At 67.2% G+C, this 55909-nt stretch carries 53 protein-coding genes, 3 pseudogenes and 1 riboswitch; of the genes and pseudogenes, 34 read left to right on the plus strand and 22 right to left on the minus strand.

Annotated features, from left to right (window positions below):
* Positions 1 to 105 (plus strand): annotated as a pseudogene (locus FFS49_RS34720) (putrescine ABC transporter permease PotI); the annotation flags it as partial.
* 172 nt (positions 106 to 277) lie between these two features.
* On the plus strand, positions 278 to 712 hold the full coding sequence (locus FFS49_RS34725) for a GNAT family N-acetyltransferase (protein ID WP_105817400.1): 435 nt from the start codon (positions 278 to 280) through the stop codon (positions 710 to 712).
* Between the two features lie 147 nt (positions 713 to 859).
* Here the strand turns inward: FFS49_RS34725 and FFS49_RS34730 are convergent, their stop codons facing one another.
* Together FFS49_RS34730 and FFS49_RS34735 are read right to left on the minus strand one after the other, a co-directional pair.
* The gene (locus FFS49_RS34730) at positions 860 to 2143 is read right to left on the minus strand and encodes a cystathionine gamma-synthase family protein (RefSeq protein ID WP_039369893.1); all 1284 of its coding nucleotides are present in this window, start codon (positions 2141 to 2143) and stop codon (positions 860 to 862) included.
* A gap of 146 nt (positions 2144 to 2289) precedes the next feature.
* Positions 2290 to 3180, minus strand: coding sequence for a LysR family transcriptional regulator (locus tag FFS49_RS34735; RefSeq protein WP_105817399.1), 891 nt, complete (start codon positions 3178 to 3180; stop codon positions 2290 to 2292).
* A 134-nt stretch (positions 3181 to 3314) separates the two neighbouring features.
* On the opposite strand from FFS49_RS34735, the gene tam reads away from it, so the two are divergent.
* Positions 3315 to 4100: a trans-aconitate 2-methyltransferase gene (gene tam / locus FFS49_RS34740; protein WP_105817398.1), complete on the plus strand. Its 786-nt coding sequence runs from the start codon at positions 3315 to 3317 to the stop codon at positions 4098 to 4100.
* Positions 4101 to 4151: 51 nt separating this feature from the next.
* On the opposite strand, the gene FFS49_RS34745 is transcribed toward tam, so the two are convergent.
* Complete coding sequence (locus FFS49_RS34745; RefSeq protein WP_105817397.1) at positions 4152 to 4742, minus strand: GNAT family N-acetyltransferase; 591 nt, start codon at positions 4740 to 4742, stop codon at positions 4152 to 4154.
* 288 nt (positions 4743 to 5030) lie between these two features.
* On the opposite strand from FFS49_RS34745, the pseudogene FFS49_RS42765 reads away from it, so the two are divergent.
* Positions 5031 to 5225, plus strand: a pseudogene (locus FFS49_RS42765) (porin); the annotation flags it as partial.
* 80 nt (positions 5226 to 5305) lie between these two features.
* Here the strand turns inward: FFS49_RS42765 and FFS49_RS34755 are convergent.
* From FFS49_RS34755 to FFS49_RS34770, 4 genes are all read right to left on the minus strand, one after another.
* Positions 5306 to 7756 carry a phosphocholine-specific phospholipase C gene (locus FFS49_RS34755; protein ID WP_105817396.1) on the minus strand — a complete coding sequence of 817 codons (2451 nt, stop codon included), beginning with the start codon at positions 7754 to 7756 and terminating at the stop codon, positions 5306 to 5308.
* 44 nt (positions 7757 to 7800) lie between these two features.
* Positions 7801 to 7938, minus strand: coding sequence for a hypothetical protein (locus FFS49_RS42770; protein WP_223274263.1), 138 nt, complete (start codon positions 7936 to 7938; stop codon positions 7801 to 7803).
* Positions 7939 to 8107: 169 nt separating this feature from the next.
* Complete coding sequence (locus FFS49_RS34765) at positions 8108 to 8788, minus strand: HAD family hydrolase (RefSeq protein ID WP_105817395.1); 681 nt, start codon at positions 8786 to 8788, stop codon at positions 8108 to 8110.
* Between the two features lie 23 nt (positions 8789 to 8811).
* Entirely contained in the window at positions 8812 to 9753 is a 942-nt protein-coding gene (locus FFS49_RS34770) for a choline ABC transporter substrate-binding protein (RefSeq protein WP_224755724.1), read from the minus strand.
* 271 nt (positions 9754 to 10024) lie between these two features.
* Here FFS49_RS34770 and FFS49_RS34775 point away from each other — a divergent pair, with 271 nt between their 5' ends.
* The gene (locus tag FFS49_RS34775; protein ID WP_105817393.1) at positions 10025 to 10705 is read left to right on the plus strand and encodes an MgtC/SapB family protein; all 681 of its coding nucleotides are present in this window, start codon (positions 10025 to 10027) and stop codon (positions 10703 to 10705) included.
* A 43-nt stretch (positions 10706 to 10748) separates the two neighbouring features.
* Entirely contained in the window at positions 10749 to 11543 is a 795-nt protein-coding gene (locus tag FFS49_RS34780; protein ID WP_105817392.1) for a DeoR/GlpR family DNA-binding transcription regulator, read from the plus strand.
* Here the strand turns inward: FFS49_RS34780 and FFS49_RS34785 are convergent.
* Positions 11526 to 12500, minus strand: a complete 975-nt coding sequence (locus tag FFS49_RS34785) for an SDR family NAD(P)-dependent oxidoreductase (protein WP_105817391.1) — start codon at positions 12498 to 12500, stop codon at positions 11526 to 11528. The two genes, FFS49_RS34780 and FFS49_RS34785, sit on opposite strands and share 18 nt — an antisense overlap.
* 124 nt (positions 12501 to 12624) lie before the next feature.
* On the opposite strand from FFS49_RS34785, the gene FFS49_RS34790 reads away from it, so the two are divergent.
* A complete protein-coding gene (locus tag FFS49_RS34790) occupies positions 12625 to 13239 on the plus strand; it encodes a TetR/AcrR family transcriptional regulator (protein ID WP_105817390.1) in 615 nt (204 codons plus the stop codon).
* A gap of 238 nt (positions 13240 to 13477) precedes the next feature.
* The gene (locus FFS49_RS34795; protein WP_034188511.1) at positions 13478 to 13801 is read left to right on the plus strand and encodes a LysR family transcriptional regulator; all 324 of its coding nucleotides are present in this window, start codon (positions 13478 to 13480) and stop codon (positions 13799 to 13801) included.
* A gap of 109 nt (positions 13802 to 13910) precedes the next feature.
* Here the strand turns inward: FFS49_RS34795 and FFS49_RS34800 are convergent.
* From FFS49_RS34800 to motA, 3 genes and pseudogenes are all read right to left on the minus strand, one after another.
* Positions 13911 to 15255: pseudogene (locus tag FFS49_RS34800) on the minus strand (DUF2325 domain-containing protein).
* Between the two features lie 349 nt (positions 15256 to 15604).
* Positions 15605 to 16552: a flagellar motor protein MotB gene (motB, locus tag FFS49_RS34805; RefSeq protein WP_071333279.1), complete on the minus strand. Its 948-nt coding sequence runs from the start codon at positions 16550 to 16552 to the stop codon at positions 15605 to 15607.
* A gap of 10 nt (positions 16553 to 16562) precedes the next feature.
* On the minus strand, positions 16563 to 17432 hold the full coding sequence (gene motA, locus FFS49_RS34810; RefSeq protein ID WP_039353960.1) for a flagellar motor stator protein MotA: 870 nt from the start codon (positions 17430 to 17432) through the stop codon (positions 16563 to 16565).
* 444 nt (positions 17433 to 17876) lie between these two features.
* Between motA and FFS49_RS34815 the strand changes: the two genes are divergently transcribed.
* On the plus strand, positions 17877 to 18803 hold the full coding sequence (locus tag FFS49_RS34815) for a patatin-like phospholipase family protein (RefSeq protein ID WP_105817389.1): 927 nt from the start codon (positions 17877 to 17879) through the stop codon (positions 18801 to 18803).
* Positions 18804 to 18953: 150 nt separating this feature from the next.
* Here FFS49_RS34815 and FFS49_RS34820 read toward each other — a convergent pair whose 3' ends face one another.
* From FFS49_RS34820 to FFS49_RS34830, 3 genes are all read right to left on the minus strand, one after another.
* Positions 18954 to 20435 (minus strand): aldehyde dehydrogenase family protein, encoded by a 1482-nt coding sequence (locus FFS49_RS34820; protein WP_105817388.1) that lies wholly within the window; start codon positions 20433 to 20435, stop codon positions 18954 to 18956.
* A gap of 22 nt (positions 20436 to 20457) precedes the next feature.
* A complete protein-coding gene (gene speB, locus FFS49_RS34825; RefSeq protein ID WP_039353965.1) occupies positions 20458 to 21408 on the minus strand; it encodes an agmatinase in 951 nt (316 codons plus the stop codon).
* Positions 21409 to 21574: 166 nt separating this feature from the next.
* Positions 21575 to 22459, minus strand: a complete 885-nt coding sequence (locus FFS49_RS34830; protein WP_105817387.1) for a helix-turn-helix transcriptional regulator — start codon at positions 22457 to 22459, stop codon at positions 21575 to 21577.
* A gap of 198 nt (positions 22460 to 22657) precedes the next feature.
* On the opposite strand from FFS49_RS34830, the gene FFS49_RS34835 reads away from it, so the two are divergent.
* From FFS49_RS34835 to FFS49_RS34850, 4 genes are all read left to right on the plus strand, one after another.
* The gene (locus FFS49_RS34835; RefSeq protein WP_105817386.1) at positions 22658 to 23002 is read left to right on the plus strand and encodes a cupin domain-containing protein; all 345 of its coding nucleotides are present in this window, start codon (positions 22658 to 22660) and stop codon (positions 23000 to 23002) included.
* 83 nt (positions 23003 to 23085) lie between these two features.
* The gene (locus tag FFS49_RS34840) at positions 23086 to 24543 is read left to right on the plus strand and encodes an FAD-dependent oxidoreductase (RefSeq protein ID WP_105817385.1); all 1458 of its coding nucleotides are present in this window, start codon (positions 23086 to 23088) and stop codon (positions 24541 to 24543) included.
* Positions 24544 to 24649: 106 nt separating this feature from the next.
* Complete coding sequence (locus FFS49_RS34845) at positions 24650 to 25840, plus strand: MFS transporter (protein ID WP_039353973.1); 1191 nt, start codon at positions 24650 to 24652, stop codon at positions 25838 to 25840.
* A gap of 133 nt (positions 25841 to 25973) precedes the next feature.
* Positions 25974 to 26894 (plus strand): LysR family transcriptional regulator, encoded by a 921-nt coding sequence (locus FFS49_RS34850; RefSeq protein WP_039353976.1) that lies wholly within the window; start codon positions 25974 to 25976, stop codon positions 26892 to 26894.
* 33 nt (positions 26895 to 26927) lie between these two features.
* On the opposite strand, the gene FFS49_RS34855 is transcribed toward FFS49_RS34850, so the two are convergent.
* The gene (locus FFS49_RS34855) at positions 26928 to 27758 is read right to left on the minus strand and encodes a helix-turn-helix transcriptional regulator (RefSeq protein ID WP_105817384.1); all 831 of its coding nucleotides are present in this window, start codon (positions 27756 to 27758) and stop codon (positions 26928 to 26930) included.
* Positions 27759 to 27996: 238 nt separating this feature from the next.
* On the opposite strand from FFS49_RS34855, the gene FFS49_RS34860 reads away from it, so the two are divergent.
* The 4 genes from FFS49_RS34860 (at position 27997) to FFS49_RS34875 (ending at position 33880) form a co-directional block, all read left to right on the plus strand.
* A complete protein-coding gene (locus tag FFS49_RS34860) occupies positions 27997 to 29727 on the plus strand; it encodes an amidohydrolase (protein ID WP_105817383.1) in 1731 nt (576 codons plus the stop codon).
* 215 nt (positions 29728 to 29942) lie between these two features.
* The gene (locus FFS49_RS34865; RefSeq protein ID WP_105817382.1) at positions 29943 to 31058 is read left to right on the plus strand and encodes a polyamine ABC transporter substrate-binding protein; all 1116 of its coding nucleotides are present in this window, start codon (positions 29943 to 29945) and stop codon (positions 31056 to 31058) included.
* A gap of 97 nt (positions 31059 to 31155) precedes the next feature.
* The gene (locus FFS49_RS34870) at positions 31156 to 32736 is read left to right on the plus strand and encodes a DUF3138 family protein (RefSeq protein WP_105817381.1); all 1581 of its coding nucleotides are present in this window, start codon (positions 31156 to 31158) and stop codon (positions 32734 to 32736) included.
* Between the two features lie 67 nt (positions 32737 to 32803).
* Complete coding sequence (locus FFS49_RS34875; protein ID WP_105817380.1) at positions 32804 to 33880, plus strand: C45 family peptidase; 1077 nt, start codon at positions 32804 to 32806, stop codon at positions 33878 to 33880.
* A gap of 57 nt (positions 33881 to 33937) precedes the next feature.
* Here FFS49_RS34875 and FFS49_RS34880 read toward each other — a convergent pair whose 3' ends face one another.
* The 4 genes from FFS49_RS34880 to FFS49_RS34895 form a co-directional block, all read right to left on the minus strand.
* A complete protein-coding gene (locus FFS49_RS34880) occupies positions 33938 to 35323 on the minus strand; it encodes an MFS transporter (RefSeq protein ID WP_105817379.1) in 1386 nt (461 codons plus the stop codon).
* 182 nt (positions 35324 to 35505) lie between these two features.
* Positions 35506 to 36375, minus strand: coding sequence for a hypothetical protein (locus FFS49_RS34885; protein WP_105817378.1), 870 nt, complete (start codon positions 36373 to 36375; stop codon positions 35506 to 35508).
* Positions 36376 to 36422: 47 nt separating this feature from the next.
* Entirely contained in the window at positions 36423 to 36791 is a 369-nt protein-coding gene (locus FFS49_RS34890) for a hypothetical protein (RefSeq protein WP_039353986.1), read from the minus strand.
* Positions 36792 to 36822: 31 nt separating this feature from the next.
* Positions 36823 to 37215 (minus strand): helix-turn-helix domain-containing protein, encoded by a 393-nt coding sequence (locus FFS49_RS34895; protein WP_039353988.1) that lies wholly within the window; start codon positions 37213 to 37215, stop codon positions 36823 to 36825.
* A 136-nt stretch (positions 37216 to 37351) separates the two neighbouring features.
* On the opposite strand from FFS49_RS34895, the gene gstA reads away from it, so the two are divergent.
* The 10 genes from gstA to arsH all read left to right on the plus strand — a co-directional run bounded on the left by gstA (position 37352) and on the right by arsH (position 47650).
* Complete coding sequence (gstA, locus tag FFS49_RS34900) at positions 37352 to 37984, plus strand: glutathione transferase GstA (protein WP_105817377.1); 633 nt, start codon at positions 37352 to 37354, stop codon at positions 37982 to 37984.
* A gap of 87 nt (positions 37985 to 38071) precedes the next feature.
* The gene (locus FFS49_RS34905) at positions 38072 to 38455 is read left to right on the plus strand and encodes a hypothetical protein (protein WP_071333268.1); all 384 of its coding nucleotides are present in this window, start codon (positions 38072 to 38074) and stop codon (positions 38453 to 38455) included.
* Positions 38456 to 38547: 92 nt separating this feature from the next.
* Entirely contained in the window at positions 38548 to 39840 is a 1293-nt protein-coding gene (locus FFS49_RS34910; protein ID WP_105817376.1) for a TolC family protein, read from the plus strand.
* A gap of 11 nt (positions 39841 to 39851) precedes the next feature.
* Entirely contained in the window at positions 39852 to 41393 is a 1542-nt protein-coding gene (locus FFS49_RS34915) for an efflux RND transporter periplasmic adaptor subunit (RefSeq protein WP_105817375.1), read from the plus strand.
* On the plus strand, positions 41390 to 44596 hold the full coding sequence (locus FFS49_RS34920) for an efflux RND transporter permease subunit (protein ID WP_105817374.1): 3207 nt from the start codon (positions 41390 to 41392) through the stop codon (positions 44594 to 44596). Before FFS49_RS34915 ends, FFS49_RS34920 begins: the two co-directional genes overlap by 4 nt.
* On the plus strand, positions 44593 to 44961 hold the full coding sequence (locus FFS49_RS34925; protein WP_105817373.1) for a copper-binding protein: 369 nt from the start codon (positions 44593 to 44595) through the stop codon (positions 44959 to 44961). The genes FFS49_RS34920 and FFS49_RS34925 overlap by 4 nt, the downstream gene beginning before the upstream one ends.
* A 131-nt stretch (positions 44962 to 45092) precedes the next feature.
* Complete coding sequence (locus tag FFS49_RS34930) at positions 45093 to 45425, plus strand: metalloregulator ArsR/SmtB family transcription factor (protein WP_105817372.1); 333 nt, start codon at positions 45093 to 45095, stop codon at positions 45423 to 45425.
* A complete protein-coding gene (gene arsB, locus FFS49_RS34935; RefSeq protein WP_105817371.1) occupies positions 45422 to 46492 on the plus strand; it encodes an ACR3 family arsenite efflux transporter in 1071 nt (356 codons plus the stop codon). Before FFS49_RS34930 ends, arsB begins: the two co-directional genes overlap by 4 nt.
* A gap of 20 nt (positions 46493 to 46512) precedes the next feature.
* Complete coding sequence (arsC, locus tag FFS49_RS34940) at positions 46513 to 46935, plus strand: arsenate reductase (glutaredoxin) (protein ID WP_046549132.1); 423 nt, start codon at positions 46513 to 46515, stop codon at positions 46933 to 46935.
* The gene (gene arsH, locus FFS49_RS34945; RefSeq protein WP_105817432.1) at positions 46928 to 47650 is read left to right on the plus strand and encodes an arsenical resistance protein ArsH; all 723 of its coding nucleotides are present in this window, start codon (positions 46928 to 46930) and stop codon (positions 47648 to 47650) included. The genes arsC and arsH overlap by 8 nt, the downstream gene beginning before the upstream one ends.
* 81 nt (positions 47651 to 47731) lie before the next feature.
* Here arsH and FFS49_RS34950 read toward each other — a convergent pair whose 3' ends face one another.
* On the minus strand, positions 47732 to 48742 hold the full coding sequence (locus FFS49_RS34950; protein WP_105817370.1) for a sodium:calcium antiporter: 1011 nt from the start codon (positions 48740 to 48742) through the stop codon (positions 47732 to 47734).
* Between the two features lie 74 nt (positions 48743 to 48816).
* Positions 48817 to 48991: riboswitch (yybP-ykoY riboswitch) on the minus strand.
* A 120-nt stretch (positions 48992 to 49111) separates the two neighbouring features.
* Here FFS49_RS34950 and FFS49_RS34955 point away from each other — a divergent pair.
* From FFS49_RS34955 to FFS49_RS34970, 4 genes are all read left to right on the plus strand, one after another.
* Entirely contained in the window at positions 49112 to 49387 is a 276-nt protein-coding gene (locus tag FFS49_RS34955) for a metal/formaldehyde-sensitive transcriptional repressor (protein WP_039354022.1), read from the plus strand.
* 12 nt (positions 49388 to 49399) lie between these two features.
* Positions 49400 to 50677, plus strand: a complete 1278-nt coding sequence (gene dmeF, locus FFS49_RS34960; protein ID WP_105817369.1) for a CDF family Co(II)/Ni(II) efflux transporter DmeF — start codon at positions 49400 to 49402, stop codon at positions 50675 to 50677.
* A gap of 2 nt (positions 50678 to 50679) precedes the next feature.
* A complete protein-coding gene (locus tag FFS49_RS34965; RefSeq protein WP_083417650.1) occupies positions 50680 to 50865 on the plus strand; it encodes a DUF1289 domain-containing protein in 186 nt (61 codons plus the stop codon).
* 131 nt (positions 50866 to 50996) lie between these two features.
* On the plus strand, positions 50997 to 52205 hold the full coding sequence (locus tag FFS49_RS34970) for an MFS transporter (RefSeq protein WP_105817368.1): 1209 nt from the start codon (positions 50997 to 50999) through the stop codon (positions 52203 to 52205).
* Here the strand turns inward: FFS49_RS34970 and FFS49_RS34975 are convergent.
* Both FFS49_RS34975 and FFS49_RS34980 read right to left on the minus strand, forming a co-directional pair.
* Entirely contained in the window at positions 52202 to 53623 is a 1422-nt protein-coding gene (locus tag FFS49_RS34975; protein WP_105817367.1) for a heavy metal sensor histidine kinase, read from the minus strand. The genes FFS49_RS34970 and FFS49_RS34975 overlap by 4 nt on opposite strands.
* Positions 53620 to 54291, minus strand: coding sequence for a heavy metal response regulator transcription factor (locus tag FFS49_RS34980; protein ID WP_105817366.1), 672 nt, complete (start codon positions 54289 to 54291; stop codon positions 53620 to 53622). The genes FFS49_RS34975 and FFS49_RS34980 overlap by 4 nt, the downstream gene beginning before the upstream one ends.
* A gap of 244 nt (positions 54292 to 54535) precedes the next feature.
* Here FFS49_RS34980 and FFS49_RS34985 point away from each other — a divergent pair, with 244 nt between their 5' ends.
* The 3 genes from FFS49_RS34985 to FFS49_RS34995 form a co-directional block, all read left to right on the plus strand.
* A complete protein-coding gene (locus FFS49_RS34985; RefSeq protein WP_105817365.1) occupies positions 54536 to 54940 on the plus strand; it encodes a DUF2946 family protein in 405 nt (134 codons plus the stop codon).
* Between the two features lie 90 nt (positions 54941 to 55030).
* Positions 55031 to 55312: a hypothetical protein gene (locus FFS49_RS34990; RefSeq protein WP_046549141.1), complete on the plus strand. Its 282-nt coding sequence runs from the start codon at positions 55031 to 55033 to the stop codon at positions 55310 to 55312.
* Positions 55309 to 55909: TolC family protein (locus FFS49_RS34995; protein WP_171026884.1), on the plus strand; the 601-nt coding region annotated here is incomplete at its 3' end. The genes FFS49_RS34990 and FFS49_RS34995, both read left to right, overlap by 4 nt.

The following is a 55909-nucleotide window of genomic DNA, read 5'->3' on the forward strand; positions in this document are numbered from 1 at the left end:
TTCATCACGGCGGTGACGATCGGCGTGATCGTCGTGAACCGGATGATGATCGCGCGCGAACGGCGCCGCATCGCCGACATGAAGGCGGCGTTCGCGGTGGCGTGACGGCAGGCGTGGGGTACCGGCATGAACGCGGCCGGCCACGTGATGCGTGACGACGAGTGAAAAAGGCGGCGGGCGCGCCAGCACGTCATGCCCGCCGGCGCGCTATAGTCGTACGATTCCCGCCCGGGGTGCTGCATGCTCGGCGGTGTCCCTCTTCGACCGAACGCGCCCCATGACAACGCAACCTGACGTTTCCATCCGGCTCACCGACACCGAGCAGCCGGCCGCACACGACTTCATCAGCCGCAAGCTCGGCGAATTCAATCATGCAATGACGGGGCGCGCCGACGCGGCCACGCTCGACGTGTACGTGACCGATCCTGCGACCGGCGAGATCCTGGGCGGCCTCACGGGGCGCACGTCGCTCGGCCTCTTCTTCATCGATCTGTTCTACCTGCCTGAATCGCTGCGCGGCGGCGGCTTCGGCAGTCGGCTGCTGCGCGAGGCCGAAGCCGAAGCGAAACGACGCGGCTGCGCGCGTGCGGTGCTCTACACGATCTCGTTCCAGGCGCCGGATTTCTACCGGAAGCAGGGCTACGAAGCGTTCGGCGAAGTGCCGTGCGAGCCGGAAGGCGCGTCGCGCGTGTTCATGGTGAAGGTGCTTTGAACCGGTTCAGGCGGCTCGCGTCGCGCGGCAAACAAGCTGGCGTAGCGCGAATGCCTGCAGCCGGGCGCGGGCGGCGCCGCTGAGTCCCTGCACCGCGCCCGCCGGCTTCACCCCGTGCGAACCGCCACGGGGCGCATGCCGCCCGCGTCAGCAATGCTCCAGCGCGTACGACAGGTCGGCGATCAGGTCGTCTGGATGTTCGAGCCCGACCGACACGCGAATCAACCCTTCCGATACCCCCGCCGCCGCACGCGCATCGGCCGGCACGCCCGAATGCGTGGTCGACGCCGGATGGCAGATCAGCGACTCCGTGCCGCCTAGACTGACCGCCGACTTGAAGAGCGTCAGGTGGTTGATGAACCTGAACGCCTGCTCGCGGCCGCCGTCGAGAATGAACGCGAACGTCGAGCCGGGCCCGGTGCATTGGCGCTGATAGACGGCCTGGTAGGCCGGATCGTCGATGAGCTCGGGATGCAGCACGCGCACCGGCCGATGCGGATTGTCGGCGAGCCAGCGAGCGACGGCGCTGCCGCTGCGCGCGGCCTGCTGCATGCGCAGCACGAGCGTTTCCATCGAGCGCGTAATCATCCACGACGAATGCGGGTCGAGCTGCGAGCCGAGCGTGCTGCGGACCGAGCGGATCTTCGTGATCAGCGCGCGATCGCCGGTGACGCCGCCGGCGACGAGGTCGCTATGCCCGCCGATGTATTTCGTCAGCGAGTACACGCTCAGGTCGATGCCCTGCCGCGACGGCTTCTGGTACAGCGGCCCGAGCAGCGTGTTGTCGCAGACCGACAGCGGGCGATAGCCATGGCGTGCCTCGAACGCGTCGATCTCGCTGCGCAGCCCTTCGAGGTCGAACAGCGCGTTGGTCGGGTTGGCCGGCGTCTCGATGTAGCACATCCGCACGTTGCCCTTTTGCGCGGCCGCTTCGAGCGCGGCGCGGATCGCATGGGTGGACAGCCCGTCGGCGATCACTTCGGAGCGAATGCCCCACTCGGGCAGGAACTTCGAGATCAGCGTTTCGGTGCCACCGTAAAGCGGCACCGACTGGACGACGCAGTCGCCCGGCCGCAGGAAGGTCAGCAGGATCGCGGCGATGGCCGACATGCCGCTCGACGTCACGACGGCCGCTTCGGAATCGTCGAGCAGCGCGAGGCGATCCTCGACGATCTCCAGGTTCGGGTGATTGAACCGGCTGTAGACGAGGCCCGCGCCTTCGCCTTCGGGTGAAGGCTTGCGTCCGGCCACGACGTCGAAGAATTCGGCGCCGTCCTCGGCCGTGCGGAACGCGAACGTCGATGTGAGGAACACGGGCGGCTTCACCGATCCTTCCGACAGGAACGGATCGTAGCCGTACGACATCATCTGGGTTTCGGGATGGAGTTCCCGGTCTGCAATCTTGCGCTTGTGGTAGTTGCGATAGGCCATGCGGTGCTCCGTGCAGGGGTGGTGAGGAACGGCCGTTGCAGTGGTGGCATGACGCGCGCGGTGCCGGGTAGGCACCGGCCGTCGCGACCGCGTGTGGCGATACTACCGCGAAGGCGCTGCTTCGTGACGCACCCCTGACACTATCGTCAGGGTGTCGCCTGTTCGACGATCATGTCGTACAACGCACGGGCGGCCGGCGACAATTGCGCGCTCCTGCGCGTGACGAGCACGAGCGTGCGCGACACCGCCGGCTCGACGAGCTCGATCGTGCGGATCATCGGGTACGCGTTTTTCTGGATCGCGAGCTTCGGCACCACGGCCGCGCCGAGCCCTTCCGCGACGAGCCCGAGCGCCGTCGAGCTGCGCTGGACCTCGTAGAACGAATGCAGCGACACGCCGCTCGTCTTCAGCGCGCCGTCGAGCAGCCCGCGATTGCCGCTCACTTCGCCGGCGAAGATCAGCGGGTGCGGCTGCAGTGCGGCCCAGCGAATGCGCCGCCGCTTCGCGAGCGGATGATCGTCGCGGCACACCAGCACGTACGGATCGCTCGTCAGCGGCACGTTGACCAGTTCGGGATGCTGATCGCCGGCGATGCCGATGCCGAACTCGGCTTCGCGATGCAGCACGGCCTGCAGGACGGACGCCGACGCATGATCGAGGATCTTCACGCGATCGTGCGGCCGGTGCGCGGAGAACGCGCGCAGGATGCGGGGCAGGTATTGCACGCCGACCGTCGGCACGCACGCAATCGTGACGTCGCCACGCTGGCTCAGGCCGGTTTCGCGAATTTCGGTGAGCGCATCGGACAGCTCGTTCAGCAGCCGGCGCGCTTGCGGCAGGAAACGCCGGCCGATTTCGGTGAGTGTGGTGCGGCGCGTGGTGCGCTCGACGAGCGCGACGCCGAGGAAGGTTTCGAGCTTGCGCAGCCGCTGCGTGATGGCCGTCTGCGTGACGTGCAGCGTGTCGGCTGCCTGCCGGAAGCTGCCGCCGTCGGCGATTGCGACGAAGGCCTGGACACCGAGCGTATCGATTTTCATTAGATATATGAATCAATCACGATATTAAATTCATTTTACTGAACTCCGTGACGATCGCAGAATGCGTTGGATCGACGGCCCCGGCATCCCGTCCGCGAAGAAGAGGGCCGTCCACGCCGACCAGGAGAAACGACATGACGACCCCACTCGATCGATACGCTGCGCAGTATGTGCAATTCGAGGACGAACGCACGCGGCCGATCCGCGACCTGCTGGCCGCCGTGCCGGACACGCCGATCCGTACCGCGATCGACATCGGCTGCGGGCCCGGCAATTCGACCGAGGCGCTGATCGCACGTGCGCCGCACGCAACGGTCCACGGGATCGATGCGTCGGCGGACATGATCGACGCCGCACGCAAGCGCCTGCCGGACGTGCGATTCGATGTCGTCGATATTTCGACATGGGACGATCCGGGCGGCTACGACCTGATTCTCGCGAATGCGGTGCTGCAATGGGTGCCCGCGCACGACGCGCTGTTTCCGGCACTTGTCGGCCGGCTCGCGCCGGGCGGCCATCTTGCGGTGCAGATGCCCGACAACCTCGACGAACCCGCGCACCGGCTGATGCGCGAAGTCGCCGCGGCCGGGCCGTGGGCGGACAAGCTGAAGGGCGCTGCGCGTACCGAGCGGTTCGATGCGCGCTACTACCACGCGCTGCTGTCGCCGTTGTGCTCGCGGGTGGACGTGTGGCGCACGACCTACTACCACCCGCTGCGCGGCGGTGCCGGCGCGGTCGTGGAGTGGTTCAAAGGCAGCGCGCTGCGACCGTTCCTCGCGGCGCTCGACGATGGCGAGCGCGCGGCGTTTCTCGCGCAGTATCGCGATGCGGTCGCCGGCCCGGGCGGCTATCCGGCGCTCGCTGACGGCACCGTGCTGCTGCCGTTCCCGCGCCTGTTCATCGTCGCGACGCGGGCGTAAAGCGGCAATGATTCGGCCATGATTCGGCCATGACGCGCGGGCGGCCGCACGTCAGCGTGCCGGCCGCACCGACTCCGGGTCGACCGTACGGATGCGTGCGGTCTGCCCGTCACGCAGGTCCTTGTACCAGAACAGCGCCACTTCGCCGTCGTTCTCGTCGTCCGCGTACAGCAGGCGATCGTGTCCGCCCAGCACGAAGCCCGCGCGGGCATACGTGCTGCACGCGGCGATGTTGTTCGACTGCGTTTCCAGCCGCATGAAGCCGAACCCGTGGCTGCGCGCCCACGATTCGGCGGTCGCCAGCAGCAACTGCCCGATCCCTTGCCGCCGATATTGGCGGTCGACGGCCAGCTCCGCGATCTCCGCCATCCCGTTCCAGCTCTGGCCGATGGCCACGAACCCGGCGAGCCGGTCGCCGGCCGTCGCATGAAAGAGCGCCGTCTTGCCGGTCGCCTCGTCCGCCCAGCCGGCCGGATCGAAGCCGTAGTTCTTGCGGCGTGCAGGCAGCGCGCGCAGATCGAGCAAGTCCTGATACGGCGCGTTCAATTCCCAGGCGATGTCGAACGAGAAGTCGCATCGGTCCAGTTCGTCGGCGGGCAGCCCGCTCGTCTGTTCGATGCTGATGTGCTCGGCTCGGTCCATGTGTCGGTGTCCTGTCTTCTGCGGGATGCGTGGTGGTGTCCGTGATGCGATCGCCGGCGCTATGATATGCGCCGCATCGAGTGTGTTCCTGCTTCGATTTTTTGCACCTGCACAATTCGCCGCGCGCGAGACAGGCACAGACAGGTTGCGTCCGTGGCGGTGGAGCGCGCTCAGGCGATGAACCGGACAGTCGCGCAAACGTGTGCGGAGTCCAGGCGCCGGCTGAGGCGCTCGTTCGATCGACTGATTATGCTGGATTTCGGCGTTGGCCTGGTGAGCGCATCGAGTGCCGCATACACGAACATGCGGTTCCCGAACGGTGGGCCGCCCGCATTCGGCGTGAGTATCGCGAACATCGGCAGGCAAGGGGTGCGCGACCTCGAGAGGGTCGGCGTTGGCGCGCGCGATGCGATCGCGGCGGCTCTCGTGTGGGCGAACTGGACGCGCACGAAGTTCGTGCCACTGTCGAGCGAAACATCGAAAGCATTCGGGCGCAACGGGGGACGTCGCGCCCGAGTGCGCGTCGGCCCCGTGCGGGCGGCCGACGCGGTCCGGCCACGCCGTCAGATCGTGATCGTGACGGGGCCCGCGAGCGGCGTGTAGCCGTCGTCGAACAGGTACCACGCATCGTACTGCCCCGACGCCAGCGTGCTGTTGGCCGTGGACGAGAACAGCAACGAACCCGTGCTCTTCGGCAGGTACGCCCACGACTTGTAGCTGCCCTTGGTCGGCTGCGCACCACGCGCAAAGATACCCACCCAGTTCTTCGGGCTGTGGCTCCACGGCGGCGCGACGTAGTCGAACCGCAACGTGCCGAACGTCGAGCCCTGCGACGCGAGCGACGCGACGAACTTCTTGCTGGTATTGCCGATCGCCGAATCCGTGAGCAGCGTGCCGGATTGCGTCTGCACGCAACCGGCCACCCGACGCAGGAAGTTCGGATCGTTCGCGTCGCGGATGCTGGCGTCATACCAGCCGCCGTCGCCGTACCACGTGACCGCTTGCGTCGCGCCGGCGGCGACGGTGAACGACTGCCTCGTGTTCATCCCGTAGGCGTTGTCGGTGAGCTGGAACGTGGTCGCGCTGGCGCCCGCCGAGTTGTCGAGCGTGATCTGCACGTTGCCGTTCGCGACGTCGTAGCACAGGCTGATTTCGGCGGTCGAACCCGTGTTGCCCGACGAACCGATGCTGCCGCGGAACGTCTGCAGGAAACCATTCGGTCCGTAGATCGAATAGTCGTAGCCGCCGCCGCTCGTTAGCGCGAGCGAGTCCGACAGGTTCGCGCACTGGTTCGTGCCGGCCGCGATCGTGTAGTGCCGGGGGATCGTGCTCGTGCCGTCGACCCAGGCCTGCAGGTGCACGCCCGCGGTGCCGGTATTGGTCATCGTCAGCGCGAGCGCGCGGCCGGCGCGGTTGACCTTGCCTTGCACGAAGAACTCGTAGGGCAGGCGGCACGCGGTGCTGCGGCCGGCCGCCTGTGCCGGCACCGCGGTGGTGGTCGGGTAGGGGATCAGGACGGCCGGGCCGTTCGGGTTCATGTTGCTCGCGGGCGGCTGGATCGCGGGAACCGCCTGGTCGGCGTTCGAGAAATCGAAGGCCGACGTCAGGTCGCCGCACACCGTGCGCCGCCACGGCGTGATGTTGGTTTCCTGCAGCCCGAAGCGCGCCTCCAGAAAGCGGATCACCGAGGTGTGATCGAACACCTGCGAGTTGACCTTGCCGCCCTTCGACCACGGCGAGATCACGAACATCGGCACGCGCGGGCCGAGCCCGATCGGCACGTCGCCACTGGCCGAGCCGTCCGATGCGGCGCCGCTGCCGGAGACGAATTCGGCGGCCGTCGAGACCGTCGACTGCCCGGTGCCGGCAGCGGAGCTGGCCGGGACGGCCGGCGGCACGTGATCGAACAGCCCGTCGTTCTCGTCGTACATGACGAGCAGCACCGTGCTGGCCCATACCGCCGGATTCGACGTCAGCGCATTGAGGACGTTGCTCACGTACCATTCGCCGCCGCTCGCGGCCCACGACGGATGCTCGCTGTACGCGTAGGGTGCGGCGATCCACGATACCTGCGGCAGCGTGCCGTTGGCGACGTCGGCCCGCAGCTGGCTGAAGAGGTTCGTGTCGTATTCCTTGCCGCCGCCTGACGGGTCGATCTGCGTGCCGTTGAGCGCCGGCGCGAGCGGATCGCTGGCGCCGAGGTTCTGGTACTGCCTGAAGTTCAGGATGACGTTGTCGCCGTAATTGCCGTTCCACCAGAGATCGCTTTTGGAGCCGTTGTATTCGCCGTAGCCATGGCCGGCATCGAGGCCGTTGCCCTTGTCCTGGTAGAACTTCCACGTGACGCCGGCCGTGTTCAGGCGCTCCGGCATCGTGGTCCAGCCGGTGCCCGTCATCGTGTTGGTGGTGTACGGCGAATAGCCGGTGACGTTGCCGCAGCACCCGGTCCACAGATACAGGCGGTTCGGGTCCGTCGGGCCGAGCATCGAGCAGTGGTACGCGTCGCACACCGTGAACGCGCTCGCCAGCGCGTAGTAGAACGGAATGTCGTTCTGCGTGAAGTAGTACATCGTGCCGCTGGTCTTCGCGGCGGTCCAGTTGTCATAGCGGCCGTTGTTCCAGGCGCTGTGCGTGGTGCCCCAGTCGTGAGGGAGGTCGCCGTAGTAGGTGTCGCCGTTCGCCGTGCCGAAAGGCGGGGACGGGTTGAACGGGAACACGTAGGACAGCATCCAGGGCTGCCGCCACACCGGATACCCGCTCGAAATCACGGCCGGCCGCGGATCGCCGAAGCCGCGCGCACCGCCCAGCATGCCGAGGTAGTGGTCGAACGAGCGGTTTTCCTGCATCAGGATCACGACGTGCTTCACGTCCTGGATCGTGCCGGTCACGGTGGCTGCCGGAATGGCCTGCGCACGCGCGATGCTGTCGGGCAGCATGCCCGTGATCGCGGTGGCGCCGGCGAGCTTCAGCGCGTCGGCGATGAATTGACGTCGTGTCGTGGGTTTGTTTTGCATGATCGCTCTCTGTCGTGGATGGCTGGCCCGGGGGCCGGCGTCGGTCAGTGGCACGCGCTCGCGCAGTGCAGGACGGGTGTGGACGCCGAGCCTGGTGCGGCCGCGCGCGCGGCCGCCATGCTGGCCGCGGTGCCGGAGTCACCGTCGCCGCAAGCGGCCAGCGTGCACAGGAGTGCGATCATGAAAACGCCGCGCCAGTGCGGGAAGCGGCTTTCCGACCGATACGAGTTGACGATATGCTTTCGATCCGATTCGAGTCGGATTCCTGAATGATCGAGACTGTTGCTGCGTGCTCCGTATTTCATTACCCCTCCAGACATGAAAAATGGACAGCAGAGAATATCGCCCGAATCAGAACAACTTCATGACAGGCCAGCCGCGCGTGCCTGCCACGTGCAACAGCTTCGCGTCGGGATTGGTGGCGACCGGATGCGTGACGTAGTCCAGCAGCGGCACGTCGTTGATCGAATCGCTGTAGAAGTAGGTGCGCTCGAAATCGGACGGCGCGTAGCCGAGTGATGCCAGCCACTCGGTGGTGCGCACGATCTTTCCTTCGCGGAAGCTCGGCACGCCCGTGCTGCGCCCGGTGAACGCGCCGCCGGGCGTACCGTCGTCGGTATCGAGCTCGATGCCGAGCAGGTGCTCTATACCGAATTCCGCCGCGATCGGCCGCGTAACGAAGACGTTGGTCGCCGTCACGATGCAGCAGAGATCGCCGTTCTCGCGATGGCGGTCGACCAGCGCGCGCGCCTGCGGCGTGATCGCCGGGCGGATCACTTCGTCCATGAACCGCGCGTGCCAGCGTTCGAGCACCTTGCGCGGATAGCGGGTGAGCGGTGCGAGCGTCACGGCGAGATACGCGTCCATGTCGAGCGTGCCGGCCGCATAGTGACCGTAGTGCTCGTCGATCAGCGCCACGTGCGCGTCGTCTTCCCGCCAGCCGACCCGCGTGATGAAGCGGCTCCAGGCCTGGTCGCTGTCGAGCGGCAGCAGCGTGTGGTCGAGGTCGAACAGCGCGAGATTCCTGTGCATGGGTGGTGCCTTGTGTCGCGTGTTCATGCGCCGATGAGCTTGTCGATCGCATCCTTCGCGTTCTTGCCGTCGATGGTGGTGACGCCGTCGAGCCACTTCGACAGCACGCCGGGGTTCTTCTTCGCCCATTCCTTCGCCACCGCGACCGGATCCGCGTGATTCATGATCGGCACCATCAGCTGGTTCTCCTCGTCGGTCGTGAACTTCAGGTTGGTCAGCAGTCGGCCGACGTTCGGGCAGCGTTCGAGATAGCCGGGCGTGACGAGCGTATAGACCTTCGCCGAGCCGTAGTTCGGGCCGAATACGCTGTCGCCGCCGTCGAGATAGGCAATCTTGAAGTTGATGTTCATCGGATGCGGCTCCCATGCGAGGAAGACGATCATCCGGTGCTCCTGCACCGCGCGCGTCACTTGCACGAGCATCCCGGCCTCGCTCGATTCGACCAGCTTGAAGCCGCCGAGCCCGAACTCGTTCTTGTCGATCATCCGCTGGACCAGCGCGTTGCCGTTGTTGCCGGCGCCGATCCCGTAGATCCTGCCGTCGAGCTGGTCGCGGAACTTCGCGATGTCCGCAAAACTCTTGAGGCCCTTGTCCGACGCATATTGCGGCACGGCCAGCGTGTAGCGCGCGCCGACCAGGTTGGGTTGCGGCAGCTGGTGGACGGCGCCGGCATCGACGAACGGCTTCACCGTGGGCGTCATGCTCGGATCCCAGTAGCCGAGGAACGCGTCGATCTGCGCCTTCTTCACGCCGGCCAGCACGATCGGTGGCGACGCGATCGTCTTGGTCGCCTCGTAGCCGAGCCCGTCGAGCAGCATCATCGCGACACCGGTGGTGGCCGCGATGTCGCTCCAGCCGACATCGCCGAGCGTCACCTTCTTGCAGACGTCGCCTTCCGACGCGTGAGCGGGGGCCGTGGCCAGCACGGCCAGCAGCGTGGCTGCCAGCCTCCATGCGTTCTTCATCATGTTGGTCTCCTAAGCAAATGTTCCGGATCGTGCTGCCTGAATGGTATGACGATTGGTCGTGCTGATCGGATGAAACAAATGAACCTGGGTCTGGCTTTGTAGTTTTGCGTACCGTATATTAGAAAGCACAAAATCGCAAGATCGCACAAAAATACAACTTGCCGGTTGCCGGGTCGGGTGACGGGCAGGCGGGGGCAGGAAGAATTCGGCGACGGCCCAGGCGGGCCGTGCTTCATCGGGTGAACAAGGCAAAGCAAGGAGACCTCGCATGATCAGTCAGCTGGAAATCGTGTCCCGCCTGTTGCTGGCGGCATTGCTCGGCAGCATCGTCGGCATCGAGCGCGAGCGCCTGTCGTGGGCGGCCGGATTGCGCACGCACATGCTGGTGGCGGTAGGCGCCGCGCTCGTGATGGTCGTGTCGGCGTTTGGTTTCGCGGATATCCAGGACGCGAAGAACGTGTCGCTGGACCCGTCGCGCGTCGCCGCGCAGGTGGTGTCGGGCATCGGCTTCCTCGGCGCCGGGTCGATCATGCTGCGCGGCGAGATCATCCGCGGCCTGACGACCGCGGCGAGCCTGTGGGTCGTGGCGGCGGTCGGGCTCGCCGTGGGCGGCGGCGTGTACGTGGCCGCGATCGCCGCGACGGCGATCGTGCTCGCGATCCTGGCCGGCCTGAAGCCGATCGAGAAACGCTTCTTCGCTGCGCGGCAGCGCTGGGGCGTGCGCATCCTCGCGCGCCGAGGCACCGTGAAACTGACGTCGTTGCAGGCGATGCCCGGCATCGACCAGGCGCGTATCGTCCAGTTCATCATCGAACAGGACGACACCGCGCCGGACGACGACCACATCCACGTGGTGTTTTCGAAGATGACGAGCCGCGAATTCCAGGCGGTCCGTCAGTCCCTGCAGACCCTCGTCGGCATCAAAAAGATGGAGGAAAGCGCAGCATAGTCCGCCGTTCGAATAACATTGGCGTTCATTCCAAGGACATTCCATGTGGCAAGAAGAGCGATACCAGAGGATCCGGCTTCTGTTATCGAAGATGCAGCGCGTTTCGACCGACCGGATCATGGCCGACCTGAACGTGTCGCGGGAAACCGTGCGGCGCGATCTCGTCGATCTCGAGGCGCTCGGTGAATTGAAGCGCGTACACGGCGGTGCGGTGCAGGTGGGCGACGAAGCGCCGATCGCCGAGCGCGCGCAGACGCACGTAAAGGCGAAGCAGGCGATTGCCCGCGCAGCGGCCAGGCTGGTCACGGGCTCGCAGACGCTGTTCATCGACGCGGGCACGACCACGACGCTGCTGGCCGAGGAACTGGCGAAGCTGTCGGGCCTCACGATCGTCACGAACTCGATCGACGTCGCGCTGAAGATGCGGTCGAGCGACCCGGCGCAGGCGAGGAACGAAACGATCCTGCTCGGCGGGATGATCGGCAGCCGCGCGGCCGCGACCGTCGGTGACGGCACGGTTGCCGAGATCTTCCGCTATCGCGCCGATCTCGCGCTGCTGTCGCCGGTGGGCGTCGATGCCGTTCGTGGCGCGACCAACTACGACCGGATGGAAACCGAAGTGGCGCGCGCGATGGTCAGCAACGCGGCGGACGTCGCGATCCTGGCCGATTTCAGCAAGCTCGGCACGAACAGCCGGATCGGCTTCTGCGAGCCGGCGCGGATCGGCACACTGGTGACCGATGCGAAGGCGGAGTCGGTCGACAGCTACAAGAGCCTCAAGAAAGTCATCAAGCGCATCGTGCTGGCGACCGGCGCGCCTTCAGGACAGCGCGCGTAAGGATTCCGCGTACGGCCATTCGACGCCAGAGACGTTGACGACGGCCTGCCACGCGGCTTCTTGATTCGCGCCATCGAGGAGGTGTGGGTGTCGCTGCGCCTCAATTGGGCCTGAGAACTTCCCTTGTGCGGAGGCGAAGAACTGCCCCGAGACCTCGGTCCCGAACTTCGAGGCCTGGATATAGCGGCCCGCTGCCGTTTCCGGCGTCTGATTCATGCCGGGAATGAGGTTCGCGATCGGGATAAACAGATACTTCACGGCCAGGCTGGCTTGTCGCGAAACGTTGGTCGCAGTCGCCGCACCGGGGGAGACAGCGTACACGGCCATGCCGGAGGGCAGCCGCCGCGCCAGCGCTGCGGCCCACCAGGCGACGAAGAGCTTCGCGTCGGCATACGCATTGTTGGGCACGTACTTCACGTTCGGCCCGTTGCGAATCAGGGCTTCCATGGCAGCGGTCAGGTCACCCTGATGGTGTTTGGCAGCGAATGCGTCTACGTCGGTGTATTTGAACATGGGTACGCCCCCTCGGGCAGGCTCCGCGCTGCTGATGACAATCCGCGCGTTGGGGCTCAGCAGGTTGGCGCGGAGCAACCCGACAGTCAATTGATGATGACCGATGAGCGGGGCCTGAGAAGCCTCGACGCCCTCCGCAGTGATCACGCGCGCCTTGCCGGGAACCATCCCTGCGTTGAGCAGCAGGAAATCGATCCGCCGACCTCGCTTGACGAGTTCGGCGAGCGCGGCCTGGACGCTGGCCGGCGTGTCCAACTCCAGTTCCAGCGGCGTGAAGACCTGTCTTCTGGTTTCCGTTGCGAGTTGAGCGGCCGTTTCCTGGGCGCGAGCCAGGCTGCGGCCAGTGACGATGATCTCACGCCAGCCCTCTCCGGCAAGTGTGCGGGCAGCCGCATAACCGAGCCCGGAGGTGGCACCGGTGACGAGCACGATCGAATGTTCCATGGGCGTCTCAGTGTTGAAGGGGAAAGGGGGAAGGGCGAGTCGTGAGGCCACGGACGACTTGCCAATTTAGAACTATTCAGTTATATATTTGCGCGATGACGAGTGTCAAGGAGTTTTGAACTAAATGATTCAAAATGCTGCCAGGCCGAGGGGCCGACCGCGCAGCTTCGACGAGACAGGGGCGCTGGAAAAGGCAACTCAGGTGTTCTGGTCGAAAGGCTACGACGGAGTGACGATTGACGATCTCGTCGCCGGGATGGGTGTAGGACGGCCCAGCCTGTATGCCGTTTTTGGGGACAAGCGGGCGATATTCTTGCGGGTCCTCAAGGCGTACGCGGAACGGAAAGGCGCATCAGCCGCGAAGACACTCCTCTCACCACTGAGTCTTCGCGACTCGATCACGGGCTTTCTGAGGTACGCCGTCGAAAGTGCGACCGAGAAAGGGTCCGCCCGTGGCTGCCTTCTGATTTGCGTCGCGCCGCTCGTGGACGACCCCGAGGTCCGGCAGTTCCTGCAAAACGCGGCCGCTGGCGGCGCCGCGCTGGTGGAAGGTCGTTTCCGGGACGCAATCATCGCGGGAGAAATCCCGTCCGACTTTCCCGTCGCCGCGCGCGCAACCCAAGTCACGGATTTAGCGCGTGGGCTAACCATGCGTGCGCAGCTAGGCGTGCCGCGCAAGATGCTCCTCAAAGATGCCGAGGAAGCGGCCGACCTGGTGCTCCCGCCGCGACGCGCCTGACGGGTTATTGGACAAGAATTCATTGAGAAATGACCACGACAACTGACATGAGCGGCGGATCCGGGCGTTTCGTCGTCTGATGAACAAAGTGGCGACGGGGTCAATCGACGCCAGGCACCACGTGAAGCGGCCGGCCGTCGCGCGCCGCACCGGCCGTCGTGTATGCTTGCCCGCATCGTTCAAAGGGCGGGACAACATGAAGAAACCGGCACACCCCAAGCCTGAGGTGCGGTTCAGGATGCGTATCCAGCAAGCCGACACGATCGCGCTCGGGCCGGGCAAGGTCGCGCTGCTCGAAGCCGTGCGCGAGCACGGTTCGATTTCGGCGGCGGCGCGCAGCCTGAAGATGTCGTACCGGCGTGCGTGGTTGCTGATGGACGAACTGAACCGCTCGCTGAAATCGCCGGCGACGGTGTCCGAACATGGCGGGCAGAGCGGCGGCGGCAGCGTGCTCACGCCGGTCGGCGAGGAGATCATCCGGCTTTATCGCGGGATCGAGGCGCGTGCTTACGCGGCCTGCGCCGACGACATCGCCGCGCTCACGAAAATGGTGCGGCGTTAAGGGCGCGCTGAACGCGTGTGCGCCCGCCGAGCCTCTTCAGGCTGACGATGGGCCTTCACTGACTCGCTGAAGGGCAGCGCGCAAAATCTGCCGCGAAACGAACCCGGCCTCAACCGTGCCGCAGGCAAAAGCGCGACGCGTCGCCCGTGGCGGCATCCGGCGCCGTCACATCGCGCGCCTGCGCATCGAGCCGCCCGATCAGTTCGACGAAACTCGCGACGCTCGCCGTCCGCAGCGGGTAGTACGCGATGTGGTGGCGTTCGCAGATGCGCTTGAGCAGGTTCATCGAATCGTGGTCGATACAGTCGACCGGGAACACGACCATCCGCGCGCCCGGTAGCGCAGCGGCCAGCAGGCCCTTGCGATCCTCGATGCCGCCGTCGTGCAGCGTCACCTCGCCGCCCGCCGTTTCGACGATCCGCTTGATCGCGCGATTGGAGCCCGGGCGCCCGCCGACATACACCAGACGCGTACCGTGAAGGAGCGACGGCGGATCGGCCGCGCGTTCGGCCGGATCGTCCGCCGACGCCTGCACCGCCAGTTCGATCGCGCTCGCTTCGGCGCGCAGCGTCTTGACCGTCGCCGTCAGTTCGTCGAGCCGCGCGCGCATCGCGCGGGCGCTCGCCTGTTCCGCGGCGATCCGCTGCTCGGCCGCCTCGCGGCGGCTCGTGTGCAGCGCGAGCCGTTCGTCGCGCGGCCAGTGCTTCGCGCAGTTCGTGCACTTCGTCACGCAAGGCGCTGTCCGCCGCCACCGGCTGCGCGTTCCGGCGCGCGGCGAGGGCATCGAGTTCCTGGCGCGCCGCGTCGCGCTGCGCGCTCAGTTCGTGCAGGCGCACCTGCTGCCGTTCGATCGTCGCGTGCAGCGCCGCATTCTCTTCCTCCAGCGCGACCAGCCGCCGGATATCGGCGCGATTGGCCGCGCCGACCAGGTGCGACAGCATGTGCAGGTCGCCGAATGCGGCCTGGCGCACGCCCATCGTCGTGCGCGGATGCGTCATCAGCGCCCAGTAAGCGGGCGGAATGTCGCCGCTCTTCAGCGCTTCCTTCCATCGCGCGAGAAGTTCGTCCGCATCCTTCGCGCTGTCGAACGCGCGGATCGCGCCGGCGTAGCGCTCGTCGAGCGCCTTGTGCAACGCCTTGGCGCCGGCCGTGCCGGCGATGGCGAGTTCGACGGCCGCGTGATGGATCTCGAGATCGGTCGCGTGCCGGCGATCGAGGTCGGTGAATTTCGGCACGAGCTTGCGCAGTTCGTGCGTGGTCAGGCAGGTGCCGATGATCGAGCAGTGCAGGTTCGCATCGAGTTCGGACAGGCGCGTGCGGCGCTTCAGCTCGGTCGGTTGCGCGCTCGACCGCGCGCAGCATGCGTCGATCCGCGTGCCGGTTGCCGCGGGCAGGTTACCGCCGGGCGACGAGAGATCCGCCGTGCGGGACAGGCGAAAGGGCGGAGCGTGCATGTTGACCTCTGTCCGGCAGGGTCGGGCCGGGGACGGATGCGCGAAAGATGGGCGAAATATACCACGGAATATAACGCACGAAATTCCGGGAAAATCACGACGCCAGGCCGCGCGGCGCGGTCAGCAGAGCGCGGTTGAATCGTCGGTGAGCGGCACTGAGGCGGGGGAGAGGCTGAGGTGGAGGCTGCATGCGAAACGGGGAGCCATGCCGGCGCATGATGCGCCATCACCTCCTCGACACACCGCCCGACGAACAATACGTCGACGCGCTCCGGCGGCATGCTGCCGGGCACGACGCGGCGCGCGAGGGTCGCGCGCGTCCGGCCCGAAGTCGTGAATGCCAATGCGCCTAGTGCCCTCGCGTAACCGCCGCCGGCAGCACCGCGGCCCGCGCGCCCGCCGTTTCGTCCACGGTCGCCCGGCCACCGTCGTGAAAGAACGCCTGCTCGGCGGCATTGTTCATCACGAGGATGCTGATGCGGCGATTGGTCGGTTCGTCCGCCACGTTCTTGTCGAGCGGCAGCACATCCGCGAGCCCGCGCACCTGAAGCAGCTTCTCCTCCCGCAATCCGCCCGCGACCAGCGCGCGCCGCGCGGCGTTCGCGCGATCGCTGGACAGCTCCCAGTTCGAATAGCCGGTCGAGCCGCCGGAATACGGCGTCGAGTCGGTATGCCCCGCGATCGACACGCGGTTTTCGACATCGTCGAGTGTCGTCCCGATCTGGGAGAGGATCGCGGTGGCGTAGCTTTCAGGCTGCGCACTACCCGACGCGAACATCGGTCGCTTCAGCGAATCGACGATCTCGATGCGCAGGCCCTCGTTGGTGATCGCGATCCGGATCTGGTCCTGGTACGCGCGCAACGACGGGCTATGTGCGATCGCCGCGCTCAGCTTCGCCTTCAGGCGTTCGAGCTTTTGCGTATCGACGATGCCGGCGAGTGCCGCGGGCGAACTGGCCGGCACCGGTTGCGCCTGGGTGTCGATCGCCGGCGCCGGGTTCGTCATGTCGCGGCCGCCACCCTGCACGACGCTCGGGCGCGGCGCCTGCCCGTCTTTCCCGCCGGAGAGGAGGGTCGACAGCGGCGTGTTGAAGTAGTCCTCGATCCCCTGCTTGTCGTACTTGGACACCGAGCCGAGCAGCCACATCAGCAGGAAGAACGCCATCATCGCCGTGACGAAATCGGCGTACGCGATTTTCCAGGCGCCGCCGTGGTGGGCGTCGTGGTCCTCGCCTTTCCTGCGGCGCACGACGACGAGCGGTGCCTGTTTCGGCGGATTGGAGCGACTGTCGGCCATGGTGCCCCCGTTACGCGGCCTTGGGCGACTTCGTCGCGCGCACGGCCTCGTCGAGCTCCTTGAAGCTCGGGCGATCGGCGGTGAACAGCACCTTGCGGCCGAATTCCACCGCCACAGCCGGTGCGTAGCCGCTCATCGACGCGAGCAGCACCGCCTTCACGCAGTGGAACGGCTTGGCCGCCGCGCGGCCCTTCGCGTTGAGCAGATCCGCGAGCGGGCCGACGAAGCCATACGCGAGCAGGATGCCGAGGAAGGTGCCGACGAGCGCGCCGGCGATCATCTTGCCGAGCACGGCGGGCGGCGCGCCGACCGAGCCCATCGTATGCACGACCCCCATCACCGCGGCGACGATGCCGAACGCCGGGAGGCCGTCCGCCATCTTCTGGATCGCATTGGCCGCGACCGATGCCTCAGCGTGGTGCGTATGCAGTTCCTCGTCCATCAGGTCCTGCATCTCCAGCACGTTCACGTTGCCGCTCGACATCATCCGCAGATAGTCGACGATGAAATCGAGCAGGTGATGGTCTTCGAGCACGTGCGAATACTTCTGGAACAGCGGGCTTTGCTCGGGCGCATCGACGTCGGCCTCGAGCGCCATCATGCCGTCCTTGCGCGCCTTCTGCAGCAGTTCGTACAGCAGCGCGATCAGTTCGACGTATTGCTGCTTCGTGTAGCCGCCGCCCTTGAAACAGGTGGGCAGGCTCTTGAGCGTCTTCTTCAGCGTCGTGACCGGATTGCTGACGACGAACGCACCGAGCGCCGCGCCGAAAATGCATAGGAGCTCGAATGGTTGAAGCAGGGCCGGCACATGGCCGCCCACGCCGACGAAACTGCCGATCACCGACCCGATGACGACGATCCACCCGATGGCTACAAACATGATTACCTCGTCCGCGACTTGCGCTGCTGCATCCGTTGTCGAAAAGCGAGCGGGACGTCCGGTTGTTCCGCTCCATGCCCGCGACGGCGTCGAGTCTCTGTAAGGCGACGTCGACCGGCGGGTGTGGATGCAATAACGGCGATCGTATGGACGACTGAACCCGTGATTCCACGTATCGAGCGGGATTCACGCCCGGCACACGTTTGCGGGCGCGGATGTGAACGATTTTCTTGATCGAAGTCAAAAGGCGCGCGACCATCGCGAGAAATTCCGTAGCGAAACGCCCCCCGGGAAACACGGCGGCGGATCACATCCCTGTCCCCAAAAAAGGTTCATTGCGGGATGCCGGGGTACGCGACGCGCGGCACGCATCGTCGGGCGGCCGGCCGGGCCGCCTGCCGGCAGGGTTTTCATCAGGACATCCGGCGCGTCGCACGATCCATCATGGCGAATCCACCGTCGCAGCCAACCGCAGGAGGGCGCACCGTGACGTCCGATTCCACTCCCTCGACCGCCTTCGTGTTCGCCGGCGGCGGCAGTCTCGGTGCGATCGAGGTCGGCATGCTCCGCGAGCTGGTCACGAGCGGCGAACGGCCCGATTGCGTGATCGGCGCGTCGGCGGGCGCGATCAACGCCGCCTATTTCGCCGGCCGGCCGGATGCGGACGGCGTCGCGATGCTTGAAGCGCTGTGGTGCAGAATCCGCCGTCAGGACGTGATGCCGTTCTCGATGCGCAGCCTCTTCGCGATGCTGCTGCGCAACCGGCCGCATCTGGTCGAGGCCGACGCGCTGCGCCTGCTGCTGGAAAAGAACCTGCCGTACCGCCGGATCGAGCAGGCTGCGTTGCCGCTCCATATCGTCGCGACCGATGTGCTGAGCGGCCGCGAAGTCGTGCTGTCGGCCGGCTCGGTCGTGGATGCGGTGCAGGCCAGCGCGGCGATTCCCGGCGTGTTTCCGTCGGTCAGCATCGACGGCATGGAGCTCGTCGACGGCGGCGTCGCGAACAATACGCCGATCTCGGTGGCGATCGCGCTCGGCGCCAAGCGGATCGTCGTGCTGCCGGCCGGGTTCGCCTGTGCGTTGCGCGTCCCGCCGCGCAGCGCGATCGCGCATGCGACGCACGCGCTGACGCTCGTGATCGCGCGGCAACTGGTGCGCGATCTGGAGCTATACGGAGCCCGCGCGCAAATTCATGTCGTGCCGCCGCTCTGTCCGCTCGAGGTGTCGTCCTATGACTACTCGCAGTGCGCGCAACTGATCGACAAGGCCGCGGAACGCACACGCGTGTGGATCGAGGAGGGCGGGCTCGCGGCGTGTGCGATTCCTGCCCAGTTGCGCGAGCACGATCACGCGGCGGCGTTGTCGCATTGAGGGCGGCTCGTTTGCCGTGCAAACGCGTGACCGACGAACGCCGGTCACCGGGCTGTCTGAGCCTCTTTCCGGAAATCGATAAAAAAACGGCACCGTGCCACGAGACACGGTGCCGCCAACGGCCTGGAAGGCCCCACTGGTCAGTCGTCGTCAGTCGATCGCGCGCATCGCGTGGCGCAGTTCCTGATAGCTTCGCAGCCCCGCCACGCCGAGTTCACGCCCGATCCCGCTGAGCCCGAAGCCGCCCCAGCACACGTGCGGGTAGATGAGCTGCGGCGCGTTGATCCACACGAGCCCCGCGCGCACGCGCTGCTGGAATTGCTTCGCGATGGCCGCATCGCGTGTGACGACGGTCGCGACGAGCCCGTAGCGCGTGTCGTTCGCGAGCGCGATCGCTTCGTCGTCGGTGCGGAACGATTTCACGCACGCAACGGGGCCGAACACTTCGTCGGTCCACAGCGGGTTGTCGGCGGCCGGCTCGGCGATCACGACGGGCGCCATGAAGAAGCCGTCGCCGCCGGAATCCGCCACGCGGCCGCTGAACGCGACGCGTGCGCCCGCCTCGATGCCTTGCTGGAGCATCGCTTCGACGCGCGTACGCTGCGCGGCGGAGATCAGCGGCCCCATCGCGACCTGTTCCGCGGCCGGCGGCGCGACGACGAGCGCGCGCACGGCCGTCTCGAACGCGGCCATGAAGCTGCGGTACACGCTGTCGTGCACGAGGATGCGCGCGGTGGCCGAGCACATCTGGCCCGCGTTCGTGAACGCGCCCGCGACTGCGAGCGACACTGCAACGTCGAGATCGGCATCGTCGCGCACGATCAGCGACGACTTGCCGCCGAGTTCGAGCGTCACGCGCTTCATGTCGACGGCGGCGGTCTGCATGACCTTGCGGCCGGCCGCGGTGCTGCCGGTAAACGAGATCTTGTCGATCAGCGGGTGCGCGGTCAGCGCCGCGCCGACGTCGGCGCCGCCGTTCACGACGTTGACGATGCCGGCCGGCACACCGGCTTCGGCGACGATGTCGAGCAGTGCGTGCTCGGTGGGCGACGTGAGTTCAGACGGCTTCAGCACGACCGCGCAGCCCGCTGCGAGCGCGGGCGCGAGCTTCCACGCGGTCGTGACCATCGGGAAGTTCCACGGCGTGACGAGCGCCGCGACGCCGACGGAGTCGTAGAAGCGTTCGGCCGTGACGGCGTCGCTCGGCAGTGCGACCGGTTCGGCGGCGAACAGCGCCGGGTCCTCGCACAGCTTCGCGTAGTACGCGAACGTGGCGGCCACGTCGCCGACATCGGCGTCGGCCTCGAACGGCGGCTTGCCGCTCACCTGCATCTGGCGCGCCGCCAGCCGATCGCGCGAGGCTTCGACGCGCGCGGCGATCGTCGCGAGAATGCGGCCGCGTTCGGCGGGCGGCGTATTGCGCCAGCCGGCGAACGCATCGCGCGCGGCGCGCACCGCGGCATCGACGTGCGCGGCCGTCGCGAATTCCTGCCAGCCGATCGCGGCACCGGTCGACGCGTCGAAGATCGGCGCGCCGGGCGCATCGGCATGTGTGCGCACGGGCTGGCCGGCGATGTGCGCTGCGGGCAGCACGAACGTGGCGGTGGAGCGGGAAAGCTCGGCGGTGGACATGAAGGTCATCCTGTCGGTCGGGTTAGCGGTAGGCGACGCCCGGCATCACGCAGAGCATCTCGAACGCGAGGTTCGCGCCGGTGAGCGCGGTGGTGCCGGCCGGATCGTATGGCGGCGCGACTTCGACGAGGTCCGCGCCGACGATGTTCAGCCCCTTCATGCCGCGCACGATCTCGAGGCCCTGCTGGATGGTGAGGCCACCGATTTCGGGCGTGCCGGTGCCGGGCGCGAACGACGGATCGAGGCCGTCGATGTCGAAGCTCAGGTAAACCGGCGTGTCGCCGACGCGTTCGCGCACCTGCGCCATCAGCGGCGCGAGCGACTTGTTCCAGCATTCCTCGGCCTGCACGACGGTGAAGCCCTGCTCGCGGCACCAGTCGAAATCGTCCGCGTGGTAGCCGGTGCCGCGCAGGCCGATCTGCGTGACCTTGTCGCATTGCAGCAGGCCGTCTTCCACCGCGCGGCGGAACGGCGTGCCGTGCGCGATCTTCTCGCCGAACATCGTGTCGTTCACGTCCGCGTGCGCGTCGACGTGCACGACGGCGACCTTGCCGTACTTCTTGTGCAGTGCGCGCAGAATCGGCCACGCGATCGTGTGGTCGCCGCCGAGCGTGATCGGCCGGCAGCCGTTCGCGACGATCTCGTCGTACGCCTCCTCGATGCGGCGCACCGAGTCCTTCAGGTCGTACGGGTTGGTCGCGACGTCGCCGATGTCGGCCACCTGCAGCGAATCGAACGGGGCCGCGCGCGTGGCCATGTTGTACGGGCGCAGCAGCACGGATTCGGTGCGGATCTGGCGCGGGCCGAAGCGCGAGCCCGAGCGGTTCGACGTGCCGAGATCGAGCGGCACGCCGACGAAGCACACGTCGAGGCCGTCGGTCGTCGCGGCTTGCGGCAGCCGCATCATCGTGGCGATGCCGCCAAAGCGCGGCATTTCGTTGCCGCCCATCGGTTGATTCAGTTCGCGGGGCATGGGCCGTCTCCTTTATTTGAGGTCAAGCGATCGGCCGATGGTAGAGGAGAACACGCACGCAAAGATTTTGAAGTCGCAACGTTTACATCGACGGGCTTCGATGCAAGCGGCGCCGCCGCATCGACGCGGCGCAACCGAACGCGGCCGTGCGGCGCGACCGGGTGTGTCAGCGCGGGATGCCCGGCGGCGTTGTGCCGTCGTGTGCGCCGGCGGAAGGGAACGCGGTGGTGGCCGACCCCCACGCGGCGAGTTCGCGCTTCGTGCGCACGCCGAGCTTCGCGAATGCGCGCTTCACGTACGACTCGGCCGACGCGACCCGCACGCCGAGGATCTCGGCCGTCTCCGGCACGGTCTTGCCGGAGAGCAGGTGCTTGCAGGTTTCGTATTCGCGCTTCGACAGCTTCACGCCGTCGGCCGCGATCCGCGCATCGAATTGCGCGAGCGGGTGGACTTCGGGCGTCGGGTGCGCGACGCGCCGCACGGCCGTGGTCGACGCATGCAGTTCGAGCAGCGGAAACAGCACGTCGCTGATGCTGCGAAAGCGGTTCATCTCGGCGAGCGTGAACGGCGGCCGGTCGCGGCCGCGCTCCAGCGCGATCGAATGCTGCGAATAGCGCGTGCCGCGCGCGAGCACGCATTCGTGCCCGATCCGCACGTCGTCGAACAGCCGCTGGCGGAATTCGCCGGGTGGGATCGCCGCGATGTCGCGCACCACGAGCATCGTGCCCGTCTTGCCGCGCAGCCCCGCGAACAGCGGGTCGCTGTCGAGAAAGCGCTCGTAGTAGAGCGTCATCACGTCGGAGATTTCGGTGGATTCGGTATCGATGCCGCTGCTGCCGATCCATTCGCATCGATAGCCGGTGGGCATCGAGCCGTCGACGCGCGAGCGTTCGACGTGCGCGACGTCGAGCGGCACGACTTCATTGAGCAGTTGCGTGAGGCACGGCACGAAGTGCGGCGTGCCGACCGTCTCGATCAGCTCGCCCAGCGCCTTGAACGACACGTTGAAGCGGTCGTTGTCGCGGTGGAAGGGGTTCACGTTGAGCAGCATGCGGTTCCCCGGGTGAAAAGCCGGCGGATTGTAGCGTTCGCAACGAAAAACGTCATTAGGGGGAAACACCGTCGGTTGTCCTGCCGACCCGTTCGCCCCGGAAAACACGGCTTGTCCCCCCCGGAGGGGGGCATACCGGGGCAGTGTAAATGAGTAACTTTGTCTCTGCTTTTTTCAATCGAGAGACGAAAGATTCACATGACCAAACTGATCAAGGACATCCTGCCGCTCGGCGCAGGCATCGGCGAATTCACGAAGCTCGACTTCGGCATGGACGAGAGCGACTGGCGCGCGGCGGAAGGCAAGAGCGGCAACTACATCATCGGCTGGTGGGAAGGGAAAGCCGGCTCGGTGGGGTTTCCGGAAACCGCGGCCGACGAAGCCGTGTGGCTCGTCGAGGGCCGGATCGCATTGACCGACGTCGAAGGCAACCGCAAGGAATTCACGCCGGGCCAGGGCTACCTGCTGCCGGCCGGCTTCGCGGGCCGCTGGGAGACGATCGAGGACGCGAAGAAGTTCTACGTGCTGCTCGAGCAGTCGTGATGTCCGGGGCCGCCGCCGGGCGCGTCGTCCGTGTGACGCGCGCCCGGCGGCGGTTTCGCTTTTCGCGTGTGATGGCTGGGATCATGGAAATGGAAGTCAAGACAAGAGAGACTGCACCGGAGCAGGCGCACGCCATGCGTGGCGCACCGGTCGCACTGGGCGTCGAGGCGGCGCTCGCGAATACGAAGCTGTTCCCGTACTGGCTCGACAACCCGGCGGCGCCGGCCACCGAGCCGGAACTCGTCGGCGACGTGACGGCCGACCTGCTGATCGTCGGCGGCGGCTTCACGGGGCTGTGGGCGGCCGTGCAGGCGAAGGAACAGATGCCGCACCTGAACGTGGTGCTGATCGAGGCCGGCAAGGTGGCGCACGGCGCATCGGGCCGCGCGGGCGGGATCATCTCGACGTCGGTGATGCACGGGCTGCCGAACGCGGTGCGCGTGTTCCCGAACGACATCGCGCAGCTCGAGGCATTCGGCCATCACAACCTCGACGGCTTCGAGGACACGCTGAAGCGCTACGACATCGACGCCGATATCGAGTGGAACGGCGAGATGACGGTGGCGGTCGATCCCGAGCACATCGCGCACCTGAAGGGCGACTACGACCTGCATCGCGAGTACGGCCACAACGTCGTGCTGCTCAACCGCGAGGAAACGCTCGAACAACTGAATTCGCCGCTGTTCGCGGGTGCGCTGTGGTCGCGCAATCGCAGCGGCATCGTGCATCCGGCGAAACTCGCGTGGGGGCTGAAGCGCGCGGCGCTGCAGCTCGGCGTGAAGCTCTACGAGCACACGCCGCTCGTGACCGTGGCCGACGAAGGCAGCACGGTGTTCGTGACGACGCCGAAGGGCAGCGTGCGCGCGCCGCGCGTGGTGTTCGGCAGCGGCACCGCGAAGGTCGGGATTCCCGACATCAACCGCCGCGTGATGCAGGTGCGCGACCACGTGCTCGCGACCGAGCCGCTCACCGACGAGCAGCTCGCGCGGATCGGCTGGAAGAACCGCCAGGGCGTGTACGACACGCGCACGCAGCTCAACTATTTCCGGCTGACGAAGCACAACAACATCATCTTCGGCGGGCTGGTGAGCTATCACTTCGACGGCGATCCGGAGCCGCACCAGGACGGCCAGCGCGAAACGTACTACCGGCTCGCGGAAGCGTTCTACCGCACGTTCCCGCAGCTGTGCGACGTGCGCTTCTCGCACGCGTGGGGCGGCCCGATCGACTACTGCTCGCGCGGCTCGGTATTCGCAAAGCGCTACCTCGGCGACAAGGCCGTGTTCGTCGCCGGCTACACGGGCTTCGGCGTCGCGGCGAGCCGGTTCGGCGCGTTCATGGGCCTGAACATCCTGTTCGATCGCGACAGCCCCGAGCGCAAGCTCGACATCGCGAACCAGAGCCCGAGCTACATCCCGCCGGAGCCGATGCGCTGGGTCGCCGCGAAGATCACGTTCCATGCGTTCGACGGCGCGGATGCGGAAGGCGGCTGGAAGCGCGCATGGATCAGCGGCATCAAGGCGATGGGCTTCCCGATGTAAGCGGCGACGGGGCCGCTCCGCGCCGGGCCGCCCCGTCATGCCGACACGACAAGACACGATCCCCAGAGGAGACGGTCCGCACCGCGGACACGGAGAGAGACAACAGATGAATGTAGTCAACCTGCAGGATGAAGCGCGGCAGGAAAGCGCGCTGTTCGTCGTCGTGATGCTGCTGCTCGGCATGCTCGGGCCGACGGTCTTCCTCGGCCTGCCCGCGATCGTCGGGCAGGTCGAGCGTCATTGGGGCTTCGGCGAAGCGGCGCTCGGGCTGTCGAGCTTCATCGAGGTGCTCGGCGAATCGACGGGCACGCTGCTCGTCGCGTTCGTGCTCGGCCGCCAGCCGGTGCGGTGGGTGCTCGCGGGGGCGGTGACGCTCGCGGCCGGCGCGAATCTCGGCACGCTCGCGACGCACGGGCTCGTCGCGTATTCGGCGTTGCAGTTCATCGCGGGCGTCGGCTCGGGCGGGCTGAACGGCATCGCGCTGCGCTACCTGTCGTATTCGCGCGCGCCGGAACGCAATCTCGGGATCATGCTGATGGGGCAGGTGACGTGGAGCATGGTGCTGCTCGCAACCATTTTTCCGATGCTGAGCGACACCTGGGGCGCGCACGGCGTGTTCGGCTTCGTCGCGTGCGTGCTCGGCATGTTCGTGCTCGCGACGCCGCTGTTTCGCCGCGGCGAGACGATGGCCGCACCGGCGCCGGACGGCGTGGCCGGCCGCATCGACCGCAAGGGCGCGATGCTCGTGCTGTGCGCGCAGCTCGCACTGTACGGCGGCGTCGGCGTCGTGTGGACCTTCCTCGAGAAGATCGGCACCGCGGCCGGCCTGAGCGGCCGGTCGGTGTCGCTCGTGCTCGGCGCCGCGAACGTCGCGAGCCTCGTGATCTGCGCGGCGATGCCGAAGCTCGGCGCGGGCGCGGGGCTGCGCCGCTGGGCGCTCGTGAACCTCGGCGGCTGCGCGGTCGCGGCCGTGCTGCTCGCGCTGCCGGCGTCGGCCGCGACGTTCACGCTCGGCGCGATCGTCTTCATCGGCTGCTGGACCGGCGGCGCGCTGCTGATCTACGCGACGATTCCGCAGTACGACCTGGTCGGCAAGTCGGCCGCGCTGTCGCCCGGCTGCGTCGCGCTTGGCTATGGCGTCGGCTCGGTCGCGGGCGGCTCGCTGATCGAGCGTGCGGGCACGCAGTCGGCGCTGATCGCGGCGATCGTGCTGTGCGCGGTGGCGTTCCTCTGCTATCGGCGGCTGCGGCCGGCCGTGTTCGGCATGGAACGCGCGCTCGCAGTGGCATCTGAATGACGGTGGCGACGCGCGCCGCTGCCGATGGCGGCGCGCGTCCGGTTCGGTTCATCGGCGCAGGCGGCGAGCGTGGCGCGCGATGCGCGTCGGGCTGGCCGCCCGGGTAACGCGCACACGCGCAGCGGCTTGAAGCATGTTCTCGAATACCTCCGATCTCGATCTCCGGCTCATCCGGGTTTTTCTGGCCGTCGTCGACGCACGCGGCATCACGGCCGCCGAGGCATCGCTCGGCGTGCGGCAGTCGACCATCAGCACGCAGCTGTCGGCGCTCGAAGCGCGCGTCGGCTTCAAGCTGTGCGACCGCGGGCGCGGCGGCTTTCGCCTGACGTCGAAGGGCGAACGCTTCGCGGCCACCGCGCGCACGCTTGTCGCGGCCACCTCCGAATTCGTCGCGCGCGTGCGCGACATCGACCGCAAGCTGGTCGGCACGCTGTCGATCGGCCTGATCGGCCAGGCGCCGCTCGTCGAGAACGCGCGCGTGGCCGATGCGATCGGCGCATTCCGCAAGCGCGACCAGGCCGTCACGTTCGCGATGAAGGTCGCGTCGCCGCAGGAGCTCGAGGAAAGCCTCGTCAACAACCAGCTCGATCTCGCGATCGGCTATTTCTGGCATCGCGTGCCCGGGCTGCTCTACACGCCGCTGTTCACCGAGCAGCAGGTGATCTACTGCGGGCGCGGGCATCCGCTGTTCCATGCATCGCGGCCCGTGACCGCGGACGATTTGCAGCTTCACGACTGGGTGTGGCGCACCTATCCGGTGCCGGAGGAGCAGTATCCGCTGCCCGAGCGGCGCGTGACCGCGAGCGCGGACAGCATCGAGGCCGCGACGATCCTGATCCTGTCGGGCGGCCATCTCGGCTACCTGCCCGCGCACTACGCGGAGCCGTTCGAGCAGCGCGGGCTCGTGAAGGCCGTCGGCCGCACGACGTTCAGCTTCGACGTGCCGCTGCATCTCGCGATGAAACGCAGCGCGAGCGACAAGCCGATCGTCGACGCGTTCTGCGAGGACCTGCTGCGCGCCTTCAACATCAAGGCGGCCGCGCTGGCTGCTTAGGGCGTGAACAGGCCCTGAGCCGGCGGCGCGCGCTCAGCAGTCGACCAGCACCCAGTCGAACAGCTCGCGGCGCGTGCGCACGCCGAGCTTCGCGAACGCGCGCTTCACGTACGACTCGGCCGTCGACAGCTTCACGTCGAGCTGCTGCGCGGCCTCGGGCACCGAGCGCCCGCATAGCATCAGCCGGCAGATTTCGTGCTCGCGGCGCGACAGCTGCACGTCCTGCCGTTCCAGGCGCGCGTCGAAGCTCGCCTGCGACGCGGTATTCACGGCCCCCGACGCCACGCGCCGCGCCGCGCAGGTGCGCGCATGCAGCTCGAACATCGGGAACAGCAGGTCGACCATCTGCCGAAAGTGGAACAGCTCGTCCATCGTGAACGCGGGCCGCCCGGCGGTGCGTGCGAGCCCGAGCGCGTACTGCAGGTGCGCGTTGCCGTGCACGAGCAGGCATTCCTGCTCGATGCCCGGCTCGTCGAAGATCCGGCGGCGGAATTCGCTGTGCGCGATGCCGTCGACATGGCGCTGCACCAGCAGCGTGCCGGCCTTGCCGCGCAGCGGCGCGACCAATGGATCGGCCTGGCAGTAGTCCTGGTAGTAGAGATCCATCACGCGCAACGTATCGGCCGCGAAGCGCAGGCTGCCGCTGCCGAGCCATTCGACGACGAAGCCCGACGTGCTGCCCGTATCCGCGCGCCAGCGTTCGAGGTGCACGGCGTCGGCGTCGATGCTGTCGTTGACGAATTCCGTGACCGCGCCGACGAAATCCGGCGTACCGACCGCGCGCAACGTCGCGCCGAGCGTGTCGGGGCGCACGCCGATCAGGTAGTGGCCGCGGGCGGCCGGGTCGGGTTGGAGAAGTCGCATGGTCGGGCGTGGGCGGTCAGGGAACAGTGCGACGTTACGCGAACGATATACGCGCGTCAGCTGGGAATTCACCGGACCCACCCCACCCATTTCATGCGTTGTCCCCAAAACGATGACAAGACCGCGCGTGCGGCGGGCGGAATTCGCCCGCGCCCCCGCGGCGGGGGGGCATACCGCCACGAATGGTCTGGCTACAGTGAAAGCACTTCGAAAACCTGATCAACAGAAAGGACAGGCCATGCAGATGCAACCGACGCCCGCCGCCAAGGATTCGACACCGGCGGATTTCGTTCTCACCAACGCGAAGGTCTATACCGTCGATCCGCACAAGCCGTGGGCACAGGCCGTCGCCGTGCGCGACGGCCGAATCGTCCATGTCGGCGACACGGCGGCCGTGCAGGCATACGTCGGTGCGGACACGAAGGTGGTCGACGCGGCCGGCCGGCTCGTGCTGCCGGGCTTCGTCGAATCGCACTGGCACTTCGAGACCACCGCGTTCGCGTTCCAGGCGTTCGTGAACTACGAGGATCCGCAGAAGGTGCTCGCCGCGCTGCGCGCGTACGTCGAGTCGCATCCGGACGAGCCGGCGATCACCGGGATGGGCTGGGTGCAGGCGACGATTCCGCCGGCGCTGCTGCGCAAGGAGACGCTCGACGCGATCTGCGCGGATCGCCCCGTGTGCCTGCTGTCGACCGATTTCCATTCGATGTGGGTGAACTCGAAGGCGTTGGAGATCGCCGGTATCGATGCATCGACGCCGCCGGTGCAGGAGGGCGCGAGCTGGTTCGAGAAGGACGCGGTGACCGGCGAGCCGACCGGCCTGATCGTCGACGGCGCCGCGTATTCGTTGCTGATGCAGCGGATCAGCGCGGCCGGCCTGCTGCCGACCGGCATCGACCTGTACCTGAAATCGATCCCGCCGTGGCAGAAGAAGCTGTGCGCGGCCGGCGTGACGACCGTGTTCGACGCGGGCTTCTTCGATCCGAGCGGCGACCAGTCGCTGCTGTACGAGACGCTGCAGACGATGGAGCGCGCGGGCGACCTGAAGCTGCGCGTGGTGGGCAGTGTCGCGGTGATCGGCGAGATCGACGATCCGGTCGGCACGCTCGTCAAATACCGCGCGCAATACGATTCGCCGCTCGTGAAGGCGCGGGCGCTGAAGCTGTTCCTCGACGGCACGGAAGCGAACCACACCGCGTACCTGCTCGAACCGTACGCGGACCGCCCCGACACCTGCGGCGCGCCGACGATGCCGGCCGACACGTTCAACCGCTACCTGGTCGAAGCCGATCGTGTGAACGCGAACGTGATGGTGCATTGCGTGGGCGACGCGGCGGTGCGGATGGCGCTCGACGGCTTCGATGCGGTCAACCGCACGAACCCGCCGCGCGACCGCCGCCACGTGATCACGCACGCGTTCCTCACGCATCCGGACGACATCCCGCGCTTCCGCCGCGCGGGCGTGATGGCGAACACGCAGCTGCAATGGGGCGTGGTCGACGCGTACACCGAGCAGCTGCGCGACCACTACGGCCACGCACGCTGGAGCAACATGTACAAGTTCCGCACGTTCCTCGACGAAGGCGTGACGGTGTCGATCGGCATGGACGGCCTCGCGTGCCAGTGCCGCTGCCAGCACAAGCCGCTCGAACACATCGAGTCGGGCCACACGCGCCAGCTCGCGGGCGAGCCCGATGCGCCGGTGTTCCCGGACATCGCCGAGCGCCTGAGCCTTCCGCAGCTGATCGCCGCGTACACGATCCACGGCGCGTACCAGCTCGGGATGGAGCACGAGGTCGGCTCGCTCACGCCCGGCAAGCGCGCGGATCTCGTCGTGCTGGAAAACGACCTGTTCGAAGTCGGGCAGTACGACATCGGCCGCATCGACGTCGCGCTGACGATGATGGGCGGCCGCGTCACGCACGTGGGCGAGGACTTCGGCGTGCGCACGGGCGTGCAGGCATCCTGAGCGGTTTTCGGTTGGCGTGACGAAGCGGCGAAGGAGCTTTCAATTCGCTTCCGTGTTGGGTCGATCGGGGCATCCGCCCGGAACCGGATGCCCCGATTGTGCGGCGTGTCCCCCTAACGGCAGGGCAGACCGGCCAATTTCCTCTGGCTACATTTTTCCGGACCGAAGCACACGCCGCTCGTCGCGAGCGGATCATGATATCGACGGAGGAAACCATGGCAGGGGATTGGAGCAAGCATCTGGGAACGGCATGCGCGGCGCTGGCGCTGGGCGGCGTCCTGTGGGCCGGCGCGCCGGTGGCGCACGCGGCGGACGTCGTCAACGTGTACAACTGGGGCAACTCGATCGGCAAGGCGACGATCGCGAACTTCGAGAAGGCGACCGGCATCAAGGTGGTCTATCAGGAGTTCGATTCGAACGAGACGCTGCAGGCGAAGCTGCTGTCGGGCACGTCGGGGTATGACGTGGTCGTGCCGTCCGACATCTTCTGGGCGCGGCAGCTGCAGGCCGGCCTCTACCGCAAGATCGACAAGAGCCAGGTGCCGAACTACGGGCTGCTCGATCCGGAAATCATGAAGGTGCTCGCGAAGGACGATCCGGGAAACCAGTTCGGCATTCCGTGGACGTGGGGCACCGACGGGCTCGGGATGAACGTCGAGAAAGTGAAGGCCGCGCTCGGCAACGACGCGCCGCTCGACAGCTGGGCGCTGCTGTTCGACCCGAAGTACGCGCAGAAGCTGAAGCACTGCGGCATTTCGGTGCTCGATTCGCCGGTCGACGCGTTCGGGATGGCGTTCGTGTACCTGAAGAAGGATCCGAACACGACGAACCCGGCCGACTACCAGGCCGCGTACGAGCTGCTGAAGACGGTGCGGCCGTACATCACGCAGTTCAATTCGAGCAGCTACATCAACGATCTCGCGGGCGGCGACATCTGCCTCGCGCTCGGCTGGTCGGGCGACGTGAACTCCGCGCGGATCGCGGCCGCTTCCGCGAAGAAGCCGTATCACATCAAGTACGTGATCCCGACCGAGGGCAGCGCGATGTGGTTCGACATGATGGCGGTGCCGAAGGATGCGCCGCATCCGGACGCCGCGCTGAAGTTCGTCAACTTCGTGCTGTCGGAGAAGGAGAGCGCGAACCTGACCAACGACACGTCGTACCCGTCGGCCGTGCCGTCGTCGAAGCACCTCGTGCGCGCCGAAGTGACGGGTGATCTGGCCGTATTCCCGCCCACCGACGTGATCCGCAAGCTCAATGTCAGCAAGCCGGTTCCGCCCGAGCTGATGCGTCTGCAGAACCGTCTCTGGACGAAGCTGAAGACCGAGTAAGCCGGCCGCCGCTTCTCCCCACTCCCGTACACCTTTCGCGCGCCCCGCCGCTCATCGCGGCGGGCGGGGGCGCGCGCGTCCCGACGACCACCCAACCATGAAAATCAAACACATGACGGCGCTGTGCCTGCTCGCGTTCGAAGCAGCGTCTGCATTCGCGCACACGCCGCAGGCGACCGACGCGAGCAGGATGAAGGCGCTGCAGGCGCAGGTCACCGCGCTGCAGCAGCAGGTGAACGAGCTGCGCGCGAGCATGCTCGCGGCGAAGCCCGCCGGCTCGGCAACGACGGCCGATGCCGCCTCGGGCGGCGCGAAGATCGGTTCGATCAGCACGGCGGCGGCCGCCGCACCGGCCGCGGATGCCGCGCCGGCATTCACGAACGACGACCTGCAGCAGATGCGCGAGCAGATCGCGAACGCGTCGCTGAAGGTCGACTCGCTGCAGGAAGCGGCGACCACCGGCCCGCTCGCGGGCCTGAGCATCACCGGTTACGTCGATCCCGTGTACCTGTTCAACCGCGCGCAGCGCACGTCCGGCTTCCAGTTCCTGAACCACGACCCGGGCGCGTACGACTATTTCAACAGCACGATCGGCGACGTCTACCTCGACATCAAGAAGACTTTCGGCGTCGGCCCGATGGCGCCGGCGGCGGAGGTCGTGATCCAGCCGAACCGCGGCTTCGGCAATGTATTCAGCAACTCGCACGGCGGCGTCGGCAACAACATCATCACGCAGGCGGTGGTCACCGTGCCGCTCAGCACGACGCGTACCTTCGAAATCGGGATGATGCCGAGCCTCGCCGGCTACGAGGTGCAGCCGTCGAACCAGATGCTGACGCTCACGCACGGGCTGCTGTACGACTTCAGCGAGCCGGGCAACCTGATCGGCATCGGGCTGAAGGGCTCCAACGCGGCGATGACGCGCTTCTGGCAGGTCGTGATCGGCAACGAGGTGCTGCGCACGGCCGGCGCGATCGCGAACGCGGCGAACAACACGACGAAGACCAACTGGACGCCGACGATCACCGCGCGCTTCGACAACGCGACGTCGACCGCCTTCGACTTCGGCATCTCCGGGATGCTGGGCCGGCAGTCGCTGTTCTCGCCATGCGCGCAGGCGGGCGGCTACGGCTACCAGTGCAACGGCTCGTCGCCGACCGGCCTCTACAAGTACGTGGAAGCCGACGTGACCTATACGCACGACAAGACGCAGGTCAACGCGCAGGTGGACTACGGCGAGCTGCAGAAGGGCGCATGGAACGGCGGCACCGCGCGCTGGTACGGGATGTCGCTGCTCGGCCATACGAAGTGGACGACGTCGTGGGTCGGCCGCATGGGCGCGACGCTGCGCTTCGACTACCTGAACGACACGTCGAACGGCGGCGGCGGCACGAACATCCAGTACGGGCTCGCGGGCGGCAACCCGTCGGTGAACGGGTCGAGCGGCTTCGGCATCGATCCGGCGTGCTTCCATGCCTCGTCGACGAACGGCACCGAGTGCAAGGGCGCACAGCGTTATGCGATCACGGCCGACCTGCTGTTCTATCCGACGCAGCAGATCACCGTGAAGCTCGAATACCGCCACGACGCGGCGAACCATCCGGTGTTCCTGAAGAGCAACGGCACGTACGCGCGCAGCAACGACCTGGCCGGGATGCAGTTCATCTACTCGTTCTGACCGGCCGCACGATGCATCACGCGCCGGGCCGCGCGGGCCCGGCGCATTCAACCCAGGAGATTTGACCTTGAAGCTGCACACCTTCGTGACCGACATCACCGATCCGCGCGAGCGCGGCCGCCTGATCGGCGAGCGCTTCGCGCCGGAGATCCGCGAGACGGTCGCGCTGTATCTCGCGTTCTTCCCGAAGCTCGGCATCGCGCTGCAGCGCGCGCGGGAGATCGGCGAAGCGAGTCTCGCCTCGCTCGGCGCATGGTGCCCGCGCCTCGCCGCCGAAGTCGAGGCGATCGCCGACGGCGTCGAGCTGCCGCGCTGGCAGCTCGCGTGCCTGAACGCGCGCACCGAGATTCTCGCCACGGCACCCGCATCGGCCGAAGGCGAGTGCTCGACGACCGTCCATGCGCCGGCCGGCCCGCAAGCGCCGCGCACGCTGCAGACGTGGGACTGGCACGACAGCCTCGCGCCGCAGGGGCTGCTGATGCAGTTCGCGACGCCGCACGGCCGTACCGTCAAGCTGTTCTCCGAATTCGGGATGCTGGCGAAGCTCGGCGTGAACAGCGCGGGGCTCGGGCTGCACTTCAACATCCTGCATCACGCGAGCGACAACGACAGCGCCGGCGTGCCGGTGCATGCCATCGCACGGCGCCTGCTCGAAGACGCGACGACGGTGCAGGAAGCGATCGACATTGCGCGCACTGCGCGCGTGAGCGCGTCGACGGTGCTGACCGTATTTACGCGGCATGACGCGAACCCGCGCGCGGCGAGCATCGAGTTGAGCCCGTCGGACGTCGGTGTGGTGGTGCCGCGTCCGGACGGCTGGCTGCTGCATACGAATCACTTCCTCGATCGCGCATTGAGCGGCGGCGAGTGCATGCCGGACAGTTCGACCACGCGCGAGCGCTTCGCGCACCTGAATGATGTCGTGAACGGGATGACGAGTGCCGACGTGCGCGAACGCGCGGCGGCGATGTGCGGGGCGGCCGGCGATCAGGCCGTCGTGTGTTTCCATCCGGACCTGTCGATGCCCGACACCGAGCGCTGGGCAACACTGTTGACCGTCGGCATCGATACCGATGCGTGCGCGCTCGACTACGTGGCGGGCAATCCGCACGACCTCGCGCGCGACGGGGCGCTGCGGTTCTGACGCGACGTGCGGTTAGTGGTAAGGCCGGGCGGCACGCGCGTGCCGCCCTCGTGACGCTTATGCGTCGATACGTTCGACCTTGCCGACGAGCAGCCCGTACGACAGGCTGCCCGCAAGCGCCATCGCGGCGATGTAGGTGATCGCACGCGAGAAGTCGGCGCCGTCCACCAGCAGCCCGATCACGATCGGCGTCGCGATCGCTGAAAGATTGCCGATCAGGTTGAACACGCCACCGGTGAGGCCGATCAGCCGCGCGGGCGCGAGCCCCGACACGAGCGACCACGTGATCGATGCGAAGCCGTTGCCGAAGAACGCGATCGTCATGAACGCGATCACCCAGCCCGTCGACGTCACGTAGTTCGCGCCGATGATGCAGGTCGAGATCAGCAGCCCCGAGATGATCGGCAGTTTGCGTGCGAAGCCCTGCGATGCGCCGCGGCGCATCAGCCAGTCCGACAGCACGCCCGAGCACAGTACGCCGACGAACGCGGCGAGGAACGGCAGCGACGCGAGGAAGCCGGACTTGATGAAATCCATCCCGCGATACTTGACGAGGTAGGTCGGGAACCACGTGAGGAAGAACCACAGCGTCGAGTTCAGCGCGAACTGGCCGAGATAGATGCCCCACAGCTTGCGCCGGCCGAGCACGACGCCGAGGTCGCGCCACGTCGACGGTGCGCGTTCGGTGCGCGCCGCGACGCGGTCTTCGAGATCCACGAGGCCGCCGCCGTCGCGGATCAGTGCGATCTCGGCCGCGTTGACGCCGCGAAACGCGCGCGGCTCGCGATATACCGCATACCAGATCGCGGCCCAGACGATGCCGGCGAGGCCGGTCGCGACGAACACCATGTGCCAGCCGAGATGCACCTGCAGCCAGGCGAGCACCGGCGTGAGAAACGCGAGGCCGACGAACTGGCCCGACGTGTAGCCGCCGATCGCGCTTGCGCGTTCGCGGGTCGGGAACCAGGTCGTCACCACGCGGTTGTTGATCGGGTACGCCGGCGCTTCGAGCGCACCGACTGCGAGGCGCAGCACGATCAGCCCGACGAACGAGCCCGCGAAGCCGAGCAGCAGCGTCGCGGCGGACCACAGTGCGAGCGCGCCCGCATACAGCACGCGCGGCGACACCTTGTCGACGAGCCAGCCGCCCGGGATCTGCATCAGCGCGTAGGTCCAGCCGAACGCGGAGAACACGAGGCCCGCGCGCACCGGATCGATGTTCAGTTCCTTGAACAGCGCGGGCGCGGCGATCGACAGGTTGCTGCGGTCGAGATAGTTGATCACCACTGTGACGAACAGCAACGCGAGGATCAGCAGCCGCTTGCGGCTGGGCGTTGTTGTCTGCGCGGCGGCTGCACGGGCGGCAGGATCGGATGCGATGCCGGCATGTGCGGGCAACTGTTCCGGCGGATTGGCGTGGGTGCGCGACGCGGAATGAGCCACGGTTGTCTCCTGTGTTCTGTGCCAGGCCGTCACCCGCGAGCGGGGCGGCCGAATCGAATGGCGTTGGGGCGAACGTTAGAGCCGCGGCGGGAAGCACGTCAACATTTGGACAGGCATCCCTATTAATGGGACGTGACGCGCTCAATATGTGGGAATGAGCGGCGATCACGCCGCCGCGTGCATCAGTTGGCCATCGCCTCCTTCGCGCTGACCCAGCCCTGCACCGCGCCTGCGTGCGGGTTGCGATACCGCACCTTCAGCCACTGGAAATCGGCGCTCGTGTCGATCAGCTCGACCGTGTCGCCCGCGACGACGTAGCGGCGCGTGGGTGCGTCGTTCATCGCGTCGTGCAGCGGCAGTCGCGCCGGGCGCACCTTGAACGTGACGGTGCCGCCGCCGTACGCGTCGGGGCGGCGCGACACGCGCTTGCCTTGTGCGTCGTAGGTCAGCAGCATCGACGACGGGCCGGAATCGGTGTCGAGCAGGTCGCGCAGGTCGTCGGGGATCGCTTCGCTGGACTGGTACAGATACAGCTTGCCGCCGGCATCGTCGCGGTACGCATCGGTGTACCAGATCGGGCCGCCGCGGCACGAGCTGTACAGCGTGCGCTCTTTCGGCTTCGCGACCACGTTGACCAGGTCGTCGCAGTTGCCGTGCGGCATGTTGCTCGGTGGCATGCGCAGCGGCTCGAACTGTTGGCGTGCCGGGTCGTACAGGTAGATGCCGTAGCTGTCGTTGACCATGCCGAGCGTCGCGTGCATGGCGAGATCGCGGTGGCCGTCGAAGTTGTAGTCGTCCGACGAGAGGTGATAGTGGCCTTCCTCGTCGCTGGCTGTGACGTCGAGCGTTTGCGTCTTGCCGCTCGGCAGGAAGCGCACGGTGATGTGCGCGCTGTCCGCGCGTTCGACGCGGGCCGTGACGGTGTCGTCGACCTTGAATGCGAGCAGCGGCTTGGCGGCGTGCGCGGCACGCGTGAGCGATACGCACGCGGCGAGAAGCAGCACGGTCGCGGCAACGCGGGGAAGCGGGTGGAGTCGCGGGGAGCGCGTCATGGGCAGGCGTAGGAGCGAAAGTCGAGGATGAACCGGCTGGCGACTGCCTAGCCGCGCGTGCTGTCGTCCTGAAAACCGTCCTTGCCGACGAAGATCTCCTTCAGCGCGGCGCGCAGCGTGACCGGATCGTATTGACCGGGCGCGAGATGGATCACGTAGCGTGTCTGGCCGTCGAGACGCGCGGCGATGCCGGGTTCGATCTCGACGTCGATCGTGTCGTCCGTCAGGCGGACCGACAGATCCTTGACGCGCACGTTGACCTGGTCGCGCACCATCACTTCGATCAGCGCGTCGTCCGGAAAGCGCGACAGCGCGAAGCAATAGTCCTGCTCGGCGTCGTGGCAGTAGATGTTGGCGAAGCTTTCGTCGTCATCGAGATCGGACGTCGCCGCGCCGATGGTGGCGTGAAGTTCCATGAATCGGGGTTCCTGCGTAAGGGAGTAGGGGTTATCGGGTTGAATGAAGGGCCGTGTCGATCGCGGTTGCCGCGCCGGGCGTCACGCCGGTGTCGCACGATGCATCGGCATCGCGCGCCTTCAGCCACAGCCCGAATTCGCGCATCACTTCGACCACGGGCCGCAGCCGGTCGCCGTCGGCGGTCAGGTCGTACTCGACCCGCACCGGCACTTCCGGATAGACGGTACGCCGCACGAGCCCGGCATCTTCCAGCGCGCGCAGGTCGAGCGTCAGCATCCGTTGCGAGATGCCGGGCATGTCGCGCCGCAGGTCGCTGAAGCGCCGCGGCCCGTCGAGCAGATACGACACCAGCAGCAGCCGCCAGCGGCCGCCGAGCAGGCGCATCGCTTCTTCAACGGAACATCCTGTCGCACTCGTTTTCATCGCGCCGAATCCTGGTCGGTAAATTTTTTGTGACTACGGCACAAACGACTGCCGTCTTCACAGCCTTGCGCCGATGCGAGATATTAGCGCCCGCGTCGCGGCGAATCGATACATGGACAACTCACGAAGGACACGCATGAAGCTTTATCACGCTCCGGGAAGCTGTTCCCAGGCCATCTGCATCGTGCTGCGCGAAGGCGGCATCGACGCGGAGGTCATCAAGGTCGACGCGCGCAAGCATGTCATTGAAGACGGGCGCAATTACTACGATGTGACCGAACTCGGCTACGTGCCACTGCTCGAACTCGACGACGGCACGCTGCTGCGAGAAGGGCCGGTGATCGCGCAGTATCTCGCGGATCTGCGTCCGGATGCGGGGCTCGCGCCCGCCTACGGCACGCTTGCACGCTATCGGCTGATGGAGTGGCTCAACTTCCTCGGCACCGAGATCCACAAAGGCTTCATCCCGCTGCTGTACGCGGTGCAGGCAGGGAAATACGTCGACCCGGCGAGAACGAAGCTCGATAGTCGTTTCGCCTGGATCGACCGTCAGCTCGAAGGCAAGACGTTCGTCACGGGCGACACGTTCACGGTGGCCGATGCGTACCTGTTCGCGCTGACGGGCTGGGGCAAGGCCGACTGGATGCGGTCCGTGTACCACGCGGATATCGACCTGACCCGGTATGCGCATCTGCGTGCGTGGTACGAGCGGGTGCGGGCGCGGCCGGCGGTGCAGCAGGTGCTGGAGGCCGATGGGCTCGCGCGGTAGCAGGCGACGGCGGTGGCGGAGTCGGCGCATCCTTACGCTTCGTCGACGCCCCGCCACACGGCAAAACCCCGCGCTATAATCCCCGCCATGAAATTCCTCCGGACGATCATCCTGCTGCTGCTCTGCGCGGTGCTGCCCATCAGCGGGCTGGCAGCCAGCGGCCTGGCCGGGGAATGTCCGATGATGCAGCAGGGCATGTCGATGTCGACGGACATGGACGCCGGCATGTCCGCCGACATGCCGGGCTGCGATTCGATGAAGCCGTCTTCCGTCGACAAGTCCCACGCGAAAGCGAAGGGCATGGCCTGCAAGCTGACGGCGCAATGCCAGTTCGGCAGTCTCTATCATCCGGCCGCTCGCGCCGAAGTCAGTCGCCCCGCAGCATTCGCCAGCACCGTCGCGTTCCACTACGCGCAAATCCTCCCGGTCCGCGATCCGAACGGGTTGTGGCGCCCTCCACGCATCAGCTGATCCCGATCCGATAGGTTCGCCGCGTTCGCGGTGAGGTTCGTCCTGTATCAGGACGTGGAATCCCTTTGGGGTTCCGCCGTTGGGGTTCAACCATGTCATTCCATTTCGGCACGCCGCTTGCGCAGCGTGCGCGTCGGCGCGCGCCCATGCTTTGGGCGGCGCTGCTGGTGGCGGGCGCCGTTCACGCGCAGCCATCGCCTTTCACGCTGGACGCCGCGCTGCAGGCTGCCACCGATCATTCCGCTTCGATGCAGGCCGCCCAGGCGTCGGTGCACGCGAGCGCGGAGGCGGCCGTGAAGGCCGGCCAGCTGCCCGACCCGACGCTCAAGGCCGGCATCGACAACCTGCCGGTCAATGGCGGCCAGCGCTTCACCGTCGGCCAGGACTTCATGACGATGCGCCGCATCGGCATCGAGCAGGAGTGGGTGTCCGGCGACAAGCGGCGCCTGCGCTCGGCGCTTGCCAACGAGCAGGTCGGGCGCGAGCGCGCCGGCTATCTCGCGCAGCTCGCGAGCGTGCGCCAGCAAACCGCGACGGCATGGCTGAACGCCGTCTACGCGAAGCAGGCGCTCGCGCTGCAGCAGGCGCTGCTCGATCACATGAACCATGAGCTTGAAGCGACGAAGGCGTCGTATCGCGGCGCGAAGGCGAGTGCGGCCGACGTCGTCCAGGCGCGGGCGATGCTCGCGCAGACGCAGGATCAACTGCTGAAAGCGCAGCAGGTCTACCAGACCGCGCTCATCGCGCTGTCGCGCTGGACCGCCGTGCCGGTTGGCGACGTCGCCGGCACGCCGCCCGCGCCGGAGTCGTTCGTGTCGTCGCTGCCGCCGGACGAGCTGCGGCTGTCGCAACCGGCGCTGATCACTGCCGCCGACGATATCGCGGTTGCCGAAGCGGATACCGCCGTCGCGAACAGCGAACGCAGCCCGAACTGGACCTGGGAAGTCGCGTACCAGCAGCGTGGCGGCGCGTATTCGAACATGGTGTCCGTCGGCGTCACGATCCCGCTGCCGCTCAATCGCAAGAACCGCCAGAACCGCGACGTCGCCGAAAAGGCCGCGCTCGCGACGAAGGCGCGCCTGATGTACGAGGACACGCTGCGCCAGGTGCAGGCCGATATCCGCACGCAGTCCGCGATGCTTGCGAGCGGTCGTGCGCGCATCGCGAATCTCGGCGACGCATTGCTGCCCGCCGCCGACCAGCGCGTGCAACTGGCGAACGCGGCCTACCGCGCGGGCACCGGCTCGCTCGCCGATACGTTTGCTGCCCGCCGCGCGCAACTGGATGCGCAACTGCAGGTGCTCGATCTCCGGCGCGAGGTGTCGCTGACCTGGGCGCAGCTCGAATACCAGGTCGTGCCGTCGACGCTGGCCGCCGCGCAATAAGGGAGAACGACATGACGAAGCAAACATTGGCCCGCGCGGCCGTGCTGGCGTTCGCCGGTGCCATGCTGCTCGGCACGGGTTATTTCGTGGGCGCCCGCCATGCGGCGAAGGCCGCGGCGGCAACGGACACCGCCGTTGCCGCCTCGACGTCGCCCGGCAATACCGACCCCAAGACCGGCCGCAAGGTGCTGTACTGGCACGACCCGATGGTGCCGAACCAGCACTTCGACAAACCGGGCAAGTCACCCTTCATGGACATGCAGTTGCAGCCCGTCTACGCGGACGGCGGCGGCGGCGCGTCCGGCATCAGGATCGATCCGGGCCTGCAGCAGAACCTCGGCATCCGCTACGCGACCGTGCGCAGGCAGCAGACGACGGCAGGATTCGATGCGGTGGGCACCACGCAGTTCGACGAATCGCGCGCGGATGTCGTCCAGTCGCGCGTGACCGGCTACATCGACCGTCTCTATGCGCGCGCACCGATGCAGCGCATCGCGAAAGGCGCGCCGGTCGCGTCGCTGTTCGTGCCCGACTGGCTCGCGCCACAGGAGGAATACCTCGCGCTCAAGCGCGGCGGGATGGACGCCAGCCTGCTCGATGCGGCGCGCGCACGGATGCGGGCGCTGTCGATTCCCGACGGCATGATCGCGAGCCTCGATCGCACCGGCCGCGCGCAGACGCACGTCGTGCTGAGCGCGCCGGAAACCGGCGTCGTCAGCGAACTGAACGTGCGCGACGGCGCGATGGTCGCAGCCGGTCAGACGCTCGCGAAGATCGCCGGGCTGTCGACACTGTGGCTCATCGTCGAGGTGCCGGAAGCGCTCGCGCTGAACGTGCAGCCGGGGATGGCGGTCGACGCGACGTTCGCGGGCGATGCGGCACAGCATTTCACCGGACGCATCCGCGAAGTACTGCCCGGCATCAGCACGAGCAGCCGCACGCTGCAGGCGCGCGTGGAGATCGACAACGCGGCGCTGAAGCTCACGCCCGGCATGCTGATGCGTGTGCGGGTCGCCGCGCGGCAGAGCGTGTCGCGCCTGCTCGTGCCGTCCGAAGCGGTGATCGCGACCGGCAAGCGCTCGATCGTCATCGTGAAGAACGGCGATGGCCGGCTGCAGCCCGTGACGGTGACGACGGGCAACGACGTCGGCAGCGACACCGAAGTGCTTGGCGGACTGAGCGAAGGCGACACGGTCGTCGCATCGGGACAGTTCCTGATCGATTCCGAGGCGAGCCTGAAAAGCGTGCTGCCGCGGCTGGAAGGCGGCACCGGCGCGAGCACGGCAGCGGCGCAGAAAGCGTCGACGCCGACTGCGGCGGCGCCGATCTACGAAACCACCGGCAAGGTCGAACAGGTCACGGCCGACGACATCACGTTGTCGCATCAACCCGTTCCCGCGCTCGGCTGGGGCGCGATGACGATGGCGTTCGGCAAGCCGTCGGCCACCGCGTTCCCGGACGTGAAGCCGGGCCAGACGGTGCGCTTCGCATTCACGCAGGGCGACGACGGCTACCGGCTGACGAAGGTCGAACCGCAGGGAGGCGAACGATGATCGCGCACATCATTCGCTGGTCCGTCCGCAACCGGTTCCTCGTGCTGCTCGCCACCGTGCTGATTGCCGCGTGGGGCGTTCATTCGCTGCGGCAGACGCCACTCGATGCACTGCCCGACCTGTCGGATACGCAGGTGATCGTGAAGGCGTCGTATCCGGGCAAGGCGCCGCAGATCGTCGAGGATCAGGTGACCTATCCGTTGACGACCACGCTGCTCGGCGTGCCCGGTGCGAAAACCGTCCGCGCGTATTCGTCGTTTGGCGACGCGTTCGTCTATGTGCTGTTCGACGACCGCACCGATCCGTACTGGGCGCGTTCGCGCGTGCTCGAATACCTGAGCCAGGCGCAGAGCCGGCTGCCTGCCGGCGCGACGGTGTCGCTCGGGCCCGATGCGACCGGCGTCGGCTGGGTGTACGAGTACGCGCTCGTCGATCGCACCGGCCGTCACGATCTCGGGCAACTGCGCGCGCTCAACGACTGGTTCCTGAAGTTCGAGCTGAAGGCCGTGCCCGACGTGTCGGAAGTCGCGAGCATCGGCGGCATGGTGCAGCAATACCAGGTCGTGCTCGATCCGGACAGGCTGCGCGCGTACGGCATCACGCAGGCGGAAGTCGCGACCGAGCTCGGCAACGCGAACCAGGCGTCCGGCGGTTCGGTCGTCGAGCTGGCCGAGTCGGAGTACATGGTGCGCTCGACCGGCTACCTGCGTACGCTCGACGACTTCCGGCACGTGGTGCTGCGCACGAACGACGCCGGCACGCCGGTGCTGCTCGGCGACGTCGCGCGCATCCAGGTCGGCCCGGCGATGCGGCGCGGGATCGCGGAACTGAACGGGCAGGGCGAGGTGACGGGCGGCGTCGTCGTGATGCGTTCGGGCAAGAACGCGCTGACCACGATCGATGCGGTGAAGGCGAAGCTGGCCGACCTGAAGCGTTCGCTGCCGCCCGGCGTCGAAATCGTCACGACCTACGATCGCTCGCAGCTGATCGAGCGCGCGGTGGGCAACCTGAAGGACAAGCTGATCGAGGAGTTCGTGATCGTCGGGCTCGTCTGCGCGGTGTTCCTGTTCCACCTGCGCAGCGCGTTCGTCGCGATCCTGTCGCTGCCGCTCGGCGTGCTGGCCGCGTTCATCGTGATGCGCTACCAGGGCGTGAACGCGAACCTGATGTCGCTCGGCGGGATCGCGATCGCGATCGGCGCGATGATCGACGCGGCGATCGTGATGATCGAGAACGCGCACAAGCATCTCGAAGCGTACGACCACGCGCATCCCGGCGAACCGATCACGCCGGCCCGACGGTGGGAACTCGTCGCGACGTCGGCCGCGGAAGTCGGGCCCGCGCTGTTCTTCTCGCTGTTGATCATCACGCTGTCGTTCATCCCGGTGTTTTCGCTGGAGGGGCAGGAAGGCAAGCTGTTCGCGCCGCTGGCGTTCACGAAGACCTACACGATCGCCGCCGCCGCCGGGCTGTCGGTGACGCTGGTGCCGGTGCTGATGGGTTATCTCGTGCGCGGCCGCATTCCGCACGAGCATGCGAACCCGATCAACCGCGTGCTGATCCGCGCGTACCGGCCGCTGCTCGAGGCGACGCTCAGGCGCCCGTGGGTTGCGATCGGCATCGCGGTCGTCGCGCTCGTGCTGACGGCCGTGCCGGTGTCGCGGCTCGGCGGCGAATTCATGCCGCCGCTCGACGAAGGCGACCTGCTGTACATGCCGACCGCGCTGCCGGGCATCTCCGCCGACAAGGCGAGCGAACTGCTGCAGCAGACCGACCGGCTGATCAAGACCGTGCCCGAGGTCGACACGGTGTTCGGCAAATCGGGCCGCGCCGATACCGCGACCGATCCCGCGCCGCTCGAGATGTTCGAGACGACGATCCGGTTCAAGCCGCGCAGCGCATGGCGGCCCGGCATGACGCCGGAGAAGCTCGTCGACGAACTCGATCGCGCGGTGAAAGTGCCGGGGCTGTCGAACGTATGGGTGCCGCCGATCCGCAACCGGCTCGACATGCTGTCCACCGGGATCAAGACGCCCGTCGGCGTGAAGATTTCCGGGCCGGACCTGGCCGGGATCGACGCGATCGCGAAGCAGGTCGAGGCCGCGGTGAAGCCCGTGCCGGGCGTGACGTCCGCGCTCGCGGAGCGGCTGAACGGCGGCCGCTACATCGACGTCGATATCGACCGGCTCGCCGCCGCGCGCTACGGGCTGTCGGTGGCCGACGTCCAGTCGGTCGTGTCGACGGCGGTCGGCGGTGACGATGTCGGCGAGGTGATCGCGGGGCGCGAGCGCTTTCCGATCAACATCCGCTACCCGCGCGAGGTGCGCGATTCGGTCGAGAACCTGCGGCAACTGCCGGTCGTCACCGCGCGCGGCGCGCAGATCCGCCTGGGCGACGTCGCGCGCATCGCGATCGCCGACGGCCCGCCGATGATCCGCAGCGAGAACGCGCGGCTGTCCGGCTACGTGTACGTCGACCTCCGCGGCACCGATCTGCAGAGCGCGGTGTGCGCGATGCAGCAGGCCGTCGCGCGGCAGGTCGCGTTGCCGCCCGGCTATTCGATCGCGTGGTCGGGGCAGTTCGAGTATCTCGAGCGCGCGGCGGCCAAGCTGCGCACCGTCGTGCCGGTGACGCTCGTCGTGATCTTCGTGCTGCTGTTCCTCACGTTCGGCTCGGCGGCCGATGCATTGCTGCTGATGTCGACGGTGCCGTTCGCGCTGGTCGGCGGCTTCTGGCTCGTGTGGGCGCTCGGCCATGCGGTGTCCGTCGCGACATCGGTGGGCTTCATCGCGCTGGCCGGCGTGGCCGCCGAGTTCGGCGTCGTGATGCTGCTGTACCTGAAGGGCGCGCTGCAGCGACGGCTCGACGCCGGCGAACCGCTGACCGATGCACTGCTGCTCGACGCGATCCGCGAAGGCGCGGTGCTGCGCGTGCGGCCCAAGGCGATGACGGTCGCCGTCGTGCTCGCCGGCCTCGTGCCGATCATGGTCGGGCACGGCGCCGGCTCCGAAGTGATGCAGCGCATCGCCGCGCCGATGGTCGGCGGCATGGTCACCGCGCCGCTGCTGTCGATGTTCGTCATTCCCGCCGCATGGCTCCTGCTGCAGCGCCGTCGTGCGCGAAGCGCGGGTCATGCATGGCATTCCGAAGCAGTTCCCCACGGCACGAACGTGCCATCCACCCCAACCGGAGAATCCCGATGAAGAAACTGACTACCGTTACCGTTGCTGCCGCCGTTCTTGCTGGCGGCACGTTCGTCACCCCCGTCTTTGCTGCCGGCGACATGGCCGGTATGGACATGTCCGGCATGAAGATGTCGTCAGGCGGGGCAACCGAATCGAGTGCCGCACTGACCGACGCCGAAGTGAAGAAGGTCGATGCCGCAAGCGGCAAGATCACGCTGAAGCACGGCGCGCTCGAGAACGTCGGGATGCCGCCGATGACGATGGCGTTCAAGGCGAAGGACGCAGCGATGCTCGAGCACGCGCATGCGGGCGACAAGGTCAAGGTGCGGATCGAGAAGGTCGACGGCACGCTGACGATCGTCAAGCTGGTGAAGGCGTCCTGACCTGACGATGTGCCGGGGCGTCGCCTGTCCGTGAGGCGGGCGGCTGCACCGGCGCCAGACGTGCGGGGCCGGAGGCGGTTATATTTCAACGATACTTGAAATGTTGAAATGAAGCCGCTATCCTTCGCGCCATGGACTCCAATCTCGTCGTGCGCGCGCTGGGCGCGCTTGCTCATGAAGCGCGCCTGGCCATTTTTCGTGCGCTGGTCGTGGCCGGGCCCGAAGGGCTGCCGGCCGGCGCGATCGCCCAGCAGATCGGGCTGTCGCCATCGAGCCTGTCGTTTCATCTGAAGGATCTGGCGCACGCCGACCTGGTCACCGCGCGCCAGGACGGCCGGTTCATCTATTACGCGGCGAATTTCGAATCGATGAGCGGGCTCATCGGGTTCCTGACCGAGAACTGCTGCGCCGGCGCGGCCTGCGGCGTACCGGCAGCACCCGACTGTTGCGGAGGCGGCGCATGACCGGCTCGAACATTGCGCGTCCGCCGGCCGTGGCGGCCCCGCCCGCCATCGGTTTCTTCGAGCGCTACCTGAGCGTGTGGGTCGCGCTGTGCATCGTGCTCGGCATCGCGCTGGGCCAGGCGCTGCCCGGGCTCTTTCAGCACATCGGCCGCATGGAATACGCGCAGGTCAACCTGCCCGTCGGGCTGTTGATCTGGGTGATGATCGTGCCGATGCTGGTCAAGGTCGATTTCGGCGCGTTGCACGAGGTTCGGCAGCACGTGCGGGGGATCGGCGTGACGCTCGTCGTGAACTGGCTCGTCAAGCCGTTTTCGATGGCGCTGCTCGGCTGGCTGTTCATCCGGCAGCTGTTCGCACCGATGCTGCCCGCCGACCAGATCGACAGCTATATCGCCGGCCTGATCCTGCTGGCCGCCGCGCCGTGCACGGCGATGGTGTTCGTGTGGAGCCGGCTGACGGGCGGCGATCCGCTGTTCACGTTGTCGCAGGTCGCGCTGAACGACAGCATCATGGTGATCGCGTTCGCGCCGCTGGTCGGCCTGTTGCTGGGGATGTCTGCCATCACGGTGCCGTGGGCGACGCTGCTCACGTCGGTCGTGCTCTACATCGTCATCCCGGTGATCCTCGCGCAAGTGTGGCGCAGGCTGTTGCTCGCGAAGGGGCAGGCGGCGTTCGACCGCGCGATGACGAAGATCGGCCCGTGGTCCATCGCCGCGCTGCTGGCCACGCTGGTGCTGCTGTTCGCGTTCCAGGGCGAGGCGATCCTGAAGCAGCCGCTGGTGATCGCGCTGCTCGCGGTGCCGATCCTGATCCAGGTGTTCTTCAACGCGGCGCTCGCGTACGGGCTCAATCGCCTCGTCGGCGAGAAGCACAGCATCGCGTGTCCGTCGGCGCTGATCGGTGCGTCCAATTTCTTCGAGCTGGCCGTGGCCGCCGCGATCAGCCTGTTCGGCTTCCACTCCGGCGCCGCGCTCGCGACCGTCGTCGGCGTGCTCATCGAAGTGCCGGTGATGCTGCTCGTCGTGCGCGTCGTCAACCGCTCGAAGGGCTGGTACGAGTGCGCGTGAAATCATTCAGGAATACGGAAATGACCGACATCACGATCTATCACAACCCCGATTGCGGCACGTCGCGCAACACGCTGGCGATGATTCGCAACTCGGGCGTCGAGCCGCGCGTCGTGCTTTACCTCGAAACGCCGCCGAGCCACGCAGCGCTGCGCGCGCTGATCGCGGCGATGGGCGTGCCGGTGCGCGACGTGCTGCGTCGCAAGGGGACACCCTATGACGCACTCGATCTCGACAATCCGAAATGGAGCGACGACGACCTGATCGGCTTCATGGTCGCTCACCCGATCCTGATCAATCGCCCGATCGTCGTCACGCCGCTCGGCACGCGGCTGTGCCGCCCGTCCGAGCAGGTGCTCGATATCCTGCCCGATCCGCAGCAAGGGCCGTTTGCGAAGGAAGACGGCGAAATCGTGATCGATGCGGAGGGCCGGCGTGTCTGAGCGATTGAACGATCTGCCGCAACTCGACGCCGCGCTCTTTCGTGTGCCGGACGCGAGCCGGCTGCAGCCCGCGCAGCCGTCGACGCATCCGCTTCGAATCGTCCTGCTCTACGGGTCATTGCGTACGCGCTCGTTCAGCCGGTTGCTGGTCGAGGAGGCGGCGCGGTTGCTCGCGGCGATGGGCGCCGAAACAAGGATCTTCAATCCGGCCGGCTTGCCGCTGCCCGACGATGCGCCCGACGACCACCCGAAGGTGGCCGAGTTGCGCGAGCTCGTGCAATGGTCGGAGGGCATGGTGTGGTGCTCCCCCGAGCGGCACGGCGCGATGACCGGCGTGATGAAAGCGCAGATCGACTGGATTCCGTTGTCGGTCGGCGCGGTGCGGCCGACGCAAGGCAAGACGCTGGCGGTCATGCAGGTCAGCGGCGGATCGCAATCGTTCAATGCGGTCAACCAGATGCGCGTGCTCGGACGCTGGATGCGCATGCTGACCATCCCGAACCAGTCGTCCGTCGCGAAAGCGTTCATGGAGTTCGGCGACGACGACCGGATGAAGCCGTCCGCGTATTTCGATCGCGTCGTCGACGTCATGGAGGAACTGGTCAAGTTCACGCTGCTGACGCGCGACGTGGGCGCTTACCTGACGGACCGCTACAGCGAGCGCAAGGAAAGCGCCGAGCAACTGTCGCAGCGCGTGAACCAGGCGCGCATCTGAATCGCGTGCGGGCATGCGGCGCGACGATGCTTCGTTCGCGCCGGGCAGCGGAATCATGCCCGGCGCGTCCGTCGAGCAAGTTCAGCGCGCCAGCGTCAGGACCAGATAACCCGCATACCCCGCTCCGTTCGCGAGCAACGCCCAGATCGCGAGCCCGCGCGCGCGTGCATTGACGCGCAGCCACGCCGCCGCCGCGAGCGTGATGATCACGCCAGTCAGCACTTCGGGGCGCGGCTCCCACGGCGTCAGCATGATGCCGATCGCCGGCAGCAGCGTGCCCTGGAACACCATTGCGCCGGTGATGTTGCCGAACGCGAGCGTGTCCTTCCTGCGGCGGATCCACAGCACGCTGTTGACCTTCTCCGGCAGTTCCGTCGCGATCGGCACGATGATCAGCGACAGCAGCAGCGCCGATACGCCGAGCACGTGCGACACGCCTTCCACGCCGTGAATGAAGCCCTTCGCCCCACCGACCAGCAGCGCGACGCCGAGGAGCAGTTGCAGCGCGATCGTCGCGAGGTTGGTCGGCACGCCCAGGCGCGACAGGAACATCGTGTGCGGCGCTTCGGTGCCGTGCCCGGCATCGACGAGCTGGTTCGACGCCCGGAACGTCATCACGACATACATCACGTAGATACCGACCAGCATCGCCGCGAGCAGCGCACGCACGGCCCAGTTCTGATGCGGGACGAACATCGCGGCGGTGGCCAGCGAAAACGCGGCGAGAAAGTAGTTCATGTCGCGCACGAAGCCCGTGCGCTCGGGCGCGATCGTGCCGCGCAGCCCGCGTGAGCGGATCACGGCCAGCGTCATCAGGAAGGTGGTGAGCGTCGCGAGCATCAGCGGTGCGCCGAGAATCGCGCCGACGCCGATCTCCTCGTTCACGGCCTGGTTCGCCGTGCCGCCGGCGAGCGCAAGCAGCGGCACCATCGTTTCGGGCAACGCTGTGCCGACCGCGGCGAACAGCGAACCGGTGACGCCTTCGGAAATCTTCAGGCGCTCGCCGAGATGTTCGAGTGCATTGGTGAAGACCTCGGCGGCGACGAGGATGACGACCAGCATGAACGCCAGTTCGAGGAACATGAAAGTCATGCGGCACCTCCGCAGGCACGGGCGCGGACGGCGGCGAAACGCGGGGAGAAGGCGGCGGGAAACATGGGGACTCCGTGGTCGGACGCTGACAAACCATGGCGCATCCGCCGACGTCCGACCAGGAACGACGCGATGCGCCCATGGTCTCGCCAGGCCGATCAGGCTGAACGCGCCACGGCCGCAGGCCGAGTGTGTTGACGCGTTCGCTTTCCGGGGACGGAAAGCAGGCTACTCCCCAAAGACGAAAGGCAGTCTAGACGAGCGGATGGCTTTCGACAAGCCTTCATCTCGAAAAAATATACCCCTCTCCCCTATAGGGGCAGCGTTCCGGATATATACTCCCCCTCCCTATCCAGGAGTCAGTCGGCGATGAGCCATACCGTTCGTGAAAAACAGAAGCTGCTGAACCGCGTGCGCCGCATCAAGGGCCAGGTCGAGGCGATCGAGCGCGCGCTCGGCGAAGAGCGCGGCTGCAACGAGGTGCTGCAATTGATCACGAGTTGTCGCGGTGCGATGAACGGGCTGCTGGCCGTCGTGCTGGAAGACCACATCCGCGAACACATGGTCGATGCACATGGGCCGGATGAGCACGAAGGCAGCGCGACCGAGCAGCTGATCGACGTGGTGCACAGCTATTTCAAGTAATCGGGGCGGAACATGAGCAATTTCATCGATGACGCGTTCGGCGCGGGGCACGACCATATCTTCCTCGGCGCCGCGCACGAGCAGAACGAGCGGCGGACGTGGATGGTGATCGGCCTGTGCTCGGCGATGATGGTGGTCGAGATCGTCGGCGGTACGCTGTTCGGGTCGCTCGCGCTCGTCGCCGACGGGCTGCACATGTCGACGCATGCGGGCGCGATGCTGATCGCCGCGCTGGCCTATACCTATGCGCGCCGGCATGCCGACGATCCGCGCTTCGTGTTCGGCACGGGCAAGCTGGGCGACCTGGCCGGGTTCACGAGCGCAATCGTGCTCGCGATGATCGCGATCCTGATCGGCTACGAGGCCGTCGCGCGATTCCTGTCGCCGGTGCCGATCCATTTCGGCGAGGCGATTCCGATCGCGGTGCTCGGCCTCGGGGTCAACCTGGCGAGCGTGTGGCTGCTGAGCGGCGATCACCACGGCCACCATCACGGGCATCACCACGGGCATGACCACGGCCACGCGCACGACGATCACGCGGACGAAGCTATGCGGGTCTTCTCGCAAGCCGGCGTGTTCGACGTATCGGTGTTCGAGGACGGTGTGCCGCCGGTGTTCCGGATCGCGCCGGCAACCGGCGAGTCGAGCGTCGACGGGGTTTCCGCATCGATCACGACCGTCCGTCCCGACCAGTCGCGACAGCAATTCACGATGGTTGCGCGGAACGGCTTCCTGGAATCGCGCGAGACCATTCCCGAGCCCCATGCGTTCGATGCGATCGTGACGCTGAACGGCAACGAGCATGCGCTGACGTTCGTCGAACACGATCATCACGAAGGTGTGCACGCCGCCGCGGCCCGCGATCACAACATCCGGTCCGCCTATGTTCACGTGATCGCCGATGCCGCCGTGTCGGTACTGGCCATCGTCGGGCTGCTGCTCGCCCGTACGTTCGGCTGGGTCTGGATGGATCCGCTCGCGGGCATCATCGGCGCACTCGTCATCGCGAACTGGGCGTACGGGCTGATGCGCGATACGGGCGGCATCCTGCTCGACGTCAACGTCGATCGCAAGCTGGCGGAGCGTGTACGCCAGGCGATCGAGTCGCTCGGCGACAAGGTCAACGATCTTCACGTGTGGCGGGTCGGGCCCGGGCACATGAGCGCGATCGTGTCGGTCGAAACACGCGACGCCGCGCGTGACGCGCGTTTCTACCATGCGCTCGTCGCGCGCTTCGACGGCGTTTCACACGTGACCGTCGAAGTGATGGCGCCGGCGAAGGCGGCCTGATCGTGGCCGTGAAATCGCCATGCGTCGAGCTGTGCGCGTTCGACGGCCGCACCGGATTCTGCGTGGGCTGCCTGCGCACGCGCGACGAGGCGCGCGACTGGAAGAAGATGACCGACCATCGCCGGCACCAGATACTGAACGACCGCACGCGCCGGCAGGCGAAGATCCGGCGCGAGACGGCGGAATAGGGCGGCACACGGCGGCACAAGACGACATAAGGCCTGCGTACGACAACCGGTGCGTGCGGTTTCGTCGCGGGGCGCAGTAGTATGACGAGCACCGGCATCCAGCATCGGGAAGCCTGAACCGGGAGCAGCCCATGCAGACCGAGACGTCGCCCCGCATTCTTCGCCAGATCCCGCGCAGCGTCTGGGTGCTCGGGTGCGTCAGCCTGCTGATGGACGTGTCGTCGGAGATCATCCACAGCCTGTTGCCGATGTTCCTGATGGTGGGACTCGGCGCGAGCGCGACCGCGATCGGCGTCATCGAGGGGATCGCCGAGGCGACGGCGCCGGTCGTCAAGGTGTTCTCCGGCACGCTGAGCGACTACCTGCGCAATCGCAAATGGCTGGCCGTCGCCGGATACGGGCTCGGCGCGCTCAGCAAGCCGTTGTTCGCGCTCGCGCCGACGATCGGCGTCGTCGTGACCGCACGGATCGTCGACCGGATCGGCAAGGGGATCCGCGGCGCGCCGCGCGACGCGCTCGTGGCTGACATCACGCCGGTTCACTTGCGCGGTGCAGCCTACGGGCTGCGGCAGGCGCTCGACACCGTGGGCGCGTTCCTCGGGCCGCTGCTGGCCGTCGTCATCATGCTGGCGTGGCACGACGACTTCCGCCTCGCGTTCTGGCTGGCCGTGATCCCCGGCGTGCTGGCCGTGGCGCTGCTCGCGTTCGGTATCGACGAGCCGGCCCGCGCGCCGGGCGACGCGCGCGTCAATCCGATCCGCCGCGATGTCGTCGCGCAACTCGGCGCCCGCTACTGGTGGGTCGTCGCCGTCGGCGCGGTATTCGCACTGGCGCGCTTCAGCGAGGCGTTTCTGGTGCTGCGCGCGATGGGCAGCGGGGTGTCCGTCGCGCTCGTGCCGCTCGTGATGGTGGCGATGAACGTCGTTTACGCATGGTCGGCCTACCCGTTCGGCAAGCTCGCCGACACGACAAGCCACGCGAAACTGATGGTGGCCGGCCTCGTCCTGCTGATCGCGGCCGATCTCGTGCTGGCACACGGCACGCACTGGGGAATCGTACTCGTCGGCGTCGCGCTGTGGGGGCTCCATATGGGGATGACGCAAGGGCTGCTCGCGACGATGGTCGCGCAGGCCGCGCCGGCCGATCTGAGAGGGACGGCGTTCGGCGTGTTCAACCTGGTCAGCGGCGTCGCGACGCTCGTATCGAGCGTCGTCGCAGGATTCCTGTGGGATCGGATGGGCGCCGCGGCGACGTTCTATGCAGGGGCCGCGTTCAGCGCGGCGACCATCGTGTTGCTCGTCCGCGGCCGCACGTCATTCGGTGCCGGCCAGGCGCACTAGCACGCAATCTGGCGCGCGGTGCCGCGCGGAAAGTACAGCGCGAACGTCGTGCGCCCGTCGCGGCTCGCGACCTCGACCTTGCCGCGATGCAGCTCCATGATCGACTTCACGATCGCGAGCCCGAGCCCCGCGTTGCGCGCCGCGCCGTGCCGCGACGAATCGATGCGGTAGAAGCGTTCGAAGATCCTGTCGACCTGTTCGGGCGGAATCGCGGCGCCGCGATTCGTGACTTCGACCACCGCGTAGCTGCCGTGCATGGACACGGCCAGCTCGATCGTCGACGCGGCTTCCGCATGTTCGAGTGCGTTCGACGCGAGGTTGCTGACGGCACGCCGGAACAGCGTCGCATCGGCGACGACCGGCGCTTCGCCGTGCACGTCGATGCGCACGCCGGCTTCGTCGGCCAGTGCCTGGAAATACGATGCGAGCCGGCGCAGTTCGCTGCCGGCGTCGAGCTCGGTGGTCTTCAGGTGCTGCCGTGCGTTATCGGTGCGCGCGAGGAACAGCATGTTCTCGATCATCCGCTGCAACCGTTCGCATTCCTCGATGTTCGAATCGATCAGCGCTTCGTATTCCTCGGTCGTGCGCGCGCGCGACAGCGTGACCTGCGACGAGCTGATCACGTTGGCGAGCGGCGTGCGCATGTCGTGCGCGAGATCGGACGAGAACTGCGACAGCCGCACGAACGCGCGTTCGAGGCGGTCGAGCATCCGGTTGACCGACGTCGCGAGCTCACGCAGCTCGACCGGGCCGCCGCGCGCGTCGAGCCGTGCGTTCAGGTTGTGCGCCTCGATGCGCGACGTCTGCCGGCCGAGGCTCTCGACCGGGCGCAGGCCGCGCGACGCGACCGCGTAGCCGAGCGCGCCGACCAGCAGCGCGCCCGCGGCCGCGGCGAGCCAGATGTCGACGCGATAGCTTTCGAGCAGCGACTGGCGATCGGTCGCCGTGCGGGCGAGCGCGACCTGGATCGCGTCGCCGGACGGCAGCGTGGCGCGTGCATACACGCAGCGCGACGTGCCGATGCCGGGCGGCGCGCACGTGAACGGGATGCCGGTCGCGCCGGCCGGATGCGGCGCGGCGATCACCGACGCCAGCGTATTGCCGGCTTCGTCGGAATGCTCGACGAGCGCACGGTTCCGCGCGTCGTAGATGCCGAGATACACGCCCGGGTGCGACAGCAGCACCTCATGAAACACGGCCGGATCGGCCCGCAGCGCGGCGATCGAGCCGCTCGCGTGTGCGAGCTGCAGGAACTGGTTGAGCTTGCCGGAGATCTCGATGTCGTCGCGCCGCGTCAGCTCGGCGGACAGCGAGCGATACAGGTACGCGCCGGTCAGCGCGAACACGAGCGCGGCGACGACGGCGAACGCGAGCGTCAGCCGCCGCAGCAGCGAATACGAGGCCGGGCGCTGCGTCACGAACGATCCTCGAGCACGTAGCCCATGCCGCGGATCGTGTGGATCAGCTTCTTCTCATACGCGTTGTCGATCTTCGCGCGCAGGCGCTTGATCGCCGCGTCGACGACGTTCGTGTCGCTGTCGAAATTCATGTCCCAGATCTGCGACGTGATGAAGGTGCGCGTCAGCACTTCTCCTTCACGCTCGGCGAGCAGCTGCAGCAGCGCGAATTCCTGCGCGGTCAGGTCGATGCGCGTGTCGGCGCGGCGCACGCGGCGGCGGATCAGGTCGACTTCGAGATCGGCGACATGCAGGATGTCGCGCGCGTTGCGCGGCGCGCGCCGCAGCAGCGAGCGGATGCGCGCCAGGAACTCGGCATACGCGAACGGCTTGAGCAGGTAGTCGTCGGCGCCCAGTTCGAGCCCGGCGACCTTGTCCTCGATCGCCTCGCGCGCCGTGAGCAGCAGCACGGGCGTCTGCTTCTGCGCGCGCAGCCGCTTGAGCACCTCGAAGCCGTCCAGTTCCGGCAGCATCACGTCGAGCACGAGGAGATCGAAATCCTCGTGCAGCGCGAGGAACAGCCCGTCCTTGCCGTTTTCCGCGACGTCGACCGTGTAGCTCGCCTCCATCAGCCCCTTCCGGAGGTACGACGCCATCTTGGGTTCGTCTTCGACTATCAGTATCCGCATGGTGAGGCAGGCCGTCCGTGATTCATCCGTGATTCCAGCCGGTCAGTGTAACGCGTGAGCTTAGGGCGCCGCGCGTGCCCGAAGCGTGACCGCCGGATGACGGAATTGTCATGAAACCGCGGTCATGTTTCGGCCATGTCGTCGTCACCGCGGCGACGATAAGCTGCGGCCGTCGTGTCCCCGGAGCGCGCCGTCGTGGCGCTGCGCCGGCCCATCCGGTCGTTGCCTGCGTGATTCCGCATCCATGTCGTACTGGCGCAAATTCCTCGTCGTCGTGCTGCTGGCGCTGAGCCTGCCGATCCAGTCGTTCGCGGCTGTGTCGATGGCGTGTGCGGGCGCGGATGCGGTCGTGGCAATGCCGCACGTGGAAGACGGCGCACGCGCTGATGACAGGGTCGCGCCGCATGCGATGTCGAGCGCGCATGGTGGCCAGCATGAAGACGAGCACACGCACGACGACCATGCGCGACATGCACAGCCGTGTTCCGCATGCGGGTCCTGCTGCGTCGGCACCGGCATGGCGGATTTCCCCGCGACGCCCGTCGCGCCGGGTATCGGTATCGCGCTCGTTTCTTTCGCTCCGACGCCGGTCGTCGTGTCGTTCCTGACCGGCGGCATCGACAGGCCGCCGCGCCGGCTTCTCGCCTAGACCCTGCCCGCGGCCCCGACCCGCCGCGCTCTGCAATCCGCTCCGGCGGCGGCATCACGCCCGCCGGACGACTCACGACGAAACCTGTTCATGCGATTGACTACTGCGGCGCTGCTTGGCGCGGCGGCCCTCATGCCGTCGCTCGCGCTTGCGCAAACCCCGTTGCCCGATCCCGCGGACGCCGCCGCCGCGGTGCCGGATATCACCGTGACATCCGTATTCGACAGCTATCGGCCGTATCGGGACGACGAAGGCCCCGGCTGGAAACAACTGAACCGCGACGTGATGGAACGGCCCGCGAAAGGACGGTCGACGGGCGGCGCGGCCGGAAGCGGCGCTGCCCATTCGAAGCACGGAGGCGCCGCGCCATGACGATGCTTGCGATATCGCCGAGGATCGGCGCGGCCGCGGCCGTGCTGGCCTTCCTCGCGGGCTGCACGACGTTTTCGAAGGACGGCGGCTTCGACGCGGTTTCGTCCGCCGCGTCGGAACGCATCGGAAAAGACGCGGTCGTGGTCAGGACCGACGCCGACCGCGAAGCCGTCGACAAGCGCACGAAGGAGCTGCTTTCAAAGCCGCTGTCGATGGACGACGCGGTGCAGGTCGCGCTGCTGAACAACCGCGGGCTGCAGGCTTCGTATGCGGAGCTGGGCCTGTCGGAAGCCGATCTCGTCCAGGCCGGCCGGCTGCCGAACCCGCGCTTCGCATTCAGCCGCACCCGCGCGGGGGATGGCGAGCTGACGCTCGGCCGCACGTTCTCGGCGAACGTGTTCGCGCTGCTGACGATGCCGCTCGCGACGAACATCGAACGCCGCCGTTTCGAGCAGACCAGGCTGGAGACGGCCGACGCGATGCTGAAGGTCGCAGCCGACGCACGTCGCGCGTACGTCGAGGCCGTCGCTGCCGAGCAGGCCGCGAACTATGCGCGGCAGGTGCGCGATGCCGGGAGCGCGGCCTGCTCGGCAGCGA

The sequence above is a fragment of the Burkholderia sp. 4NA327C6 genome, from assembly GCF_005502655.1.
Lineage (GTDB): Bacteria > Pseudomonadota > Gammaproteobacteria > Burkholderiales > Burkholderiaceae > Burkholderia > Burkholderia contaminans.

Coding starts and splice junctions, on each gene's coding strand:
- FFS49_RS34725 (WP_105817400.1), top strand. CDS start 278: ATGACAACGCAACCTGACGTTTCCATCCGGCTCACCGACACCGAGCAG.
- FFS49_RS34730 (WP_039369893.1), bottom strand. CDS start 2,143: ATGGCCTATCGCAACTACCACAAGCGCAAGATTGCAGACCGGGAACTC.
- FFS49_RS34735 (WP_105817399.1), bottom strand. CDS start 3,180: ATGAAAATCGATACGCTCGGTGTCCAGGCCTTCGTCGCAATCGCCGAC.
- tam (WP_105817398.1), top strand. CDS start 3,315: ATGACGACCCCACTCGATCGATACGCTGCGCAGTATGTGCAATTCGAG.
- FFS49_RS34745 (WP_105817397.1), bottom strand. CDS start 4,742: ATGGACCGAGCCGAGCACATCAGCATCGAACAGACGAGCGGGCTGCCC.
- FFS49_RS34755 (WP_105817396.1), bottom strand. CDS start 7,756: ATGCAAAACAAACCCACGACACGACGTCAATTCATCGCCGACGCGCTG.
- FFS49_RS42770 (WP_223274263.1), bottom strand. CDS start 7,938: ATGATCGCACTCCTGTGCACGCTGGCCGCTTGCGGCGACGGTGACTCC.
- FFS49_RS34765 (WP_105817395.1), bottom strand. CDS start 8,788: ATGCACAGGAATCTCGCGCTGTTCGACCTCGACCACACGCTGCTGCCG.
- FFS49_RS34770 (WP_224755724.1), bottom strand. CDS start 9,753: ATGAAGAACGCATGGAGGCTGGCAGCCACGCTGCTGGCCGTGCTGGCC.
- FFS49_RS34775 (WP_105817393.1), top strand. CDS start 10,025: ATGATCAGTCAGCTGGAAATCGTGTCCCGCCTGTTGCTGGCGGCATTG.
- FFS49_RS34780 (WP_105817392.1), top strand. CDS start 10,749: ATGTGGCAAGAAGAGCGATACCAGAGGATCCGGCTTCTGTTATCGAAG.
- FFS49_RS34785 (WP_105817391.1), bottom strand. CDS start 12,500: ATGGAACATTCGATCGTGCTCGTCACCGGTGCCACCTCCGGGCTCGGT.
- FFS49_RS34790 (WP_105817390.1), top strand. CDS start 12,625: ATGATTCAAAATGCTGCCAGGCCGAGGGGCCGACCGCGCAGCTTCGAC.
- FFS49_RS34795 (WP_034188511.1), top strand. CDS start 13,478: ATGCGTATCCAGCAAGCCGACACGATCGCGCTCGGGCCGGGCAAGGTC.
- motB (WP_071333279.1), bottom strand. CDS start 16,552: ATGGCCGACAGTCGCTCCAATCCGCCGAAACAGGCACCGCTCGTCGTC.
- motA (WP_039353960.1), bottom strand. CDS start 17,432: ATGTTTGTAGCCATCGGGTGGATCGTCGTCATCGGGTCGGTGATCGGC.
- FFS49_RS34815 (WP_105817389.1), top strand. CDS start 17,877: ATGGCGAATCCACCGTCGCAGCCAACCGCAGGAGGGCGCACCGTGACG.
- FFS49_RS34820 (WP_105817388.1), bottom strand. CDS start 20,435: ATGTCCACCGCCGAGCTTTCCCGCTCCACCGCCACGTTCGTGCTGCCC.
- speB (WP_039353965.1), bottom strand. CDS start 21,408: ATGCCCCGCGAACTGAATCAACCGATGGGCGGCAACGAAATGCCGCGC.
- FFS49_RS34830 (WP_105817387.1), bottom strand. CDS start 22,459: ATGCTGCTCAACGTGAACCCCTTCCACCGCGACAACGACCGCTTCAAC.
- FFS49_RS34835 (WP_105817386.1), top strand. CDS start 22,658: ATGACCAAACTGATCAAGGACATCCTGCCGCTCGGCGCAGGCATCGGC.
- FFS49_RS34840 (WP_105817385.1), top strand. CDS start 23,086: ATGGAAATGGAAGTCAAGACAAGAGAGACTGCACCGGAGCAGGCGCAC.
- FFS49_RS34845 (WP_039353973.1), top strand. CDS start 24,650: ATGAATGTAGTCAACCTGCAGGATGAAGCGCGGCAGGAAAGCGCGCTG.
- FFS49_RS34850 (WP_039353976.1), top strand. CDS start 25,974: ATGTTCTCGAATACCTCCGATCTCGATCTCCGGCTCATCCGGGTTTTT.
- FFS49_RS34855 (WP_105817384.1), bottom strand. CDS start 27,758: ATGCGACTTCTCCAACCCGACCCGGCCGCCCGCGGCCACTACCTGATC.
- FFS49_RS34860 (WP_105817383.1), top strand. CDS start 27,997: ATGCAGATGCAACCGACGCCCGCCGCCAAGGATTCGACACCGGCGGAT.
- FFS49_RS34865 (WP_105817382.1), top strand. CDS start 29,943: ATGGCAGGGGATTGGAGCAAGCATCTGGGAACGGCATGCGCGGCGCTG.
- FFS49_RS34870 (WP_105817381.1), top strand. CDS start 31,156: ATGAAAATCAAACACATGACGGCGCTGTGCCTGCTCGCGTTCGAAGCA.
- FFS49_RS34885 (WP_105817378.1), bottom strand. CDS start 36,375: ATGACGCGCTCCCCGCGACTCCACCCGCTTCCCCGCGTTGCCGCGACC.
- FFS49_RS34890 (WP_039353986.1), bottom strand. CDS start 36,791: ATGGAACTTCACGCCACCATCGGCGCGGCGACGTCCGATCTCGATGAC.
- FFS49_RS34895 (WP_039353988.1), bottom strand. CDS start 37,215: ATGAAAACGAGTGCGACAGGATGTTCCGTTGAAGAAGCGATGCGCCTG.
- gstA (WP_105817377.1), top strand. CDS start 37,352: ATGAAGCTTTATCACGCTCCGGGAAGCTGTTCCCAGGCCATCTGCATC.
- FFS49_RS34905 (WP_071333268.1), top strand. CDS start 38,072: ATGAAATTCCTCCGGACGATCATCCTGCTGCTGCTCTGCGCGGTGCTG.
- FFS49_RS34910 (WP_105817376.1), top strand. CDS start 38,548: ATGTCATTCCATTTCGGCACGCCGCTTGCGCAGCGTGCGCGTCGGCGC.
- FFS49_RS34915 (WP_105817375.1), top strand. CDS start 39,852: ATGACGAAGCAAACATTGGCCCGCGCGGCCGTGCTGGCGTTCGCCGGT.
- FFS49_RS34920 (WP_105817374.1), top strand. CDS start 41,390: ATGATCGCGCACATCATTCGCTGGTCCGTCCGCAACCGGTTCCTCGTG.
- FFS49_RS34925 (WP_105817373.1), top strand. CDS start 44,593: ATGAAGAAACTGACTACCGTTACCGTTGCTGCCGCCGTTCTTGCTGGC.
- FFS49_RS34930 (WP_105817372.1), top strand. CDS start 45,093: ATGGACTCCAATCTCGTCGTGCGCGCGCTGGGCGCGCTTGCTCATGAA.
- arsB (WP_105817371.1), top strand. CDS start 45,422: ATGACCGGCTCGAACATTGCGCGTCCGCCGGCCGTGGCGGCCCCGCCC.
- arsC (WP_046549132.1), top strand. CDS start 46,513: ATGACCGACATCACGATCTATCACAACCCCGATTGCGGCACGTCGCGC.
- FFS49_RS34950 (WP_105817370.1), bottom strand. CDS start 48,742: ATGACTTTCATGTTCCTCGAACTGGCGTTCATGCTGGTCGTCATCCTC.
- FFS49_RS34955 (WP_039354022.1), top strand. CDS start 49,112: ATGAGCCATACCGTTCGTGAAAAACAGAAGCTGCTGAACCGCGTGCGC.
- dmeF (WP_105817369.1), top strand. CDS start 49,400: ATGAGCAATTTCATCGATGACGCGTTCGGCGCGGGGCACGACCATATC.
- FFS49_RS34970 (WP_105817368.1), top strand. CDS start 50,997: ATGCAGACCGAGACGTCGCCCCGCATTCTTCGCCAGATCCCGCGCAGC.
- FFS49_RS34980 (WP_105817366.1), bottom strand. CDS start 54,291: ATGCGGATACTGATAGTCGAAGACGAACCCAAGATGGCGTCGTACCTC.
- FFS49_RS34985 (WP_105817365.1), top strand. CDS start 54,536: ATGTCGTACTGGCGCAAATTCCTCGTCGTCGTGCTGCTGGCGCTGAGC.
- FFS49_RS34990 (WP_046549141.1), top strand. CDS start 55,031: ATGCGATTGACTACTGCGGCGCTGCTTGGCGCGGCGGCCCTCATGCCG.